The organism is Shewanella sp. SP1S2-4, from assembly GCF_031932075.1.
GTDB lineage: Bacteria > Pseudomonadota > Gammaproteobacteria > Enterobacterales > Shewanellaceae > Shewanella > Shewanella baltica.
The window spans coordinates 1-57671 of record NZ_JAUOET010000009.1 but is presented as its reverse complement, the minus strand read 5'-3'; the positions used below and the strand labels follow the sequence as shown (position 1 = coordinate 57671).

The following is a 57671-nucleotide window of genomic DNA, read 5'->3' as shown; positions in this document are numbered from 1 at the left end:
ACCGTAGTGGGATAACTGAAGCGAAAGATAAATTAAAAGAACTCTGTAACCGTAAAAGCTCTTTTAGTGCAGCAGCAGTTCAACACATTTTGCCAAATAAAAATGCACCATATTTAGCAGATGTAATCGGTGAGTTAGACCTTACGCCATAGAGATACTGCTAACCGCAAGACGATCTTAATGCTTGGCGACGTCAAGGTGCAGGTAAGAAACCCAAGCTGGCCTTAGAAATATTAACACAAAACGGCTCAGTAAACGTGGCTGTTCATGCTTTAGTAAATTAGCAGTGGTGTGAGCTAGGTACGAGACAAATTGAACGTGACAGGGTGAGCTTACTTTTTGAAGCACCAATATTTATTCCATGTCAGCAATGCGGTAATACCTTCTACCGCCATAGTCTAGCCTACGAGCAAGAATGTATGGAGTGCATCAATAGGCCTGGTTAGTTCGATAAAGCTAACTGACGTACAAGATAATATCTCGCTCTATCGAGTGTTTGTGTGTGTTCTGAGACCCGAGTTTTTGTATTTAATTCAATAAATTAAGGAAATTAATAATGACTATGCCAGCGAATGAAATTGAAGTAATTTGTCCCAGCTGCGGCATAAAATACGACGACTGGACGCGCGGTTCGATTAATTTGGACTTGGACAACTTTGATGATGCCTACTTAGACAAATGCAGTAGCTCCGTTTGCCCCCATTGCAAACATAAGGTTCATCATAATGTGCTGACCGTCAAGAAAGGGGTTTGGCGTATTTCATGAGGCGCTAGCCGCTTGAAAACTCAGAGCCGAACGAGTTCGCGAAAGAATATTATCTATTTTAACATGGTGCACCTTACTAATTTTTTGCATTATCAAGGATGAAAAATGAAGTCAATTTTTAATACCCTCGACATATTTGTTGGGTACCTTTCCTTCGGCATTATGACCTTCTTGCTTTACTTTAGCCTTGGGTCTATCGCTATCCTCTCCCTTCTTGCTATTCCTGTACGCTTTTTTGAATATGGTTCGGGTATCAATGAGTTGGATTTGGCAGAAGTCGGTTCGCTTGTTCTTTTATGTCTTGTTATCTGGCGCTTTTTCAGTAGAGGTGCATCGCAACAATGGCGACGATGGCAATTAGTTCGTCGCTTTATTTTTGTGGTTGCCATGAATACTTTGGTTGTGTCTTTTTTCTTGTTTTTGTTATTCATTCTGGTGATTTTTGAAAATGGTAAAGTTGAGTCTGGGAGCCTTTATAAACTCGATGAATTAATCACTTTTTCAACAACCTTGACCATGATTCTCTCCATCTATGCTGCTGCACCTCTGGCTCCATTTTACTGCGAGAAGCGTGATGCATCCTTGTCAGCACCCTCTTCTTTTGCCGCTCCTGAATCAGACCCCAGCTCTGATTCTGATGGTTCCCAATCAACTTGTAAGACAGATTTTGAAGATAATTTGAAAAATTATAGAACGCCAGACAATCCTTGGGAAAAAGCATGATGAGTGTTATTAGATATGCGATATTAATTGGTCTATTTGTCAGCGCTCAAATACAAGCTCGCGAAACTCCATTTAATAGTGACGACGCTGACTTGTTGCTGCAATCTTGTCGGGAAGTGGTCGAGATATATGACCGTAAAGATCGTCTTGACAAGTATGCCACGTTTCATACCTCTACTGCAGAAGCTTTGCGTGCCGGTTATTGTATTGGTGTGTTAGTGCAGTACGGTAGGCAATCAAAAAGCTGCTACTCGAGTCGTTACAACAGCAGCAATTGGTTTGAGTTGGCAAAGGCAATTGCAAGCTTATCCCTTGGAGAGAAAGAAGTTGAGAGAATTCAGGTAAGCACCCTGCTAGAGAGGGTATATTGCAATGGCTAGTCGCTTAACCGTGCCCGATGCTATCAGACAACTATTTGATATTGATGTTGCAAGCCAAAGTCAGGTACTTAAAACCAAGGCGGATTCACTTGTACGCAATAAGCTCATAAAAATTGAAACTGAACAGAAAGTGCAACGGCGGTCCAAATATCTAGCTCCTGGTCAAATGACTGTACTGTTTAATGCGTTGTTGCTCAATGCGGTGTTTCATGACCCTAAGGACGTGAAACGAATCTTTGAGAATAAAGCTTATCGGCAGGAATGCGCTAAAGCGGTGAGGGCTTTGTTTGGCAGTAATAATTCTTTGATGGGGATTGCTTTAAACAATGGGTTCGCCGTCGCGTTTGCCGATGCTTTGGCTGGCGATTTCGATTTATATCAGGACAAGTTACCCAATCCGTTTGCCGTGCTACCTCAGTTGGCATTGGGAAAGAACCAAAGCTTATTACATGCCTTGCTTGCTCAGGCTGCTGCTATGGGTCCTGCCGACAATTTACTGCTGGCTTACTTACAAGGTGATCTCGATAAAGCCGAACAAATGGCATCCTTGATCGATACAGACAATGACGCGGTAAACCACTTAAAGCGGCATGTTGAAAAAGCATGTCGAGAAGCGGTCGAATTTGAAGATTTGTTGACGCATTTCAGAAATATGTAATTTATTCATTTGAAGGCTTGTTAGTGCATTGCACTAGGTGATTCTGCGTTTGTCCTCAACAAACGGAGTTAACCATGACAAGTATGAATGAAATGGTCATCAATTTTCGTATAACCGAAACCTGCAATGATCGCTGCAAATACTGCCCTGCCACTAGGGAAAGCAAAGATCCGCAAGCGGAGTTACACCACGCATCAGGGGATATTCAATCCCTGATGCTAAAATCCTCAGACTATTTTTTTTCTAAAAATCCCACTCGTGAGGTTTTAGGTTACCAGACGGTCAAGATCAATTTTACGGGTAGATCACCTGCGATGGCTGGCGGGCGCTGAACAATGAAAAAATACAGTAAAGATAAAAATATTAATGCTTTAGTGCATCAATTACTGCAGCGTGGTGAGTGGGACATTCGTAGGGGGCGTCATCCTGTTTTGACGGCCCCTACTGGCAAAAGACTCACAGTCCCCAGCACACCGAGCGATCATAGGGCATTTTTGAATTTCAAACTTGATGTTCGCCGATTGCAGGGGCTTTGACTTTAGGTGTTAGGGCCCCTTGCAATCGATAAATCGTTAATTTTAGGAGAATAAACATGTCAAATAGCAACAATAATAGTAATCACAAGGCTAACCAAGCTAACTCGAATAAGGGCACCTCTGGTACTAACCCTGCTTACCAGAAATCGCAGGATAACCGTAGCAATCAGTTGAACCCTAATAACCCCATCCATAATGGTAAAAAATAAGGAGCTGGTTATGCCTGATACATCTGAAATGTCACAAGATGAGTTAGATACTTGGTCAGATATTAATAACCCCAATAATGACGCTGATATGGATGATTGGGCGGATGCCCATAACCCCAATAATGATGCTTACTTGGGCGATGATTAATAAGTAAGTATTTAATTAATCTTAAGTTATGTTTATCAAAGGTGTGGCATTGCTACACCTTTTTATCACTACTTACAAGATATTGGAAACAGTGATCCCAGTGCTTTGCAGAAAACCCTGAATAGGGGCCGTAAAGTATCCATGCCTTATATAAGGCTTTAGTAAATATAAGATGTTCTAGCTTATTTCGCGGGTTTACGCGAGTAAATTGAGTGTTCAGTATCCTCACGCTAATTTACTCAACTAAACATTACCTCCATTATCTGAAAAAGAAACTTGAATAAAGCTGTTGGTTCAAATTAAGTCAGGCACCGCAAAAGTGGGTGCCAACTTGTTCTAGATTGAGCGACTAGATTATATCTGATGGGCAGCTTTGGATTTCTTTAGCTGCCTTTTTAGTGCTTTGTGTATAGGGTCAACAGGTATGCGGCCAACGTAACCGAATCCCTTTTTTCGTTCGGCTTTGGCAAATATTCGCATCTCATTTTTTAATTCCGCAATAGAGCCATGTGAACTGTTGAAGTATGGTGTTGGATACACTGCTGAGTAGATGTGGAATTTAAGATGCTCAGCCGCCGTATCCTTATAATAATGATCCAGCGCGGACTGGATAATGAGCAGCGCCTCAGAACCATCAAATTCAGCAATGTAATATTTTGTGGTTTCTAATTCAAATCTGTATTGACTGACTATCTCTGTGATCTCATCTAATCCACGAGTCTGGAGTTTAGTTAGCTCAATTAAACGTAGGTAAGCACTTAAGGCGTTTGCTATATATGCCTGTTTTATTTCAAGATTGAACCGTTTATTAAAATGCCACATGAAGGGATTAAGTAATGCGTTAACTCGTACCGCCAACTTTCCTTCCTTAGTTTTTGCACCTGTAGAGCGCCCACCATGCAATTTGCAGCGCCCATTAGTTTTGTTGCCATAACGCTGGCATGGGTTGCCACTTCGGGTCTTTGCTCCGCAGCGGGGAAGCGTTTCTAAATTAAATCTACTCATTAATATTTTTCTCTTTGGATCAACAAAAGTGGATCTACAACTGTTGGATCTGCTTCGGTTCATGGGCTTTGTTTTGCATTTCAAACAAATACGCGCTGGGATAACATCGTCAAATACCTCTGACAGCAGTGAGCTATTGGTTTTTGTGCGTTTTAGTTTGTTTTAAGCAAATCTGCTGGTGGATCATCTTCCGTAAATGGATCATGAACTTTTATCGGTTCATAGGGTGCTGAAGCTGTGATCCACTCAAAAGCTGATCCACTATGTGATGTAAACTTGATGTTCTCGAGCTAATGGATTCTTTGAGTTGCTGGGCATGGCTTAGCTCGTTAAACCAAGCAAATGTTGTCCACCTTCTGTTATTGATAGTATTTACTGCGTTATCAGTGTTTTCTCGTTTCTTCTTTCGCTGATTCATTTCAAAGGTGATCAAAGGATTAACCAAGAGAATGTCTTTGGTGTCATCAAATGTTGCTGATGGCAGGAGCTTATTGCTGAGAAACGTGCGCGCTTTGATATTGAGCTCCTTTGTAAATGCTTTCGCAAAGTAACTAAGGCGGTAAATGGCATTCTTGAGTGATGGCTTATTTCCTCGGCGCATAATGTTGAAAGGGCTATCAACTAATGAAGCTGTCCCACCAGCTCGTTCCCATTGGGATTTAAGCTGACTCAACAGTTTGTGTGGATAGTTAATTTTGTGCCCACTAAGCATAAGAGCAACATGATAGTGTTGTATTTCTGATTGATGTCGCTCTCTGGCACAAAGGTATTGCACTTTGCATTTGTATTGCTTTGATAGCTTTTCGACTTGTAGATCAAGAAACTGAGAAATTTGATTATTATCAGCAGAAAACTGGTGTGGATGTAGATCAATTCTGACAACCATCACTTTGCTGTAGTGACTTAGCATCGTTTCACAACTTGAGATGATTTTGTTCACCAGCTGTGGCTTAAGCCCTTGAGATTTAGGTTTATAGACATGGTATGCATGATTCTTATACGCCATTAATGTTGAATTATGCTTACTGATACAAAACATAGCTTTGCCTTCTATTTTTGACATCCCAATAATAGGCGGCCATATATTATTTAATATCCGCCGTTTTATCGGGTTTGATCTATGGTGTTTCTTACAGCCCTAAGGGGTTTTAAGGCTTTTTAGTCGGTTTTGATTAGCGCGAATAGTGGGTCAAACTGTGTCATCTCGATTGATAAAAAAAGCAGGCTAAGCCTGCTTTAATCCTATTGGTAGACAACATGCTTACTTCAACAGCCATTCGCGCACATTTTTGAACAGCCAACATGAGCGACCATTCTCAATCAATGACGGTTTGGGAAACCTCCCTGATTTAATTCTTCGTCCTAAAGTTGACCGACTGATGCCGAGTAGTCGCTGGATTTCAGGTTTTTTGACTATTCGATACTCATCAATAAATAGCGCTAAGTGATCGTCGTTTGGGTTCTGCATTAGCACTTTCCACCGCCATTAACTGTTTGACGAGAAGCGACCCACTCAGTTAGCTCTGATAAAAGCCAGCCAACAGAAGTACTCTGTGGATAGAGCTGCCTGCGTTTAGGGAAAAGGCCTCTACGCTCAAGTGACCATGCAGTAGTACGTGAAATTGAGGTGATTGATTTGCGTTCCGCTTCACGAACGATGCGGTCTTGTGAGTGACATTTTGTTTGATGCATGCATCATCTCCGATCATATTGATTTAGGCTGTTCGCCTTTGTTGATGGGATGATTATTCTTTATTAAATAGTGACCTAATAGATAGGCGGCCTGGCGGCCGCTATTTATTTTTTAACCAGTTTTACGTAAATAACGAATGGTATTTTGCCATTTGAGCTTCAGGCAGTTTTCTAAACTCTTGTTTAGGCGCTCCTTTCATTCGGCCAGCTTCTGGTGGAAGAGTATTGTTAACCACATCCATGAACAATGCTGCTTTCCTGTCTTTTGGAAATGCTATTCCTAGTTCTATGCAATGTTCGTCCACCCATTGAAGTATTGTATTTAGTGGGTAAGGGTGGTTATGCTTTGAACTATAGAAATCTTTAAGTATTTCGATAAGAATGCTCATGGCATGATTGTATTTGTTGTAATAGCTCGCCATTATTTTTAGCTGCTCTGATTGGATTTTGTTCACCCCAGTTTCGAACATAAATTTTTGTGTCATTGCTGTATTATGCTGGCCTATGCATAAAAATACTGATGCAATAAGGTTTTCCAGATGCGGCTGCAAGTGATGTAGATGAGCTAGACATTGTCCATACTCTGAAGAATCTTCCTGGCGATGTTTAATTAACTCCCCAACTCGACTTTGTAATGTGATTCTATCTGTTACCGCTTTCTGAAATTTTGTGAAAATTTTTAGTAAGTTACTCCATTCTGTGGGAATCTCATCCCCTACGTGGTAATGATTTAACTCAGGCTGTAGCTCATTTATTCGTGATATCTCTTTTTTGAGACTATTCAGCATGTTGAGGGCGGTATCGTGTTGTATATCAATGTGCTCGTTTGACGGAGCATAGTTATCCAGCTGAACTAGATAGTTAAAGTACATAGCTGATTTCATTTAATTACCATTAACTATTGGGTCTATAAGATTCGCAACTAAGTTAAGTGCGTTTAGACGTTCATCAAAGTAGTCATATCGGTCGTAAATACCTTCAACGCCTTTTATCTTATGGTTGAGACATCTTTCAGCAATATGAGATGGTACTCCTTGCTCTGCGAGTAAACTTCGGCAAGTTCTTCTGAAATCGTGAATCGTAAAATAGGGGATATCTCCCATCCTATTGAGTGGTTTTTTCGTTTTGCTCGAATCCTGTCCGAAAAGAGCTGCAATTGCTCTATTGAGCGTATCGCCTGATACGTGAGGATTCTTGCTAGTTTTGCGATTAGGGAAAACATACTCTGAACCACAACCCCTGATCTTCAGTTCTTCAAACCATGATACAACCATATCTGGAAGTGGGATTGATATTGCTACTGAGCTTTTTGTCCTTGGTTGTGGTAATTTCCAGATCTTTAAATTTAGGTTGACCTCACGCCAAGTGAGTTTGAAAAGCTCACCTTTTCGAATCCCCAATGAAACTAATAAAGCTGCTGCTAAGTAATTATCTCTCCCAAAACTGCTTATATTTTTTCTGGCTACATCAAAAAAAAATTCTAGTTCTTTAACAGACAGAGCTCTTTCCCGACTTTTTTCAGCCCCACCAGCATCAGCAGGTTTAAAGTGGCTCGCTGGATTGCCATCTTTTAAACCAAGCTTACAAGCATGAGCAAAAAGCTTTTTGCAATGAAGTAGGGTGTCGTTAGCGACACAGGGACGATTACTATGAGCGACCTTTTGAATTATGTTTCTTATATCAAGGGGCGTTACATCTTTAATTTGCAAGCGACCAATATATGGTTTGACTTCTTTTGTATAGATTCTTAGTGGGATCTCGCTGTGTTTAAGCTGTTTTTTGGCATCTACAAACCAGTCATCGAATAGATCATCAACAGTATGAATTTTTTCTTCACTGAGTTTTGCTCTTTCAGCTAAAGGATCAGATCCTTTAATAATAGACTGTCTAGCAATTGCGGCGGCAGCTCTAGCATCCGCAAGTGACATGTGAGGATACTGGCCTCCCTCTAAAGTCATAAAACGCCTTTTGCCATTGACTGAATATCTTATTTCCCAGCTGGCTATGCCTGCCGTCTGTACTCTAATGTAAAGTCCATCACTAACAGCCTTTCTACCTACCTCTTTACTGCGAATAAATGCCTTTATTTGCTTATCATTCATTGTTTTAGGCTCTAAATGGTTACTAAGTTAACTTTAAGTGGTTACTAGCTTGGTTTAGTAACCACTCTAGTAACCACTTTTGACATAACAATAGCAAACAATCACGAACCTGTAAAAACATAAAACCCAGCAAGTACTGGGTTTAATTGGTAATTTTAAACAATGGCAATCAGCCTAAAACATCATTCCACGTTCTGGATCTGCTCGCGCATTTGCTCGATTAGCACTTTAAGCTCAACGGCGGCCGAGGTGATCTCACTGCTGATGGATTTAGAGGCGAGGGTGTTCGATTCGCGGTTAAATTCCTGCATCATAAAATCTAAACGGCGACCTTCGCTACCGCCTTTCTTGAGGATGCGGCGCGCTTCGGCTACATGGGCTTCGAGTCTGTCCATTTCTTCGGTGACATCTTGTTTCTGAGCCAGAAGCACCATTTCTTGCTCGATGCGGGCAGGATCCAGTTCACCTTTAATTTCTGCAAGTCGGTTGGTGAGCTTTTCGCGTTGATACAACATCACTGTAGGCATGTGCTCGCGTACGACGGCGATTTGCTCGCTGACTCCATCTAAGCGGCTTAATAACATGTCTTTGATGGCTTCGCCTTCGCGGCCGCGGGCTTCGATAAATTGATCTATGGCTGAATCGAAGGCTGTCATCAGATCGGCGCCGATGGCATCCATATCTTGTTCACCGCTCGCTAGCACGCCTGGCCAGCGCAGGATGTCGGTAAGATTGACTTCGCCCTGTCCCGCTTCTTGCTTGAGCCAAGTGGCAGCGCCTAATAGTTGTTTTGCTAGCGCTTGATTCAACTGCAGCTCGTTATTGCTGTTGTCTGCCAGTTCGTAGCGCAGATTGACTTCAACTTTGCCGCGGCTTAAGCGTTTACGTAGGCGGTCGCGCAGTACAGGTTCGAAGCTGCGGAATTGCTCGGGTAAACGCAGGTAAGTTTCGAGATAACGTTGATTGACTGAGCGAATTTCCCAGGAGGCAGTGCCCCATTGTGCTTTGTGCTCGATGCGAGCGTAGGCTGTCATGCTTTGGATCATGGGTTGTCCTAATGGTTTAATCGTCATAATGAGAGGCGATTATAGAGTCAATGGCTTTAGGATTAAAGGCATACAGCATAAGACCGCAAGTTAATGGGTACTTTGCCTAGATGAGTTTGCCAGAGAATCACCCTAAGCATGGCATCCTAAGGCTCAAGCCCTTATAATATGCAGCCAAAATCGGTCAATGACTCAGAATACAGGAATCTCGCATGCGTCCAAGTAACAGAACGCCAGCACAAACTCGTCCCATCACTATCACTCGCCAGTTTACGGCCCATGCCGAAGGTTCTGTGTTAGTGGAATTTGGCGAAACGAAAGTGCTTTGTACCGCCAGTTTTACTGAAGGTGTGCCACGTTTTCTTAAAGGTCAGGGTCAAGGCTGGGTGACGGCGGAATACGGCATGTTGCCACGTTCGACCCATAGCCGTATGGATCGTGAAGCCGCTCGCGGTAAGCAATCTGGCCGTACGCAAGAAATTCAACGTCTTATCGGTCGTGCTCTGCGCGCTTGTGTGGATATGAAAGCTCTAGGCGAAAACACTATCGTGATCGATTGTGATGTGATCCAAGCTGACGGTGGCACGCGCACTGCTTCTATCACTGGCGCTTGTGTGGCCTTAGTGGATGCGCTGAACTGGGCACGCGGTAAAGGCATCATTAAATCTAACCCGCTTAAATTCCTTATCGCTGCAGTCAGCGTCGGTATTTACAAGGGTGAAGCGATCAGCGATCTAGAATATATCGAAGACAGCGCCGCTGAAACTGACATGAACGTGGTGATGACGGAAACGGGCAAGATCATCGAAATTCAAGGCACCGCCGAAGGCGAGCCATTCAGCCATGAAGAATTACTCGAACTGTTGGCATTGGCGAAGAACAGTATTCGTGAAATCGTAGATGTGCAGAAAGCCGCACTGAACTAATAGTGTGGTGATGAAAAAGCCCCGTCATGTTACAGAGTGCGGGGCTTTTTATTAGCTGCAACTTTTTATCTGCAGCAAGATGCTAGTGTTAGACAAGCCCTGTACTGAATTAAATGTTGCCCAATAAAACATTACCTAATAAAAACCAATAAAAGACAAAGCCGTAAGGAGATATTGTGAAAGCCTATCAACGTGAGTTTATTGAATTTGCCTTAGAACGTCAGGTGTTGCGATTTGGCGAATTTACCCTTAAATCGGGTCGTATCAGTCCTTATTTCTTCAATGCGGGTTTGTTCAATACTGGCCGTGACTTAGCGCGTTTAGGTCGTTTCTATGCCGCTGCGTTGGTGGATTCTGGCATTGATTACGATTTGCTGTTTGGCCCAGCTTACAAAGGCATTCCGATTGCGACCACTACGGCGGTTGCCCTGTGTGAACACCACGATATCGATATCCCTTACTGCTTTAACCGCAAAGAGAAAAAAGATCACGGCGAAGGTGGCAGCTTAGTCGGAAGCGAGCTGAAAGGCCGCGTTATGTTGGTAGACGACGTGATCACTGCCGGTACTGCGATTCGTGAGTCGATGGAAATCATCGAAGCCCATAAGGCACAATTAGCCGGTGTGTTGATCGCCTTAGATAGACAAGAAAAAGGCAAGGGCGAGTTATCGGCTATTCAAGAGGTTGAGCGTGATTTTGGCTGCGGCATTGTTGCGATCATTAAACTTGCCGACCTCATTAGCTATTTATCAGAAAAGCCTGGAATGGAAGCGCAACTTGCCGCCGTGAGCCAGTACCGCGAACAATACGGTATTTGAGTCTAGCGTTTGGCCGCTGGTATTGATCAAGTGGGTATCACTAACTTTGTGAAATCAGTTAATCAGCCAGTAATGACCTTATCTAGACCGAGAAGGGTTTGATTGGGTTGGTATGAAAACAAAAAAACGCTGCGATTCTATAGAAGGAATCGCAGCGTTTTTTTGTTGAGTGGTATTGATTGCTATTGATTTAGGCACGCTTCAATACACTTATTTCGACTGGTGCAAAAACTCGGCGCGGGTCGCAGGGTTAGACTTGAAAATGCCGCCCAGCGCTGTGGTAGTGGTTGAACTGGTGGAGTCCATCACACCACGGGATTTTACGCAGTAATGCACAGCATCCATTTTAACCGCAACATCTTTAGTTTCGAGCAAAGTCTGCAGCGCGACTAACACTTGCTGAGTCAAACGCTCTTGCACTTGTGGACGTTGGGCAAAGAAACGCACGATACGATTAATCTTTGATAAACCAATGATTTTTTTGCGTGGTAGATAAGCTATTGTCGCAGTGCCATCGATCGTCACTAAATGGTGTTCGCAGGTGCTGGTGAGGCTAATGTCTTGCACTCGCACCATTTCATCGAAGCCCATCTTATTGTCGATAACCGTGATCTTAGGGAAGTTAGCATAATCTAAGCCGGAGAAGATTTCATCGACGTACATTTTAGCAATGCGGCGCGGCGTATCGGCAAGGCTATCGTCTGACAGATCCAATGACATTAATGTCAGGATTTCTTTCATATGATGTTCAATCTTGTCTTTACGTTCTTCACTGCTGTAAACGCTTGGGAGCATTGGGGTTTCAAGCCCACGTTCTAATAACGCGGCTTGTACTTTTACTGCTGCTTCACTTAATGCCATCTTATCCTCCACTACGTCGTAGCGGCTATAACAGAAAACCTATGCTGAGCATCGAGTGGTACTTGGGCTGTTCAGCATCAGATACAAATTATTGTTATTCTCGCTAGGGCAAGAATAGGGGGAGGAGGATAACGCGAATTGCAGATAATTCATACCGAAAAACGATCATGGGCCACATGAAAAAGCCGATAGTCCTTATCGGATATCGGCTTTAAATCAGCCACTGCCAATCGAGTTTAGACTGGCAGTGACGGCAAGTTTGAGTAAATCCTAAAGTTTTAGATTGGTTTTTAGGAAGCTGAGCATTTGTTCATAGTATTTCGCTCTATGCACATCGTTATAAAAACCGTGCCCTTCATTGTCCATTACTAGTTTTTGGTAAGGATAATTGTGAGCTTTTAGGCCCTTCTCGAGGGATTCGAGTTGCTCAATTGGCGCTCGCTCATCTTCACCACCGTGAACGAGTAAGAGGTTCGCTTTTAATTTGGCAACGTTTTCTGAGGGCGACATGGCTTTTAGGGTGGCTTTGTCTTGGCCAAGTACGTCCTTGAGATAGCTTGTTCCTGAACGTGTTCTGGCCACGTCACCTTCATCAAACATTAATTCAAGATCATACACACCAGCAAACCCAACCGCGCATTTAAACATATCGGGCGCTAATATGGCGCTTTGCAGTGCGCTATAGCCGCCAAAGCTACCGCCAGCAATACACACCCGTTCTTTATCGGCAAGGCCTTGGTCAATGACGTACTGAGTCGCGTCTATAATGTCGTGCTGAATATCTGACCCCCATTTTTGATAGCCAGCTTGCTCGAAGCTCTCACCATAACCGCCAGAACCACGGAAGTTCACCTGCAACACCGCCATACCATTTTGAGCGAGTAATTGATTTTGTGGATCAAATCCCCACCAGTCGCGGATACCGTGTGGACCACCGTGCGGATTGACAACTAAGGGCAGATTTTTAGCTTCTTTACCGAAAGGTAGCGTCAAATAACCGTTGATTGTCTTACCATCACGACTGGTGAAACTGATGGGTTTTACCTCCGCCATTTGCTCTGGGTCGAGCCATTTTTTAGCGGCTGCTAGATATTCAAGTTTCAGTTTTTTCGTATCAAATATGTAGTAATCACCAGGATTACGATCGTTAAATGCAACTACAACGAGTTTTTCAGCATCTCGGGTTTCGCTAACAATTCGTACTTGATGTCCCGGTACAGCAGCAATTAAATCCTTGAGTAGTTTGGCGTGGTTGTCGTTGTTATCAACAAAGGCATAGCTTGGATAGCCATTTTCAAACTCAATGGCGTAGAGCTGCTTATTGGTGCCGTTGATCCAGAAGTTGCTGGGATCAACGACCTCATCTTGAATGATCTCGGCCTTTTCGCCTGTTTCTAGGTTGATGCGATATACACCTAAGGTTTCAGTGCCCACGCGACCCGCAGCATAGATGGAATTTCTATTATCAGCGAAGGAGATAGGCGTAAAATCACTTAAGCCTAGGTTGAGTTTATCGGTGTTTATCCATTCGCTATCTTTGCGGTAAAAGACTTTAGTGATGTTTTTGCTGTCTTCCCCTGCCACAAAGCGGACTTCACCATCATGGTCGGTCATAAAGCGAGCTCGGCCTATGGGGGAGCCTGTTATGCGTTTGCGAACCCCGCTAAAAAGGTCAACGCGGTAGACATCCTGACGTGTTTCACTTAAGTCCGGGGCACCAGTCCATGGGAGCGCATTGACCAGCATATAGCGCTCATCATCCGGTAGAGGGTCCAGTATGAATGCTGTGGCATTTATGGCGGTATTTTTCCTGAGATTTGAACCCGTTTGCTGCTCGCCGCTGTTATAACCAAATAGATATTTAGGGCGAGAACCATCGGCGTTGACCGCCATTAACTCGCCGTAGTATTGGGGGACATCGCTCCAGCCCTTAAGGTATTCTTTTGCCAGCACAATGCGCTCGCTATTGGCCCATTCATAGGTGCCTACCTGGGCGTTGCTTGGGAAGCGAATCGCATTCAGCAGTTTTTTGGTTTGAGCATCTAGTACTATGAGTACATTTTTACCCTCGACACTGGTAATTGCACTTAAGTATTTGCCAGTAGGAGATATTTTTACGTTCGCGTATTCATCTCCTCGGCTAAATAATTGTGATTGTGATAATGCACTCGTTGCCGAGGTCTCAACCGCAAATGTGTTGATAGGCATCATGGGTAAGCAAGTGGTGGCCAAAACGACAAAAGGCAAAATTTTCATCTGACATCCTTGTAAAATCATTGTGTTTTTTGTTCTGAAAATGTTTTTCGAGGATAAAACAAAAGATGAAGTGAAACAAGGAAGGAATATTGAAAATAAAGGACGATAGTTACCGTCCTTTATGTTGAAAAATCATTAGCTTTGCAACAGTTGATGTTGGATAAAGCGCCACTGTTCATCGAAGTGTGTGGTAGGTTTGAGTTTGAATTCACTTCGTATAAATTGAGCGATTCGGCCTTCGGCAAAGGCTAACAGTAAATTGGCTAAAATTGCCTCATCTAAATTAAAGCCTTTGCCTTCTCGCAGCGTCTTTTCCCGCAAAATTTGCTTAAGTTGAGTTTCTATTTTGGCAAATAAATTACTAATGCGGCTACGGAGGCGTTCATTTTCTCCGAGCAGCGCATCACCATTGAGTACGCGGGAAATACCCGGGTTTCGCTCGGCAAAAATCAGCAGGAGTTGTAAAACAAGCTGGCAGCGCTTCATGGTGTCTTTTTCGTCATCCATGATTAAATTGATGCGCGACAATAACGACTCTTCGATAAATTCGATTAAGCCTTCGAACATCCGTGCTTTACTCGGGAAGTGACGGTACAGGGCGGCTTCCGATACACCGACTTCTGAGGCCAGTTTCGCTGTGGTGATCCTTTGTCCTGGGTTGGTTTCTAGCATTTGCGCTAGGCATTGCAAAATATGTTCACGACGATTAATTTTTGGGCTTACAGCCATTGCAGTATCCTTGGCTCAATAACGATTTTGGGGATTATTTAGTGCCTGAATGGCCAAATCCGCCTTCACCACGATCTGAGCTGTCGAACTCATCAACGAGTTTGAATTGTGCTTGTACTACAGGAACAAACACCAGTTGTGCGAGACGATCGCCAATTTCTAAGGTGAATGGACTGTCGCTACGATTCCAGCAAGATACCATTAGAGGGCCTTGGTAATCAGAATCTATGAGTCCGACCAGATTCCCCAGTACGATACCGTGTTTATGGCCAAGACCTGAGCGCGGCAAAATCACAGCAGCCAGCCCGGGATCGGCAACATGAACGGCAATCCCAGTTGGAATAAGCACGGTTTCACCCGGTGCTATGGTCAAAGTCGTGTCGATCATGGCACGAAGATCCATGCCTGCACTGCCCGGTGTGGCGTAGGCAGGTAAAGGAAATTCTGAGCCGATACGGGAGTCGAGAATTTTTAATTCAATCGGTGTTTTCATGTATTTGTTTTTTCTTTCACTATCAACGAAAGTAATTGCCGTGCCAGCGTGAGTTTGTCAGTGGCGGGCAAATCTTGGCTACCTTGCGGCCAAAACACTCGCAGGGCATTGGCATCGGCATTAAAGCCAATACCTGCAACGGAAACGTCGTTTGCGGCGATCATATTCAAGTTTTTACGTTTGAGTTTATCGCGGGCGTAGGCTTCTACATCATGGGTTTCTGCGGCGAATCCCACCACAAAAGGACGGTTAGGTAAGCTCGCAACCGTGGCTAAGATATCAGGATTCCTCACCAGCGCAAGTTGCATTTCTTCTGCCGATTTTTTGATCTTACAGGTGGCAATGTCGCTAATGCGATAGTCAGCAACGGCGGCGCAACCAATAAAAATATCTTTTTTATCAACGCTATCCATCACAGCATCGAGCATATTCTGCGCCGATTCAACATCAATGCGGGTCACGCCTTCTGGGGTGCTTAGATTCACTGGGCCAGAGACTAAGGTGACCGTTGCGCCCATATCTGCTGCGGCTTTGGCTAAGGCAAAGCCCATTTTTCCAGAACTGTGATTCGAAATGTATCTGACGGGATCAATCGCCTCACGGGTTGGTCCTGCGGTGATCAGCACCGACTGTCCTGCGAGTGGCTTAAATTCAACGGCGTCATGCGTGGCAAAAAATTGTGTAGCCAGTTCCGCTATGTCTAATGGCTCTAACATACGACCCGGGCCGACTTCACCACAGGCTTGACTGCCACTTGCGGGTCCCCAAAGGGTAAAGCCGCGGGATGCCAGACTGGTTAAATTCGCCTGCGTCGCCAGATTACGGTACATCTGCTGATTCATTGCCGGACACAGGGCGATAGGCGCCTCTGTGGCAAGACACGTGGTGGTGATCAGCTCATCGGCCATGCCGGCATTAATCCGCGCCAATAGGTTTGCGGTTGCAGGGGCGATGATGACGAGATCTGCCCAACGAGCGAGTTCGATGTGGCCCATGGCTGCTTCTGCCGCAGGATCGAGTAGGCTTGAGGCAACGGGATGTCCAGATAACGCTTGCAGCGTCAAAGGCGTGATAAATTCCATCGCACTTTGACTCATCACCACGCGTACATCAAAGCCACGCTCTTTTAAGCGACGGACTAAATCAGCACTTTTATAGGCCGCAATACCGCCACCAATGCCCAGCAGGACGTTTTTATTTGTCAGACTCACAGACATCATCCGAGATAGAAATAATGCCGCCAACAATATCACAAAGCGGTGAATTTTAGTGACTCTCCCAGTTCAAAAAATCTCGTCCATACTCAGTAAAGTGAAAATATGTGAGATGACAGGGAGGTCGCATGGGCATTAAAGATTGGCCTGAGGGGGAAGGTCCCAGAGATAAACTGTTACAAAAAGGGGCGGGGCAACTGTCGGATGCGGAGTTATTGGCGGTATTACTGCGGAACGGTTTGGCGGGATTAAACGCGGTTGATCTTGCAAGGTCGCTTATTAGCGAGTTTGGCGGCCTCAGAAACCTGCTTTGTGCGCCTCGAAATCAGGTATGTCGACTTCCGGGCGTAGGACCTGTAAAATACGCCCAGCTTCAAGCTGCTGCCGAATTAGCGCGGCGTGTAGCGCAGGAAAATCTGCAAAGAGGTCAAGTTTTAACAAATCCCGATTTAACTCGGGACTATTTAATGAGACAATTGGCCGATCGCTCCTATGAAGTGTTCGCAGTTTTACTGCTGGATAGCCAGCATAGAGTGATTCAATTTGTCGAATTATTCCGCGGTACAATAGACTCAGCCTCAGTGTACCCACGTGAAGTGGTGAGCTTAGTGCTGGAGAAAAAGGCCGCAGCAGTTATAGTTTGTCATAATCATCCGTCTGGTATTGCCGAGCCCAGTCAGGCTGACCGACGAATAACTGAGCGATTAAAAAATGCGTTAGCAACCATAGACGTATCCTTGTTGGACCATATGGTTGTAGGTGATCGAGAGATAGTTTCTTTTGCAGAACGAGGCTGGATTAATTAATCTAACACTTGATCTTCACTCTGTGATCGTGTATAAAATGCGCCCTCTTTGTGCCTCGGGCGACGGCCATACGAGGCACATTAATGCTCGAGCGTTAAAATTGTTTTTGGAGAAGATTGACATGTCAAGAGTATGCCAAGTTACTGGCAAGAAGCCGATGGTTGGTAACAACCGTTCGCACGCAAAAAACGCGACCCGTCGTCGTTTTTTACCTAACCTACAAAACCACCGTTTTTGGTTAGAAGAAGAAAAGCGTTTCGTACAGTTACGTGTATCTACTAAAGGTATTCGTCTGATCGACAAAAAAGGTATCGAAGTTGTTGTTGCTGAACTTCGTGCTCGTGGCGAGAAGGTATAATAGATCATGGCTAAAGCTAAAGGTAATCGTGAGAAGATCAAATTAGTTTCTACAGCTAAAACTGGTCACTTCTACACAACTGAAAAAAACAAGCGTAACATGCCTGAAAAAATGGAAATCAAAAAATTTGATCCAGTTATTCGTCAGCACGTTATCTACAAAGAAGCAAAAATCAAGTAATCCTTGGTTAGTGTTTCGAGAAAAGCCCCTTATTTAAGGGGCTTTTTTTTGCGCATTTTTTAGTGGTTAGTCATCAAGTTGAGATAATGGCCTCGCAAACTTAAGCCACGGAATCCTCCCCTGCAAAGTTAAAAAAGTGTGAACACTTGCTGAAAATATAAAATAGTGCAGCTCTAAGCACTTTAAATCATAAAAACTGCACTTTAGTGAGAATAAATTCTTTATATGTGAATTAAAATGCAATACCATACGCGAAAGTTAGCGATTCATTCCTGGCATGTCATAGTGACGCTGCCAGCTCAAAAATGAGGTGTAAATAACGCGTGCGTACCACTGAACTGGTTGATGGATTTCGTCACTCTGCCCCCTATGTTAATGCTCACAGAGGTAAAACTTTTGTGGTCATGCTGGGTGGTGAAGCTTTGGCTCAAAATCACTTCCGCGCCATCTTAAATGATGTCGCCCTGCTGCACAGTTTAGGGATTAAAGTGGTGTTAGTGTATGGCGCTAGACCGCAGATTGATGCTGCATTAGCCGTCAACGGTATTGAACCTGCCTACCACGAAGGTGTGCGTATCACGGATGAAGACTCGCTCAAAGTGATCAAGCAAGTTGCGGGTGCACTGCAATTTGATATCACAGCGCGTTTATCCATGAGCTTAAGTAATACGCCGATGCAAGGCGCGCAAATTAACTTAGTGAGCGGAAATTTTGTGATTGCTCAACCTCTTGGTGTCGACAATGGGGTGGATTTTTGTTTAAGCGGTAAAGTTCGTCGTATCGATGTGCAAGGCTTAAAACGTCAGCTCGATAACCACTGCATCGTGTTGATGGGGCCGATTGCGGCTTCTGTGACGGGTGAAAGTTTTAATCTCACCGCCGAGGAAATCGCGACTCAAGTGGCGATCAAACTCAAAGCAGATAAGATGATCGGTTTTAGCTCACAGAACGGTATTCTCGATCGCAATGGCGATGTCATTGCCGAGTTGATGCCGAACGATGCGCAAAACATCATGAACAAGCTGGCCGAGCAAGGTTCTGCCTGCATTGGCACTATGGCTTTTTTGAAAGCCAGTATCGATGCTTGCCGCAATGGTGTGCCACGTTGTCATTTAGTTAGCTACCTTGAAGATGGTGCTTTACTACAAGAGCTGTTTTCCCGCGAAGGGATAGGCACACAAATCGTCACTGAGAGTGCTGAGCGTTTACGCTGTGCGTCAATCGCCGATATTGGCGGTGTGTTGAACCTTATCCGTCCATTGGAGGAACAAGGCATTCTGGTGCGTCGTAGTCGTGAGCAGCTTGAGATTGAAATCGAACAGTTCATGTTGATTGAACGTGATGGTTTAGTGATTGGTTGCGCTGCGCTCTATCCTTTTGAAGAGGACAATGCGGGCGAGTTTGCCTGTTTGGTGGTGCATCCCGATTATCGCGATGCCGACAGAGGGAGCTTACTGCTGAAGAACATTATCAATCAGGCCAGAAACCGCGGCTATTCACGCTTGTTTGCGCTGACAACTCGGAGCATTCACTGGTTCCTCGAGCATGGTTTTGTGATTGAAGATGTTGAAGCACTGCCACAGAAGAAAAAGCAGTTGTATAACTATCAACGCCGCTCCAAAATTCTCGCGCTCGATCTCTAAGCCGTTCTAAATCAATCCAATCAATGCCAGCCTAGTACTCATATTAGCGCTGGCATTTTTATTGACATAATATGTCTTTGTTGGCAGGTTAAGACTTAACTGCACGGGAGATACTGCCAATGAGTCCTCAATTTTTTGAACTCGCCCCTTTAACCCAAACCTCTATCTTTAGTTTTATCGTCTTATTGCTCGGTTTAGCGGGTATCTTGCTGATGTTATGGCTAAAAAATATGCCAAAGATAGCGAAGTCAGCGAGTTTAGGCATATTGCTGGTGATGATGGGCGGATTTTCTTGGGTCTTTTATCAGTCTAATAGTGCCGAGTTAGTGTTAACCGATACTGAGCTTACCTTGGATGTGCCCTTCTATAAAGTGCAGTTATCCCGCGCGGATTTATTGCCCGCCGAGGCACGCATAGTCGATTTGCAACAAGAGGCAGAATTGACTCCGAGCTTTAAAACCAACGGCATAGGCATGCCGGGATTTCAATTGGGCTGGTTTAATCTACAGGGAAAAGGTAAGGCATTTTTGGCAATAACAGATAAATCGCAGTTAGTGTTAGTGCCAACGGCTAAAGGCTACAGTTTATTACTGACAGTACCGCAAGGGAGTGAGTTTTTAGCACAGTTACAGAAGTAATCATCATATGTCATCGCTTCTGCCACTGTGTTTATCGGCGTGATAATGCTCACGCCGTTTTGCGTTTATAGGCCATATCTAAGGTAAAGACGAGCAGCGCGCTCCAGATAAAGCCGAAGGTCACACCTTTTTCGGCATCGAAGGGCTCATTAAACAGACTCACCGCGAGGATAAACATAATACTTGGGCCGATATATTGGAAAAAACCAAGCATAGACAATGGAATCCGTACTGCCGCCCCTGCAAAACACAGTAAAGGAATGGTAGTCACTATCCCAGCCGCCATTAACATCAGATTCAGTTGCCAATCGTTTGTCAGCATGCTCGCTGTTGCTGTGTCTAAGGTCGCGACTAGGTAAATTAGCGCGACCGGTAATAACACTGCGGTTTCGACCAATAAACCGGCCTTAGCATCCACATTGACCTTTTTTCGCAGCAGTGCATAGAAACCAAAGGTGCCCGCGAGTGCCAGTGAGACAATGGGAATAGAGCCAAAAGAGATTAATTGGATTAACACGCCAGCGCTGGCGAGAGCGACCGCAAACCATTGCAGTTTACGTAACCTTTCGCCTAGAAATAACATGCCAAGCAAGACGTTGAGCAAAGGGTTGATAAAGTAACCTAAGCTGGCATCGAGCATGTGATCGTTATTTACTGCCCAGATAAATAGCAGCCAGTTTCCCGCGATCAGTATGGAAGTAATGGCGAGAACCATCAGTTGCTTAGGTTGTTTAAACAGTAAGCGTAAGCGTGAAAAACCGCCAATAAATTGCATGATGATCAACATAAACACGAATGACCAAATCACCCGATGGAGCAAAATTTCGGTAGCGGAAACATGATTGAGTAATTTGAAATATAAAGGCGCAAACCCCCACATACAGTAAGCACTGACGGCGAGTAGGATCCCTTTGCGGTATTCAAGATCTGGCATGAGACATCTTCGAAGGACAACAAGACGGCGATTGTAGGTGTGTCTGACCGCTGACTCAAGGCATCACAGCGTTCTTTTGGTTACAGAATATCTCCGCAAAAGATTGAATGGACAATTAAAGTCAGTAAACATCCTGTTAATCAAGACGTTTACCTTAGTCAGTTTTGAGCCCTAAGGCAGTAATACACATCTAAATTTAATCGCCTAATCCACCATATAAGTCCCTGTTCCAAAAGCGATATGCGTGCCTTGCTCATTATGTAGTTCCATGCGGCATACTGAAACTCGATTACCCGCACGAATGACGCTGCCCGTCCCCGTAAAGGTGAGGCCGCGTCCCGGCCGCAGATAATCGACGCGCATATCAATCGTCCCTAAAGTTTGGAGGCGTTGTTGTAATTCTTCAATTGTCCAATCTTCACGGCTTGCGACCAGTCCTGCAAATGCGGTAAGTCCGCCGACCACATCTAGTACTGTAGCTGTGACACCGCCGTGGAGGATCTGTTGATGGATATTGCCAATAAGTTCTGGTTTCATATTGATGACCACTTCGACACCGTCGACATCGTAACGTTTGATATCGAGCCCGAGTAGATTATGGAAAGGGACATGTTGATCAAATACTGCTGCGACTCTTCTCAAAGCTTCGGCTTGGATTGGGCTGGTCATTTTGGGGTCCTTGTCACTGAGTGACGGTATTAGGCGTAATTGGATTTGTTATCAACACTGAGATAAACAAAGTGCGGCTTAGAGCAATTAATCTACAGTGAAGCTTACGGCTAATGCAACTCCGTCGCTAAAATGACGACACCGTTTCGGCAGTTTTTAAAGTATTTTATCCCGCGTTCGTTATTTTGGGCTTAGCCCACTAGGGTTAAAATAGCTGCAATCGTGGTGAATTGCCTCGTCTAAAGCGCTTTAAATTACCGTTGAATCCTGCATTTTGAACTAGTTTGGGTATAGAATAGGCCCCCTCACTTTTGACATAGAAGATCCATGGAAAAGCTCGTACTCGACACGCATGATGATCCGCTCTCGCAACGCCTCGCACAGGTGTTTGGTTACCGTGACTTTAGGGACGGTCAGCGGGAGGTGATAGAACGTGTCTGCGGCGGGCAAGATTGCTTAGTGATCATGCCAACGGGCGGCGGTAAGAGTCTGTGTTATCAGTTACCCGCCTTGATGATGAATGGCATCACTATTGTCGTCTCCCCATTGATTTCTTTGATGAAAGATCAAGTCGATAGCTTATTGCAAACCGGTGTTGCTGCGGCTTATCTGAATTCTTCTTTGCCGCGCGAGCAGAGTGCCGAAGTATTAAGGCAGCTACGCCACGGTGAGTTGAAGTTACTTTATGTGTCACCTGAGCGCTTATTAACCGCTGATTTTATTGAGCGTATGCAGTCTCTCCAGCTGGCGATGTTTGCCATCGATGAGGCGCATTGTATCAGTCAGTGGGGTCATGATTTTCGCCCTGAATATGCGGCGCTCGGCCAGTTAAAGCAACTCTTCCCCTATGTGCCCATGATGGCGCTGACCGCAACAGCAGATCAGGCGACTCGACAGAGTATTTGTGAGCGGCTCGGTATTGACCCGTTCCGTTTACTTTCAAGTTTCGATCGGCCCAATATTCGCTATACAGTCGCCGAAAAGCTTAATGCAGCTAATCAGTTACGACATTTTTTAACGCAGCAGAATGGTACTAACGGCATTATTTATTGCAGCAGTCGTCGCCGTGTCGATGAAGTGGCTGACCGTTTATGTCTGCAAGGTTTTAATGCCAAGGCCTATCATGCGGGAATGACGCAGGAAGACCGTGGTGCAGTACAGGATAGTTTCCTTAAAGATCAAATCGATATTGTGGTTGCCACTGTGGCTTTCGGTATGGGTATTAATAAGTCGAATGTGCGTTTTGTGGTGCATTACGATATTCCGAAAAGTATCGAGGCTTACTACCAGGAAACGGGCCGTGCCGGCCGTGATGGCCTTGATGCCGAGGCCTTTATGTTGTTTGATCCTGCCGATATTGGCCGGGTGCGACATTTGATTGAACAGTCTGAGCCCGGGCCACAGCAGCAAGTCGAATTCCATAAACTCAATACTATGGCGGCGTTTGCCGAGGCGCAAACCTGCCGTCGCCAAGTGCTATTGCATTACTTTGATGAGAGCGCACTAGAGCCCTGTGGTAACTGCGATATTTGCCTCGATCCGCCTAAGCGTTATGACGGCACCGAAGATGCACAAAAGGTGTTGTCATGTATTTTCCGTTTAGGGCAGCGTTTTGGTATTAATCACTTAATTGAAGTGTTGCGCGGCTCGAAAGGCGCCCCGATAGTCGACAGGGGTCATGATAAACTCACGACTTGGGGAATTGGCAAAGATAAGAGTCATGAGTATTGGTTGAGCGTGATCCGTCAGTTGATCCACTTGGGACTGGCGAGTCAAGATGTGACGCGAGGTTCATCTATAACCTTAAACCCATCGGCACGACCTGTACTCAAAGGTGAGGTGGCATTAATGCTCGCCGAACCGCGTATTCAGTTAACGACCACAAAACGTAAGGTGAGCCAGTCTAAGGCGCCGCTGAATTACGACCGTAAGCTATTCGCGCGACTCAAGTTACTGCGAAGAACCATAGCTGAGCAGCAGGATGTGCCACCGTATTTAGTGTTTAACGATGCGACGCTGGCGGAAATGGCGGCCATGATGCCGACCAGTGCAGGGGAAATGCTCGCCGTCAACGGGGTTGGCGAGCGTAAACTGAGTCGTTTCGGCGACGCTTTTCTCGATGAAATCGCGGCTTATTTAGCGGGAGAATAATGGTTTGGATTATTCTCACTGATTTTAACCTTACCCAATTGATTGATACTGGCGCGCTTAATTAAAGACTCTAACGTATCAAACTGCTGCATTGCCGCGATACCAATATTGACCTTGCTTGACCCCTGCCAAGGCTGAATACAGGCCACCAATTGATTGACTACTTTTTTAGCGCCAGCTGCTGAGGTATGCGGCAGGATAATCACAATTTCATCCATCGAATATCGGATTAACTTATCTTGCTCTCGCAGTCTGTGTTGTAGCTCATCCTGCAGAGGTGGTAAATCAACTTGCCGTATTTGACTCGCATTAAAAAGTAATAAAGACAGCGGGTAATTACCTTGTTTGGCGCTGTTTAAGGCTGATGTGACTTGTTGGAGCAGAGTTTCCGCAGGCTCCTCGCCTTCGATACGGGGCGCTCGATTATTTTGCTTATCAATCAAATACCAAATAGCCCCGCCGAGTAACGTCATCGCAATTAAGAACAAAGTGCTATAGGCCCAGTCTAGATTTAACTCTTGGAGGATCGATGCCTTTTCTGGCGCAGGATTATTCTGATCCTGTTGCAAATCTTGTTGATTCAGGCGGGCTTTAAATTGCAATATCCGTGCAGTGTTCATCCCTTGATTGGCGAGTTCGGCAGCTCGATAGCGTTTGAGTAAAAAAGAATAGGCCTGCTTAAAATCTCCTTGCACTAAGTAGTGATCGCTCATGATCCCGTAAAATCCTTTGAGATCAGAATACTGCTTTAGATTTTCAGCTTGTTCAATGGCGTGATTCATTAGGATTAATGCGGCATCGTCTTGATGTTGGGCAAAGCGTATTTGTGCCAGCAGACGAGTCGAGCGCATCATAGCCAATTGCTGATTGTGCTTCTTGAAGGTATTGATGGCGATAGAAAGGTATTCTTCGGCTGTGTCGATGCGGCCTTTATCGAGCGCGATCGATGCCAAAATGGCATAGCTGTAGGCAAGCTCAAGTGGCGAACCGAGTTCAGGCAGTAGTGCTTTTGCTTGTTTTTCGAGTTTATCACTGTAATCGAATTCTTGATTATCGAGCGCTATTCTGGCCGCATTTCGTAGAATGATATGTAATACCTTGCCCTTGGCATCTGAGCTCTGTATCCCTAAGTTGGTGTAATACATGGCCTGAGGGAAATCATGGGTTGCGTAGAGTAAATTACCCATGGCCGCATAAATATAAGCCTGTGGTGGCCAAACCCAATTCTGGGTCTGAGTATGAATGTCTGGATAAATATCGATGGCCAGACGTAAATCTTCGATGGCAGAGGAAAAGTTATCTGTGTCGGTATCGAGCTGACCACGTAAACGCAAGGCATCGACTAAGGCTTGGGGTTGTTGATAGCGTCGCGCTAAGGTAATGGCTGAATCCAGCAAGGGCAGCGCATTTTGAATATTGTTGTAGTTGAGGTTGGCGTCGGCTTGGCAAATCAAAAAGTAGGGGCGAACCTGATCGAGCTTAAGCTGTTTAGCATTGGCCTCGCCTAACTGTGCCACGTTGATTGCGGCTTCGTTCTCACCCAGTTGCAGCAGATTTTGGCATTTCAACACGCTCAACCTAAGTCGATTAATGTCAGAAGTGGCACGGGTCGTAAATTGCTTTTCTAAGGCAGTGATTTGAGTCAGGGCTTTACTGGGATATTGGTAGACGAGTTCTGTGAGCTCATCTAACTTGTCTATAGCACTGGCCCCAAAGGGGATCAGCCATAACAACAGGCTCAGTACCAAGACGCGAAAATCCATTTTGTGCTCCATAAAATGCGTAAGCTCTAATATCCTTAATCACTAAGGCGGGATTATAACTTTACTTAATCATTTTTTGCATAAAAAACTATTATTTTCTAAGGAGAATAAGTTAACACATCCCAGTGCTTTCTGAATCCAAACAGCGGGTTAATTCTGTGGAATCGATCACTTATTTGGGGATAAAACTCACAGTTATTGGCCTTAAGACAGGTCGAATGAGTGGAACATGAAAAAATTAGGGTTGACACTCTCGGCTAGGCAAGTTAAATATTAACCGTCCTAGATTATTTGAACAGAATAAATATTTAAATAAAATGAATAGAATTAGCAGCAAACTCGACCTCCTCCTCTCTCTCCTCGCGGTTTATACGCGGAGGTCTTAGTGTTGCACGCTCGATAAATAGGCAAAGCATTCACAAACCCCGCACCAATGTTGCGGGGTTTTTTGTATCTGAATACGGCAAAAGTTAAATAACGAACGGTGACGTTCCATGGAGAAGCGAGATGTCTAACAGAGTAATTATATTTGATACGACCTTACGTGATGGTGAGCAGGCGTTAGCCGCAAGCCTTTCGGTCAAAGAAAAGTTACAGATCGCCATGGCGCTGGAACGTCTAGGTGTTGATGTGATGGAAGTGGGCTTTCCTGTGTCATCACCCGGTGATTTTGAGTCGGTGCAAACCATAGCGCGCACCATCAAAAATAGTCGCGTTTGTGCGTTATCCCGTGCACTTGAAAAGGACATAGATGCCGCGGCGCAGGCCTTGTCTGTTGCTGATCAATTCCGTATTCATACCTTTATCTCGACCTCGACGATTCACGTTGAGAGCAAGTTGAAGCGTTCTTTCGATCAAGTGTTAGAGATGGCCGTAGGCGCCGTGAAATACGCCCGTCGTTTTACTGATGATGTGGAGTTTTCCTGTGAGGATGCGGGACGCACGCCAATCGATAATCTGTGTCGTATGGTGGAGGCCGCCATTCTTGCTGGCGCGCGTACCATTAACATTCCCGATACGGTCGGTTACACAGTGCCAAGCGAGTTTGGCACTATTATCCAAACCCTGTTTAACCGCGTGCCGAACATCGACCAAGCGGTGATCTCAGTGCATTGCCACGATGACTTAGGTTTGTCAGTGGCTAACTCGATAACCGCAGTGCAACACGGTGCGCGTCAAATCGAATGTACGATCAATGGTATAGGTGAGCGTGCGGGTAACTGTTCATTGGAAGAGATCGCTATGATTTTAGCGACGCGTAAGGGCATGTTGGGTTTGGAAACAGGCATTAACGCTAAGGAAATCCACCGTACTTCTAATTTAGTCAGCCAGTTATGCAACATGCCTGTGCAGGCGAACAAAGCGATTGTCGGTGCCAATGCGTTCACTCATTCGTCGGGTATCCATCAGGATGGCATGCTGAAAGCGCAAAATACCTATGAAATCATGACCCCAGAAAGCATAGGTTTGAATCGCAACAATTTGAATATGACTTCGCGATCTGGTCGCCATGTGATCAAGCATCGCATGGAGGAAATGGGTTATAGCGAGCACGATTACAATATGGATGCGCTGTACGAAGAGTTCCTAAAATTGGCAGATAAAAAAGGCCAAGTATTTGATTATGATTTAGAAGCCTTAGCCTTTATGGAAGCGCAGGCCGAAGAAGATAATCACTATCAATTGCAGCAATTAGTGGTGCAGTCTGACTCTACCGAAGGCGTTGCCACAGCTACCGTTCGTATCGAAGTGGGCGGTGAAATTAAAACCGAAGCCGCAACTGGCAATGGTCCCGTTGATGCCGCCTATAACGCGATTGCCCGTGCTACTGATCGTCGTATCGACATCATCAGCTACAAGTTGGGCGCAAAGGGCGTAGGCCAAAATGCCTTAGGTCAAGTGGACATTACTGCCGTTTACCACGAGCAAAACTTCCACGGTGTAGGTTTAGCGACCGATGTCGTTGAAGCCTCGGCGCGCGCTTTAGTGCATGTGATGAACTTAACGTGCCGCGCAGACAAGGTCGCCGATTACAAACAAAGCATGCAAAAGAGTCGAGAGCTAGGCGGCGTCTAGTCGCTAAAAGCTTCCAAAGAATAGCAAGGTCGAGCATAAAGCATTCACATTTAAAGGAGTTGGCTGGCGTATGAGTTATCAAGTAGCAGTATTAGCAGGGGACGGGATCGGCCCAGAAGTGATGGCAGAGGCGCGTAAAGTGCTACGTGAAGTGGAAGCGCGATTCGATTTAAATATCGAATATACGCAATACGATGTCGGCGGTATTGCCATCGATAACCACGGTTGCCCACTTCCCGATGCCACGCTAAAAGGTTGTGAAGCGGCCGATGCGATTCTATTTGGTTCAGTCGGTGGCCCTAAGTGGGAAAAGTTACCGCCAAATGAACAACCTGAGCGCGGCGCGCTATTGCCTCTGCGTGGCCACTTCGAACTGTTTTGCAATCTGCGCCCAGCCAAACTGCACGATGGCCTAGAGCATATGTCACCGCTGCGTAGCGATATCTCTGCCCGTGGCTTTGATGTTTTATGTGTGCGTGAGTTAACCGGTGGCATTTATTTTGGTAAGCCAAAGGGCCGCCAAGGTGAAGGCGAGAATGAAGAAGCCTTCGATACTATGCGTTATAGCCGCCGTGAAATTAGCCGTATCGCCCGCATCGCCTTTGAAGCGGCCCGTGGTCGTCGTAAAAAAGTCACCTCAGTGGATAAAGCCAACGTATTGGCTTGTTCAGTGTTGTGGCGCCAAGTGGTTGAAGAAGTAGCGGTTGATTTCCCCGATGTCGAGCTGGAACATATCTATATCGATAACGCGACTATGCAGCTGCTGCGCCGCCCCGATGAGTTTGATGTGATGTTATGTTCTAACCTGTTCGGTGACATTTTATCCGATGAAATCGCCATGTTAACGGGCTCTATGGGCTTGTTGTCCTCGGCGAGCATGAACAGCACTGGCTTTGGTTTATTTGAACCAGCGGGTGGCAGTGCGCCGGATATCGCGGGCAAAGGCATTGCAAACCCTATCGCCCAAATTCTGTCGGCAGCATTGATGTTACGCCACAGCTTAAAGCAAGAAGAAGCCGCCTGTGCGATTGAGCGTGCCGTCAGCAAAGCATTAAATTCTGGCTACTTAACCGGTGAGCTATTGAGCAGCGACAAGCGTAGCGAAGCGAAAACGACAGCAGAAATGGGTGACTTTATCGCCAATGCTATAAAGGAAGGTGTGTAATGACGAACGCAAAGACCTTGTACCAAAAAGTATGGGATGCACATATCGTTGCAGCTCCCGAGGGTGAGGCGCCGGTCATTTATGTCGACAGACATTTAGTCCATGAAGTGACGTCACCTCAAGCATTCAGCGGTTTGAAAGTCGCGGGCCGTAAGCTGCGCGCGCCGGAAAAAACCTTTGCCACTATGGATCATAATACTTCAACCCGTAGCGCCAGCTTAGATGCCCTAAGCCCGATGGCGCGCACTCAGGTGGAAACCCTAGCGCAAAACTGTAAAGACTTTGGCGTGCGTTTATATGATATTCACCATCCTAATCAAGGGATTGTGCATGTGATGGGCCCAGAGTTAGGCATTACCTTACCTGGCACTGTGATTGTGTGTGGCGATTCCCATACCGCCACCCACGGCGCCTTTGGCGCGTTGGCGTTTGGGATTGGTACATCGGAAGTTGAGCACGTGTTAGCAACGCAAACGCTGCGTCAGTTAAAAGCTAAAACCATGAAGATTGAAGTGCGTGGTCATGTCACCGAGGGCGTGACCGCCAAAGATATCGTCCTCGCTATTATTGGCAAAATCGGCATGGATGGTGGCACGGGTTACGTGGTGGAGTTCTGCGGTGAGGCGATTGAAGCCCTGTCGATGGAAGGCCGCATGACAGTGTGTAACATGGCAATTGAGATGGGGGCTAAGGCGGGCATGGTCGCGCCGGATCAAACCACTTTCGATTATTTAGCAGGCCGCGAGTTTGCGCCAAAGGGCGAAGATTGGGCAGAGGCTGTCGCTTACTGGAAAGCCATTAAAACCGATGACGGCGCCGTGTTTGATGCTGTCGTTGAGTTAGATGCTGCCGATATTGCGCCACAATTGACTTGGGGTACTAACCCAGGCCAAGTAGTCGCAATCGATGGCAAAGTACCTGACCCCATTAATGAAGCTAATCCAAGCACCCGAGCTAGTATGGAAAAGGCTTTAGAATACATTGGCCTGAGTGCGGGTACGCCGATGACAGACATCAGTATCAACAAGGTGTTTATCGGTTCTTGTACTAACTCACGGATTGAAGATTTACGCAGCGCCGCCGTACATGCCAAAGGCCGTAAAGTCGCGAGTGGCGTCACCGCCATTGTCGTACCTGGTTCTGGCCAAGTGAAAGCGCAAGCCGAAGCCGAAGGCTTAGATAAAATCTTTATCGAAGCGGGGTTTGAGTGGCGTTTACCGGGTTGTTCTATGTGTTTAGCGATGAACGATGACAGATTAGAAGCGGGCGATCGCTGCGCCTCGACCAGTAATCGTAACTTCGAAGGTCGCCAAGGTCGCGGCAGTCGTACCCATTTGGTGAGTCCGGCGATGGCCGCAGCCGCTGCGGTGGCAGGGCATTTTGTCGATATTCGTAAACCTTACTAATTACCGTAAACCCAAGAGGAGAAGTTAATGCAACCTTTTACGACCCATACCGGGCTTGCGGTCATGATAGACAGCACCAATATCGATACGGATCAGATCATTCCGAAACAGTTTTTGTCTAAGGTGACGCGCGATGGTTTTGGTGTGCACTTATTTCACGACTGGCGTTATTTAGATGATGCGGGCGATCTGCCTAACCCTGAGTTTTCATTGAATCAAAGCCGTTATAAAGGCGCGTCGATTCTTTTGGCGCAGGAAAACTTTGGTTGTGGTTCAAGCCGCGAACATGCGCCTTGGGCGCTGGCAGACTTTGGTCTGCGTGCGATTATAGCGCCGAGTTTTGCTGACATTTTTTACGGTAACTCAATCAATAATGGCTTGTTACCTGTGGCGTTAACTCACGCGCAGGTGCGCCAATTAATGGATGAAGTGGCGGCAGAAGCAGGCGCACAAATAACTGTTGATCTCACAAGCTGCAAAGTGATTTCACCGTCGGGCGCCGAGTTTAGTTTTACGCTGGCAGAATCGGCAAGGCATAAGCTGCTAAACGGTTTAGATGCAATTGGGTTGACCTTGTCCCATGCTGCGCAAATCAGTCAGTACGAAACTCAAATCCAAGGTTGGCGCTGCTAAACTTTCAGCGCACATTTGTACTGGTGTTGAGTCCATATTTAAGCGCCTAGGTTAGCACCTAGGCGCTTTTGTTTTAAATCATCATCTGCTCATGGTTTAACTAGTTGTATTTGAAGTGATAAATTTTTACTGCTGTTTGTGTGTCATAGAATTTTTGTATCGATAGTGATTTATGCTGAATTTGTTACATCTGAATGATTTACACGTGTTTCTGCGTTTTATGGTTTTATTGTATTGTTTATTATGGTTATTTTTTTATTTTATCATATTGAGTTAATCAGCATTGCGAATAGTAACTGGGCGTATATAGGCTAAGTTTTGTTTAAATGGTGATGTTGGTCACTAAATCTGTTTTAAAGTCATCATTAGCTAGAGTTTTTGTCTGTTTTATCTCCTTTGGTTGCAAACATCTTCTGCATAAGTAAACTGCTTCGCATTCAATTTGGAGTGTTTGCTCTATTTTGCCTGAACGCCGCAGTACTCATTTAAGTAGTACAGATAACAATAATATGATTAGAGAATAACGATGCAAAAACGTCTTCTGACTTTGGCTGTCACTGCAGCCTTGTTAAGTTCAACGACTCAACTCCATGCCGCTGGTTTTCAATTAGCCGAATATTCTGCCACAGGCTTAGGCCGCGCCTTTGCGGGTGAAGCGGCTATGGCGGATAACGCTTCGGCTCAAGCACGTAATCCAGCCATGTTGACTTATCTCGAAGGTCGTCAGTTATCGACGGGTGGTATTTATGTCATGCCAAACGTCGATGTGACTGGCGATGTCAGCATTAGCTCGCCGTTGCTTGGCCCAGATCCTGTTGTTATGAAAGGTGGCGATGCACTGGATGTGGCCGATGACGCACTGGTGCCAAATTTTTACTACTCAAATCAGTTAAATGATCAATGGACTTGGGGCCTAGCGGTAAATTCTAACTATGGTCTAGCTACTGAATTACCTGCGACTCACGCCGCGGCTATTTTTGGTAACAAGACTTCGGTTACAACCGTTGAGTTTAATCCAAATATTGCGTACCGCATCAATGATGCTGTTAGCGTCGGTGCTGGTGTACGTATCGTTTATGGTGAAGGCGAAATTGGTGCGTCATTACCCGGTTGGGTCGATGGTATCAAACCTGCTCTGCCGGCTCCAGTGCAGGCTGTGTTGCCACCAGGTGGTACTGAGCTTAAGAGCATGAAGGGTGATGATATCGGTTACGGCTGGCAGTTAGGTGCAAGCTGGCAGATTAATCCCGCTCACCGTTTAGGTTTTGCGTATCACAGTAGTGTGAAACTGGACTTAGATGGCCATGCTTCTGGCGTCTTGTACACTGGTGGCCAAGATGTATCTATCGAAGGGTATTTACCACTTGAATTGCCTGCTTTTGCAGAAATTGCTTCCCATCACCAATTGACCGATAACTGGGCCATGCACGCGAGTGTGAACTGGACCGATTGGAGTGTATTCGATCAACTGGTGGCGTATTTCCCTGGCGAGGTTAAACCTAAGGGCGGTTTAGAGTCTGATTTAGTTAAAGAAGAACACTTCGAAGATAACTGGCGCTTCGCGCTGGGAACCACTTACCAAGTCAATAATGCTTGGTTAGTGCGTGCCGGTGTGGCGCTAGATAAAACGGCGGCGCAGGACGAGTGGCGCACAACCACAATTCCAGACTCTGACCGTCTGTGGTTCTCTGTGGGCGCCGGTTATCAGGCAACTAAGAATCTGAACGTTGATTTTGCTGTAACCTATATCAAAGCAACAGGCGATGCGCCCATCAACGAGCAACAAAATCTATTGAATCTAGCGACGGTTAACTTTAACGGCGAAGCAAGCGGCGATGTGTGGCTTGCGGGTATCCAGATGAGCTATAAGATGTAAGTTCTGCGTAGTTTAAAAAAGCCCTGAATCTTCAGGGCTTTTTTATGGCTATAGCATGGTGGCGTTATCTTTTTTTTCGGCTTGCTTGCTGGTCACGGCAGAAAATTGCGAATATATTCATTGCATAAGTAGTGGATCATGTTAACTCTCACCGGCATAAAAAGGCGGCGGAGAGTTCAGATAGGATAGTAGCGTGCAGAAAAAATACGTGGTGGCCTTAGATCAAGGCACGACCAGCTCAAGGGCGATAGTGTTCGATCACGATGCAAACATTGTCAGCGTGTCCCAGCGGGAATTCACCCAGTTGTATCCAAATCCGGGTTGGGTCGAGCATGATCCCATGGAGATCTGGGCAAGCCAAAGCTCAGTATTAATTGAAGTGCTGGCGCGCGCGGGGATCCACAGCGATGAAGTGGCCGCGATTGGCATTACCAATCAGCGGGAAACCACTGTCATTTGGGAGAAAGCCACAGGTAAACCTATCTATAACGCGATTGTGTGGCAGTGCCGTCGTAGCTCTGAAATTTGTGAGCAACTCAAAGCTCAAGGGCTAGAAGAGTATGTGCGTGAAAACACAGGTCTATTACTCGACCCTTATTTTTCAGGCACTAAGATCAAGTGGATTCTAGATAATGTGCCCAATGCCCGTGAGCAAGCTGAACGCGGTGAGTTGTTGTTCGGCACTATCGATACTTGGCTAGTGTGGAAGTTAACCGAGGGCAAAGTGCATGTCACAGATCCTACCAATGCCGCCCGTACTATGCTGTTTAATATCCATAGCCTGACTTGGGATAACAAGTTACTTGAAGCTTTAGACATTCCCTTGTCTTTGTTGCCCGAAGTAAAGCCTTCCTGCAGCGTGTATGGCACTACGCGGATTGCCGGTGAAGGCAGTGAAATCCAAGTCGCGGGGATGGCGGGCGACCAACAAGCGGCGCTTTTTGGCCAGCTGTGTGTCGAGCCCGGCATGGCGAAGAATACCTATGGCACTGGTTGTTTTTTATTGATGAATACCGGGACCAAAGCGGTGCGCTCTAACCATGGGTTACTGACCACAGTTGCCGTAGGGCCGAAGGGCGAAGTGAACTATGCCCTCGAAGGTTCAGTCTTCATGGGTGGCGCGACCATTCAATGGCTGCGGGATGAACTTGGGCTTATTCGTGACGCCAGTGATACTGAGTATTTTGCCTCTAAGGTTGCTGATACCAATGGCGTGTATTTAGTGCCCGCTTTTGTTGGACTCGGGGCGCCCTATTGGGACCCGAATGCCCGTGGCGCGCTATTTGGGTTAACCCGTGGCGCCAATCGTAATCATATTATTCGGGCGGCGTTAGAATCTATCGCTTACCAGAGTAAAGATTTACTCGATGCCATGACTAAAGACAGTGGTGTCAGCCTTAAACGTTTGAAGGTGGATGGCGGTGCGGTCGCCAATGATTTTTTGATGCAGTTTCAAGCCGATATTACCGATGTCGAAGTGTTAAGACCGAGTAATTGCGAAACAACTGCCCTAGGCGCGGCATTTTTAGCGGGTCTGGCGGTGGGCTTTTGGGAGAGTGTCATAGAGCTTGAACATAAAGCTTGTATCGATAAGCATTTTATCCCCAATATTGATGCTAAGACTCGGGTGCTGTTATACGCAGGTTGGCAGGATGCCGTCGCCAGAACTCGCGCCTAAGCTATTCGACTTAAGCTATTCAACTCAAGTCGTTGGACTTGAGGCATGCTTAAATTTGATATTGAGTTGGTTTGAAATATGACTCGATTGTGGTGAATAAAAAGGCGCTAATCCAATAGGATTGCGCCTTTTCCGTTTTATATTAAGACGGATTTATACTTCAACATCAATAATATGTTGGCTCGGTGGCTTTTTGATTTCCGCGGTATCGTCGGTCACTTCAAGCACGACACCTTCTTTTAATTCTTCAGGCTCATCCGATGCACGGCGTTTCTTATTCTTGTTGTTATCAGCATCTTTGCGTCTCTCCCTGACTTTCGCGTCGCGCCCTTCTAACGTTGGGGGTAACTGCGACTGCGGTGTTTCATGGCTATCGGGGGCATTTGCGGTTGCACTACTCACTTGGTCGACGACCCGTTTAGGGTGCAACACGGCTTTCACTGGCTGCGCCAGCATGGCATAAATGCTATCCAATCCACTCATAACGCCTCCTTGTTACTACAGCTCTTAACGTGTTATCGGCAGGAGTCGGTTAATATTTAGACTATACGCTGTTTAAGTCGTTAAGGCGAATGAGGGTGGTTAAGATCTAAGCATGAGCAATCGATGCTAACCAAAGCGGCACTTATTGTGAAGCAACCACAGTGGTTGAGAAGGAACAATAGTAGCGAATGCAAAATTGAGGTGAATTGTTGGATTCGCGTGGTGCTTTTACGGGATTTGGAGTGGGAACGTTGAGCTTTCTCGCAATCGTGACATTAATATTCAACCATCTGCAAAAAGATGATCGTCTTTATTTCGGATAATTATTTAGATTTTCGTGCTAAATCCAACTCTTTTTTGACTGTCTAATAAGGTTGAATTTAAGTTTATTTTGTTACTTTTTTGGGCTTAAGGTTATTCCTCGACCCGTAAAATTCCACAAATACAGAATTAATCCCCCATTTTTTTCATCGCAAGCACCTGAAAGCAAAAGGTTGCTGAATATTTCGGCGCAATTTATTCCTGTAGTTTCTTCTGTTTAGTCGATCTCTCGTGGTCTTTCATGTCAAAAGTTTGTCGCTAGGTTAAGTGCTCAACATGCTGCTAACCCGCTTGCCGACTGGATTTATAAAAGGATCCCATCCCTTGACATTGCTTGTCGACTGTCCCTAAACTTAGCAGTTGTGGGAAATAGTGGATATTTGTGGATCAAAAATCACAGGAAAGGATGAATTAGCGTGTTTCGTGGAGCCAGTGCTATCAACTTAGATACAAAGGGACGGATCGCTATTCCAGTGCGATACCGCGAGCCTTTGCAGCTTGAGCACCAAGGCCGCATCGTGATTACCGTCGACATCCAATCCGCTTGTTTACTCTTGTATCCAATCCATGAATGGGAATTGATCGAAGCTAAGTTGTTAACGCTTTCCGATACCGATAAAACCCAGAGATCGTTAAAACGTCTGTTACTCGGTTACGCCCACGAAGTGGAGCTCGACGGTAATGGGCGCATATTACTGCCGCCACCGCTAAGGCAATATGCCAATTTAGATAAGCGCATCATGCTGGTGGGGCAATTGAACAAATTTGAGCTGTGGGATGAGCAATCTTGGCTGCAGCAAATCGATGAGTGTCAGGAAACGATTCGAAGTGAGGAGCTTGCCAGTAACGAGCGTCTCGCGGATTTTTCACTTTAACGAGTCGCGATAACTAAATAAGAAGAGAGTAATGAGTCAGGAATTTGCCCATTTATCCGTGCTGCTAGCAGAAACGGTTGGCGGTTTAAACATCAAAGACGATGGCATCTATATCGATGGCACGTTCGGCCGCGGTGGTCATTCAAGACAAGTGTTGCAGCAACTCGGTGAAAACGGCCGATTGATCGCAATCGACCGTGACCCTCAAGCGATTGAAGCGGCAAAACAATTTGCTGACGATCCACGCTTTCAAATCGTGCATGGTGGTTTTGGCCAATTAGCCGATTACGTTGAAGAGCTTGGGCTTGTGGGCAAAATTGATGGCGTATTACTCGATTTAGGTGTGTCTTCACCTCAGCTTGACGATGCCGAACGTGGTTTTAGTTTTATGCGTGATGGCCCGCTCGATATGCGCATGGATAACAGCCAAGGCCAAACAGCTGCTCAGTGGTTAGCCCGCGCAGAAATTGAGGATATGGCTTGGGTATTTAAGACCTATGGCGAAGAGAAAAACGCCCGCCATATTGCTCGTTGTATCGCTGCGGATCGTGATAAAACCCCGTTTTTACGAACTAAAGATTTAGCCGATTTGATCGCGCGTATCACTAAGAGTAAAGAACGCAATAAGCACCCAGCGACTCGGGTGTTTCAAGCCATCCGGATTTATATCAACAGTGAATTAGATCAAATTGATCAAGCGCTTGAAGGTGCGGTCAATGTACTGGCTCCCCAAGGGCGCTTGTCGGTCATCAGTTTCCATTCTTTAGAAGATCGTATCGTGAAGCGTTTTATTCGTCGTCATAGCCAAGGCGAAAGTGTACCGCACGGTTTTCCGGTCACTGAAGATCAAATTAACAAGTCGCGTAAGTTACGCGCTGTGGGCAAGGCGATTATGCCATCCGACGAAGAAATCGAACGCAATGCCAGAGCTCGCAGCTCAGTGTTACGCATTGCCGAGCGTTTAGATTACTAAGGGGCGCACTGTGAGTAAGCCCTCGATTAATCTGCCACGGATCGTTTTACATGATTTATGGCTGCACAAATGGATCTTGTTATTAGCCTTGCTTGTGCTGAGTAATGCGGTTGCCGTGGTTTATGGCAGCCATGTTAGCCGTCAACTGACAACCCAGTGGGACCAGTTACTGCAGGAGCGAGATAGATTAGATATTGAGTGGCGCAATTTATTATTAGAAGAGCAATCGCAGACTGAGCACAGTCGTATTACGCGTATTGCCTCTAAGGAACTCAACATGAGTCGTCCGTTACCCAGCGAAGAAGTTGTGGTAAAGGTGCCGTGAGTATAGGGAAGATATGACTAGGCAAGCGAAAATCAAACGGGTAAGCAAACCGCAAAAACCTCAATTGATCCACTGGCGTTTATACGTAGTGGTCGGGTTTGTGTGTGCGTTGTTTTGCAGCCTAGTGGGACGCGCAGCTTACATTCAAATTATCGAGCCCGACAAATTACGTCACGAAAGTGACATGCGAACATTGCGGACCACAAGTCGTGAAGTGCAGCGTGGCTTGATCACCGACCGTAATGGCGACATGCTGGCCGTGAGCGTACCTGTACGAGCCGTCTGGGCCGATCCAAAACAAGTCAATGATAGTAATGGTTTTGCCGATATGCGCCGCTGGCAAGCCTTAGCCGATGTGTTGCATGAGCCCCTCGAAGATTTGTTAGAGCGAGTGCGCAGTAACCCCACCAAACGCTTCACCTACTTGAAACGCCAAATTACCCCTGCGGTTGCGGACTATATTACTCAGCTTAAATTACCCGGTGTATTTCTAAAGTCTGAATCTCGCCGTTATTATCCTGGTGGCGAAATCACGGCTCAGTTAATCGGCATCACTAACATAGATGATGTTGGGATTGAAGGTGTTGAAAATGCATATAATAGTTGGTTAACAGGTACGCCTTCCAAACAAAAAGTGCGTAAGTCACGCGATGGTCATGTCGTCGAGCGTCTCGATATAGTGCAGGAAGGTGAGAGTCCAAATGATCTCGTGCTGAGTATCGATCATAGGATCCAACAATTAGCCTATCGCGAACTAAAACGCACCACTGAGATGAACCAAGCGACTTCGGGTTCCATCGTCGTACTCGATATTCACACGGGTGAAGTCTTGGCAATGGTGAATACGCCTTCGTATAACCCCAATGCGCGCGACAATCTGCAAACCTTCAGAATGCGTAACCGTGCTATGACAGATACCTTTGAGCCGGGTTCGACCATTAAGCCATTTGTGGTTGCCGCAGCGCTTGAAGCTGGCACAGTTAAATCGACCGATATTATTGCCACTTCACCGGGTTGGATGCGTTTAGGCGGCCGCCAAGTACGCGACCCCGCGAACTACGGCGATATGAGTTTGGCGCGTATTTTGGCTAAATCCAGTAACGTCGGCATCAGTAAATTGGCTTTGTCTATTCCGGTGCAGCAACTGCTCGGTACTTATCAATCCATGGGACTTGGCAGCTTTTCGGGAATTAACCTCACGGGTGAAAGCGCTGGCTTGATTCAAGATCGCCACCGCTGGTCAGACTTTGAACGTGCCACCTTGTCGTTTGGTTACGGCTTAACGGCAACAACACTTCAACTTGCGCGCATGTATGCCACTTTAGGCAATGGCGGCACTTTGTTCCCTGTCTCGATAATGAAACTGAAAAAGCCACCTGTCGGTGAGCGAGTCATTTCTGAAAATGTGGCCCACGATGTGATGCAAATGCTGGTCGGTGTAACGGAAAAAGGTGGCACTGGCACCTTAGCACACATCGACGGTTATCCAGTTGCAGGTAAGTCTGGCACAAGTCGCAAGGCAGTTGCTGGTGGTTATGGTGATGATTATGTTGCTTTATTTGCGGGTGTTGCTCCTGCGAATAATCCTAGATTAGCGATAGTGGTGGTAGTGAATGAGCCTAAGGGCGATCTCTATTATGGTGGTTCAGTGGCGGGGCCTGCATTTGCCAAAGTCATGTCTGGCGCACTGCAAATGTTAAACGTTGAACCCATTACCGATAAAGAACAAGTGCAATTGGCGGGAATCGCCGCTGGGAGAGCAGAATGATGTTATTACGGGATTTGCTAGCGCCTTGGCTACATTATGCTGGCGCGCAGTCCTTCAATGATCTGACCTTAGATAGCCGCGCAATACGTCGCGGCGATGTGTTTTTGGCGCTGCCAGGACATAAGGTCGATGGCAGACAGTTTATTGAAAAAGCCTTAGATTTAGGTGCAGCAGGCGTATTAGTTCACACGGATGATGCTGACCAACATGGCAAAGTGTTGCTGGGCGATAATGCCGAGCACGGTGTGCAGATTTATTTCTTTCAGTTAAGTCGTCAGGTATCGGCAATTGCCACCCAGCGTTATCCCTTAGCGCACAAGTCTGCCGTTATGCCATCCCTTGGGGTTATCGGCATTACCGGAACTAACGGTAAAACCTCTACGAGTCAACTCATTGCACAACTGGTGACTTCATTGGGGCGCAAAGCCGCCGTCATGGGAACCCTTGGTAATGGTCTCTGGGGGGCGTTAGTCGATAGCGGTAATACCACAGCCGATGCGATTACCTTAATGCGTCAGTTGCATGAGTTTGAAGCCCAAGGCGCGAGTGTCTGCGCCATGGAAGTGTCAAGTCACGGCTTAGTGCAAGGCCGCGTCGACGCAGTACCATTTGATGTTGCCGTGTTCACTAATCTGACACGCGATCACCTCGATTACCACGGCGATATGGAAAGCTATGCCGCCGCTAAACAAAGCCTATTTCGCTTCAGCACTTTAGGTCACGGTTTATTGAATCTCGACGATGCAGTTGGCGCGTCTTGGTTGACTGAGCTTAAGCCTGCGCCTGCGCAGATTTGGGGTTTTAGTATTGAAGGTCATCAAGGTGCGGCTTTTTATACCAAAAATGCCAAGTTTGACGATCAAGGTGTCAGTGCAACCTTAGTGTGGCCCGAGGGCGAGACTCAAATCCACTCGCCACTTCTTGGTGCCTTTAATCTCTCTAATTTACTCGCGGCGTTATCGGCCTTGTATCTGCAAGGTTTTGATATGAAAGCGTTAGCCGAGCAGGTGCAATATTTAACGCCTGTTGCAGGTCGTATGGAGCGTTTCACTACAGCGGATAACATCACCTTAGTGGTCGATTATGCCCATACACCCGATGCGATCGAACAAGCGTTAAACGCGCTACGTCGCCATTGTGCCGGTGATTTATGGTGCGTGTTTGGTTGTGGCGGCGACCGTGATAAGGGCAAGCGTCCTTTGATGGGCCAAGCTGCTGAACAGTTTGCCGACCGTATTATGGTGACCAGCGACAATGCACGCAGTGAAGATCCCGCGCAAATTATTACCGATATTATCCAAGGGCTTGCAACACCAGAGCAGGCATTGACTCAGGTTGACCGTATCGCAGCAATTAAAGAGGTTGTGGCATTGGCTAAACCTGGCGATGTGATCTTGCTGGCGGGCAAAGGCCACGAAACTTACCAAGAGGCGGCAGGTGTGCGTCATGACTATGATGAACGCGCTCTGGCACGCCAGTTATCGGAGCAATTAAGATGATCCCTCTTTCTCTCGAGACCCTAAGTCAACACTTAGGTACGTTTCGAGTCGGTGACGACGTCACCATCCAAGATTTAAGCAGTGATAGCCGCAAAATCGGCGCTGCAACCCTGTTTGTTGCCTTAAAGGGTGAGCGCTTTGACGGCCATGATTTTGCAGCTACAGCTATTGCGAACGGCGCAGCGGCGTTAATGGTTGAGCGTGAGTTAGCTTTTGATATCCCGCAGCTCATAGTGGCTGATTGTCAAAAAGCCATGGGTGCGATTGGTGCTTATGTTCGTGACCAGATCAATCCGATTTGTGTTGCTTTGACTGGCTCAAACGGCAAAACCAGCGTGAAGGAAATGATCGCGACCATTCTGTCGGCAAAGCATCAAATCCTCTATACCGCTGGCAATTTTAATAATGAGATTGGTGTGCCGCTCACTTTGCTGCGTTTAACGCCAGCGGATGAGTTTGGGATATTCGAGCTCGGCGCTAACCATAAAGGTGAAATCGATTACACCTCGGGACTCGTGCGTCCAAACGTAGCGCTGGTGAATAACGTCGGCAGCGCCCATTTAGAAGGATTTGGATCACAAGCAGGTGTCGCACAGGCGAAGTCAGAGATTTTTAATCATCTGCAGGCCGATGGCACTGCCATCATCAACGCCGATGATGCCTTCGCTGATTTTATGAGCGTTAAGGCAAGACCTTATAAGCAATTGAGCTTCTCCCAGCAAGATGGCGCCGCTAAACGTCATATCGACGTGATAGCGACAGGCCATAAGACTAATGCGGATGGTTGCTATCGTTTTATGCTCAATTATTTAGGTGAATCTTGCCAAGTTGTATTGCCGTTGGCGGGTCGTCATCAGGTGAGTAATGCACTCGCCGCTGCAAGTGTTTGTATTGCTTTGGGATTGAGTTTGACTGAAATATCTGAAGGCTTGAGCCAATTAACGCCAGTGAAAGGACGTATGCAGCCGAGTCAATTGGGGCGCGTGCGTCTAATCGACGATAGCTATAACGCAAATCCTGTGTCCGTTGGCGCTGCGATCGCTTGGTTAAAGGAAATTTCTGAAAATCGCTGTCTGGTACTGGGAGATTTAGGAGAATTAGGCGACAATGCGCCCCTTTTACACGCTGAACTAGGGCAACTGGCCAAGCAACAGGGGATAGATGCCTTGTTTTGCACCGGAACGTTAAGTCAGCATACGAGCCAAGCTTTCGGTGCGGAGCACTATGACAGTGTGGCGACGTTAGTAGAAAAACTCATAAAGCATATTAACCAGTTACCGGGACAGGTAACGGTTCTCGTTAAAGGTTCACGTAGCGCCGCCATGGAGCGGGTCGTGGATGGACTAACAGTAGCCTTCGGGCGTGGGGAGTTAGTGTAAATGCTGGTATATCTGGCCGAGTATTTAACCCGTTTTCATACCGGGTTTAACGTGTTTTCCTATGTGACGTTTCGAGCCATTTTAGGCTTATTAACCGCATTGGTTTTTAGCTTATGGTTTGGCCCTAAACTGATTGAACGTTTGCAATTACTGCAAATTGGTCAGGTCGTGCGTAACGATGGTCCAGAATCACATTTTAGTAAGCGTGGCACGCCGACTATGGGTGGCTTGCTGATATTGGCTGCTATCTTCATCAGTGTGTTGCTGTGGGGCGATCTCGGTAGCCGCTATGTGTGGGTGATGTTGTTTGTGCTCGGTAGTTTCGGTTTGATCGGCTTTATCGACGATTACCGCAAAGTGGTGCGTAAAGACACTAAAGGTTTGATCGCGCGCTGGAAGTACATTCTGCAATCTTTAGCTGCGCTGCTCATTGCTTTTTTCCTGTATGCCACAGCGGCAAATCCAGGTGAAACCCAGTTAGTGGTGCCTTTCTTTAAAGACGTGATGCCGCAACTTGGCGCCGTATTTATCGTATTGGCGTACTTCACGATTGTGGGTTCGAGCAATGCGGTGAACTTAACCGACGGCCTAGACGGTTTGGCAATCATGCCGACGGTAATGGTCGCGGCGGCGTTTGCCTTGATAGCTTATTTATCGGGTCACGCGCAGTTTGCGAACTACTTACATATTCCGCATTTACCCGGTTCGGGTGAGCTTGTGATTGTCTGTACCGCCATTGTCGGTGCGGGTCTGGGCTTTTTGTGGTTCAACACTTACCCTGCGCAAGTCTTCATGGGCGATGTGGGTTCACTGTCATTAGGTGCTGCACTGGGCACAATTGCAGTGCTCGTTCGCCAAGAAATTTTGTTAGTGATCATGGGCGGCGTGTTCGTGATGGAAACCCTGTCAGTCATCCTACAGGTGGGTTCGTACAAGTTACGCGGCCAGCGTATTTTCCGCATGGCGCCGATACACCATCACTATGAGTTAAAAGGCTGGCCTGAACCTCGAGTGATAGTGCGTTTTTGGATTATCTCGATATTCCTCGTCTTACTTGGCTTAGCCACGTTGAAGTTAAGGTAATTGGTTATGCAAAATCAGTATTCACACATAGTGTTAGGTTTAGGGGCAACGGGTTTGTCCGTCGTGCGCTATTTGTGTGGAAAGGGCATTACGCCATTGGTCATGGACAGTCGTCGGCAGCCTCCGGGCGCCGAAACATTAGCGACGTCTTTTCCTGATGTGAAGCTGATTTCTGGCGGATTCGATTGCCGTTATCTCGTGCAAGCGACGCAGATCATTATCAGTCCCGGCATTGCCACTTATACCCCAGAGGTGCGTGCCGCTGTGGATATGGGCATCGAAGTGATTGGCGATGTGGAGCTATTTGCCCGTGAGATTGCTGACCGTAAACCTTGCGTTATCGGTATTACTGGCTCTAACGGTAAATCAACTGTCACTACGCTTGTAGGCGAAATGGCAAGGGAAGCGGGTATTGCCGTTGCCGTTGGTGGCAATATCGGTGTGCCTGCGCTGGATCTACTGCATGAAAATGCCGACTTGTTTGTGCTTGAGTTGTCGAGCTTTCAATTGGAAACCACCCATAGCCTTAAGTGTGTGGTGGCGACCTGTTTGAATATCAGCGAAGACCACATGGATAGATACAGCGATATCGCTGCCTACCGCGAAGCTAAATTACGTTTATACAAACAAAGCCGCGCCGTGCTGTTTAATCGCGACGATAAACTGACCGTACCGCCAGAGCCAATGAACCAAAACAGTTTTGGTTTAGCTGCGCCAGAAGCGGACGAATGGGGTATCAGCGACAGCAAAATTTATCACGGCAGCAGCGAAATCATGCCGATCACTGAAGTCTCCCTGATTGGCAGCCATAACCATGCCAACTTACTCGCAGCAATGGCGCTTGTGGATGCTGTGGGCGTTGATAAACAGGTGATGGCAAAAGTGGCGCGTAGCTTTACCGGCTTATCCCATCGCTGTGAAGTGGTTGGCATTAAGAATGGCGTGACCTATGTCAATGACTCGAAAGCGACGAACGTCGGTGCCACCGTTGCCGCGCTGGATGGTTTGAGTGATCACTTAGGCGATATTATTTTGATTGCTGGCGGCGACGGCAAAGGTGCTGATTTTAAACCTTTAGGCGTGGCGTTAGCGAAAGTAACACACCTCATTACCTTAGGTCGCGATGGCAAAAAGATTGCCGCGTTAAAAGACGGCGCGGTGAAGGTCGACACTATGGCGGCAGCGGTAACGAAGGCCGCTGAATTGGCAACTTCTGGCGATATCGTTTTATTGTCACCAGCCTGCGCCAGTTTAGATATGTACAGTAACTTTATGGCTCGAGGTGACGATTTTAGAAACCTTGTGGAGCAACTTAATGGCGAGTGATGTAAGACAACTTAGCCTATTTGGGCGTTTGCGTTCAGCAATGCCCAATTGGCAACGTGATACCGAAGTGCCGGGCGTGCAATTGTACGACCGTGCTTTGCTCACGGCTGTGTTGTCTTTGATTGGCTTTGGCTTTGTGATGGTGATGTCGGCCTCAATGCCCGAAGCGCAAACCCTCACAGGTAACCCGTTTTATTTTATGACTCGCCATGTGGGTTATTTAGTGGGTTGCTTAGCCATCGCGGCATTTGTATTAAGAGTCGAAATGCAAACTTGGCAGCGCTGGAGTCCCATGCTGCTATTGGTTGTAGGCTTGATGTTGCTGGCGGTATTAGTGGTCGGTACAACGGTAAACGGTGCGACGCGTTGGTTATCGATAGGCCCAATTCGCATCCAAGTGGCAGAAGTCGCTAAGTTTGCCTTTGCCATCTACATGGCGGGTTATTTAGTGCGTCGTCATCAGGAAGTGCGCGAGAACGCTAAGGGTTTCTATAAACCGATTGCGGTATTTGCCATTTACGCTGTGTTGATTTTGATGCAGCCCGATTTAGGGACGGTTGTGGTGTTGTTCGTCGGTACCGTTGGCCTGCTGTTTTTGGCGGGAGCACGTTTGCTCGACTTCTTCGCCCTGATTTTTGCTGGCGTGTTGGCGTTTGTGGCTTTGGTATTGTTAGAACCTTACCGTATGCGCCGGGTGACGTCGTTTATGGATCCTTGGCAAGATCCTTTCGGTAGCGGTTACCAGTTGACACAATCTTTGATGGCCTATGGCCGTGGCGATTGGTTTGGTCAAGGACTGGGCAACAGTATTCAAAAATTAGAATATTTGCCTGAAGCGCACACTGACTTTATCTTTGCCGTGATCGGCGAGGAATTAGGTTTTATCGGCATTATTGCCGTGTTATCTGTGCTGCTATTTGTGGCGCTGAGATCGATTCGTTTAGGTAATTTATGTCTAGCCATGGATAAGCCATTCGAAGGTTATTTAGGCTATGCCATCGGTATTTGGATTTGTTTTCAGACTGTGGTTAATGTCGGCGCAAGTATCGGCATGTTACCGACCAAAGGGCTGACATTACCTTTTATCAGCTACGGCGGCAGTAGTTTATGGGTCATGACGGCGGCAGCCATGATGTTGCTGCGCATTGATTACGAGCGGCGCATGACATTAGTTCAGGCCGTGCAAGGGAGATTGAAGTGATGACCCCAACAGGAAAACGTATTTTAGTCATGGCTGGTGGTACGGGAGGACATGTATTCCCGGCGCTGGCAGTGGCTAAGCATTTAGCTCAACAGGGTTGGCAAGTGCGTTGGTTAGGCACGGCCGATCGTATGGAGGCGCGTTTAGTGCCCCAGTATGGATTTGATATAGATTTCATCGATATCAAAGGTGTGCGCGGCAATGGTTTGATACGTAAACTCGCGGCGCCCTTTAAAGTGGTGCGTTCAATATTGCAGGCTAAGGCCGTGATTGCTGAGTTTAAACCCGATGTGGTACTTGGCATGGGCGGATTCGCCAGTGGCCCAGGTGGTGTGGCGGCAAGATTAGCCGGTATTCCGTTGGTGCTGCATGAACAAAATGCCATCCCAGGGATGACCAACAAGTTGTTGTCGCGGATTGCGACGCGAGTGTTATGTGCTTTTAAAAATACTTTTACCACAGTGAAGGCCAAGGTGGTTGGTAATCCGATTCGCCAAGAACTGATTGCCTTAGGTGCGCAGCCAAAGCCTGAGGCTGATAAAGCTTTAAAAGTGCTCGTGGTCGGTGGCAGCCTTGGCGCAAAAGTCTTTAACGACCTTATGCCTGAAGCGGTTGCGATTCTAAGTCAGCAGCAGTCCGTAACGGTTTGGCATCAAGTGGGTAAAGATAATCTTGCGGGCGTGAAGGCGGCTTATCAGCAACATGGGCAAGATGGCGGCGTGAATATCGCCGAGTTTATCGACGACATGGAAGCCGCTTATCGCTGGGCTGATGTGGTATTGTGCCGAGCTGGCGCGCTGACTGTGTCTGAGTTAGCGGCGGTGGGGCTACCGAGTATTCTGGTGCCTTATCCCCATGCGGTGGATGATCACCAAACCCGTAACGGCCAAGTATTGGTTGAGGCTGGCGCAGCTTTCCTATTGCCACAGGCCATCTTGGACGTGAATAAACTGGCGAGTAAATTACAACTGCTCGCCAATGACAGAACAGAATTAGCCCGTATGGGCCAAAGAGCGAGAGACGTTGCCGTACTGGATGCGACTGAACAAGTTGCCGCAGTGTGCATCAGCCTTGCTGAGAAAGGATAAGCATGACTAAGACAGAAAGATATGCACAACTGAGAAGCATGATCCCAGAAATGCGCCGTATTAAGCGTATTCACTTCGTCGGCATTGGCGGCGCGGGCATGGGCGGGATCGCCGAAGTGTTAGTGAACGAAGGCTATCAGGTGAGTGGTTCGGATATCGCGCAAAATGCCGTGACCGACAGATTGTGTTTGCTCGGTGCCAAGATCCAAATTGGTCATGCTGCCGAAAACGTGCAGCAAGTGGATGTGGTTGTGGTCTCCACGGCGATTAATCTGGAAAACCCAGAAATCCTTGCTGCCAAAGAATTACGTATTCCTATCGTGCGTCGCGCCGAAATGCTAGCCGAGTTGATGCGTTACCGTCATGGTGTGGCGATTGCTGGCACCCATGGTAAAACGACGACAACGAGCCTTATCGCCAGCGTGTACGGTCAAGCGGGACGGGATCCTACCTTCGTGATTGGTGGCTTGCTCAATAGTGCCGGTACCAACGCCAGATTAGGCACCAGCCGTTACTTGATTGCCGAAGCCGATGAGAGTGATGCGAGCTTCCTGCATTTGCAGCCTATGGTCAGTGTGGTGACTAACATCGAAGCCGATCACATGGATACCTATGGCGGTGATTTCGAGAAATTGAAATCGACCTTCGTGGATTTCCTACATAACTTGCCCTTCTACGGTGTCGCAGTTGTGTGTATCGACGATGCTGTGGTGCGTGAAATCATGCCGCGGATTGGCCGTCAACTCGTGACCTATGGTTTTAGTGGCGATGCGGACGTGCAAGCGCTGAATTTCAGTCAGCAAGGGCATCAGTGTCGTTTCACTGTAAGACGTAAAGGCAAAGCTGATCTCGATCTGGTGCTTAACTTGCCGGGTCAACATAACGTGCTTAATGCCTTGGCTGCGATTGCGGTCGCGACCGAAGATGAAATCGACGACAGCGCCATTACTCAGGCATTAGTGGAGTTCCAAGGCATAGGCCGTCGTTTCCAACACTTGGGCAAGTTTGCTACGCCCAAGGGCGAAGTTATGTTAGTTGATGATTATGGCCATCACCCCAGTGAAGTCGCCGCGACCATTAAAGCCGCCCGTGCAGGTTGGCCCGACAAACGTCTGGTTATGGCGTATCAGCCACACAGATACACACGTACCCGTGATTTGTATGAAGATTTTGTTGAAGTGTTATCCCAAGTGGATTGCTTACTGTTGCTCGATGTTTATAGTGCGGGTGAAGCGCCAATCACAGGTGCCGATGGCCGAGCTCTATGTCGCTCAATTCGTCTGCGTGGCCAGTTAGATCCGATCTTTATCGCCAGTCCTGATCAGCTCGCAGAAGTATTGCCCGATGTATTGCAGGAGGGGGATTTATTACTCACCCAAGGTGCGGGTAATATTGGCGCCCTGTCGCGATTGTTAGCGACAACAGAATTGGGCTTTGCTGTTGCGGAATTACCTGCGCAAGCAAGCTGATCTTTAGCGCTTGATCTGCGAGGAAAAGGAAATTTTGACCAAAGGATTTTGGTCTATATAATGGCCGGTTTTCTGTGGTTTTTAATGAGTGTCGTTAAAGGTGGAATGAAGCGTGTCTTGGAGTGATAAGAGGCGGCACTGGCGGGCAAGAATGTCACGGGTTAATTGGTATCTGTGGAGCGGGGCTGGCTTTTTATTCTTCATCGTGGCCAGTTTTGTATTTGGTGGATACCAGCTACATAAATTTTTAAACGATGCCAGCACCTTGCCGATTGAGGCCGTTGCCATCAAAGGTGAGCGGGCTTACACCACAGATAAAGATATACAAGTGGCACTACAGGATTTAATGCAGCGGAGTTTTTTTAGTGCTGATATCACCTTAGTGCAACAGGCGTTAGAAGCCTTACCTTGGGTGTATCGCGCGTCGGTAAGACGCGAGTGGCCTGCGAAACTCAGGGTATATTTGCAGGAGCAGCAACCAGCAGCCCATTGGAATGGTGACTCCTGGTTGAACGTGCATGGCGAAGTGTTTGAAGCGCCATCGCACCCAGAGCTGGAGCATTTACCGCAGTTATCAGGGCCAGACGATATGGGTCTTGAGGTGCTGACTGTGTATGCACAGATCAACTCACTGTTAAAGATTAATGGCTTTACCTTAGCCAGTTTGAATTTGACGCCACGACATGCGTGGCACGCGACCTTAGGAAACGGCATCGTTTTAGATTTAGGTCGCGAAGATAAAATTGCACGGATACAGCGATTTATAACTGTTTATCCGGTTTTGGCGAAACAAGATAAATCCGTCGCCAGAGTAGATTTGCGCTACGACACAGGGTTGGCCGTAGGCTGGGGCGATGCACAAACAAGAGAGCCGATAATTAATGATCAAAAACCAAGATAGAAACCTTATCGTCGGATTGGATATAGGAACCTCTAAGGTCGCAGTGATCATAGGCGAAGTTCTGCCCGATGGCGAAATCAGCATAGTCGGCCTTGGCAACCATCCCTCAAGAGGCATGGATAAAGGTGGCGTGAATGATTTAGATTCGATAGTTCGCAGTGTGCAACGTGCGCTCGATCAAGCGGAATTAATGGCGGATTGCCAAGTGTCATCGGTTTACCTGAGCATTTCTGGTAAACACATCGCCTGCCAAAACGAAAACGGCATGGTATCGATCAACGATGAAGAAGTGACACAGGAAGACGTCGATAACGTGATCCACACGGCTCGCTCGGTGAAGATCCCGACCGAACGTCGCATCTTACATGTGCTGCCGCAGGAATATGCGATCGACGTGCAAGACGGCATCCGCAGCCCTATCGGTATGTCCGGCATGCGGATGGAAGCCAAGGTACATATAGTGACTTGCGCCAATGATATGGCGAAGAACATCACTAAGAGCGTTGAGCGTTGTGGCCTTAAGGTCGATGACTTAGTGTTCTCTGGGATTGCTTCAGCCGATGCCGTGCTGACCTTCGATGAGAAAGATTTAGGTGTGTGTATCGTCGATATCGGCGGTGGCACCACAGATATAGCGGTATATACCAACGGCGCCTTGCGTCATTGCGCGGTTGTGCCAGTTGCGGGCAACCAAGTGACCAACGACATTGCGAAGATTTTTCGCACGCCGTCGTCACATGCTGAACAAATTAAAGTGCAATTCGCCTGTGCGCGCAGCTCGATGGTGAGCCGCGAAGACAGTATCGAAGTGCCATCGGTAGGTGGACGTCCATCGCGGAGCATGTCACGTCACACGCTCGCCGAAGTAGTAGAACCAAGATACCAAGAGCTGTTTGAGTTAGTGCTCAAAGAGCTGAAAGACAGTGGCTTAGAAGATCAAATCGCCGCAGGTATTGTGCTCACTGGTGGCACAGCGTCGATTCAAGGTGTGGTCGATATCGCAGAAGCGACATTCGGCATGCCAGTTCGCGTAGCATCACCGCTACCGATCAAAGGTTTATATGAATACGTGGACCAGTCTATTTACTCCACTGGAGTCGGACTGCTTCATTACGGTGCACGACGGGTGATCGAACGTCAGTTCGAACGTCCTGAGCGCCAAGGGGTAACTAGCGCTTGGAATCGGGTCCAAAGCTGGTTTAAGGGCGAATTTTAATTTTCATAACGCAGGCAACACGGAGATCAGACAATGTTTGAGATCATGGATACTCACTCAGACGACGCGGTGATTAAAGTCATCGGCGTTGGCGGCGGCGGCGGTAACGCTGTCGAACATATGGTCAAACACAACATTGAAGGTGTTGAGTTTATCGTTACCAATACAGACGCTCAGGCCCTGAGAAAATCAGGTGCAGGCTCAACGATTCAATTAGGACGCGATGTCACTAAAGGTCTCGGAGCAGGGGCAAACCCAGACGTGGGTCGTGCAGCAGCTGAAGAAGACCGCGAAAACATTCGCGCAGCAATCAAAGGCTCTGACATGATCTTTATCGCTGCCGGTATGGGCGGTGGTACAGGTACAGGTGCGGCGCCCGTTGTTGCTCAAATCGCTCGCGAAGAAGGTATTCTGACCGTTGCGGTTGTGACTAAGCCTTTCCCATTCGAAGGGAAAAAGCGTATGGCTTATGCCGAGCAAGGTATTGCTGAGCTCGCTAAGCACGTGGATTCGTTAATCACGATTCCAAATGAAAAATTATTAAAAGTATTGGGCCGTGGCACTTCTTTACTCGATGCGTTCGCCGCAGCGAATAACGTGTTACTTGGCGCGGTACAAGGTATTGCCGAGCTTATCACTCGTCCAGGTCTGATTAACGTCGACTTCGCCGACGTGAAGACTGTGATGTCTGAAATGGGTAATGCCATGATGGGTACAGGCGTCGCTCGCGGTGAAGACCGTGCAGAAGAAGCGGCTGAAGCCGCTGTTGCCAGCCCATTATTAGAAGACATCGACTTAGCCGGTGCGCGTGGTGTGTTAGTTAACATCACTGCGGGTATGGACATGAGTATCGAAGAATTCGAAACCGTGGGTAATCACGTTAAGGCTTATGCCTCTGACAACGCGACTGTGGTTGTTGGTGCTGTCATCGACCCAGAAATGAGTGATGAGCTGCGTGTAACGGTTGTTGCTACGGGTATTGGTGCTGAAAAGCGTCCAGATATTCAATTGGTGTCTAAGCCTGCGCCTCGTCCAGAGCCAGTGGTTGTGGAACCAAAAGTCGAAGCCTATGTCGAAGAAGCGGTACATGTGAACTACGCTGCGCCAAAAGGCAACGTATTGCCAGCGGCACCACAGCCAGCGCCACAGCCTGCACCATCGACAAAGCATGAGTTGGATTATCTTGATATTCCAGCATTTTTGCGTAAGCAAGCCGACTAGCGATAGCGTTTGAGTCCAGCGTATATGTGAGGTGTTGTTCGTTTTGGGCAATACCACAGCATAGCTGCATTTGTGTGACATAATAAAGTTATGTTATTATGTTGAACCAGTGCGGCCAATTTGCCGACGCTGAGTGTACAAATATTAGGCTTTATAATTGGCATATAAACGGGTAACTGAATGATATTTCAAAGAACTGTTCAGAAAATGGTGAAAACTACTGGTGTCGGATTGCATTCTGGCAACAAGGTCACTTTGAGCATAATGCCCGCGCCCGTTAATTCAGGGATCGTACTCGTGCGCACCGATTTGAGTCCTGCCGTCGCCATTCCAGCGAAGGCAGAGCAAGTTCGTGAAACCACTATGTGTACGGCACTTGTCAATGACGAAGGTATTCGTATCTCGACCATTGAGCATTTATTTGCAGCACTTGCGGGTTTAGGCATAGATAACGCCGTAATCGAAGTGGACGCGCCTGAAATTCCTATTATGGATGGCAGTGCGAGCCCATTCGTCTTCTTATTGCAGTCTGCGGGTATTAAAGAGCAGGCCGCACCTAAGAAGTACTTAAAGATTAAGCGCCCTGTGCGTGTTGAAGATGGCGACAAATGGGCCGAGCTAAAACCCTTTAAAGGTTTTAGAGTCAATTTTAAAATTGACTTCGCGCACCCAGAGATCGCTCGTAGCCAGCAGCACGTGGTGATGGACTTTTCAACGTCTGCTTTCGTGAAAGATATCAGCCGCGCCCGTACTTTTGGGTTTATGCGTGATATCGAATATCTGCGAGCCAACAACCTAGCGTTGGGCGGCAGCATGGAAAACGCAGTTGTACTTGATGAATATCGCGTCCTTAATCCCGACGGCCTGCGTTATGAGGACGAATTTGTTAAGCACAAAATTCTAGATGCGTTTGGTGATCTATATGTGGCAGGACACGCTATTTTAGGTGAGTTTACTGCGTATAAAACCGGTCATGCGCTGAACAACCAATTGGTGCGTGCTTTACTGGCGCAACAGGATGCGTGGGAGTTGGTTAGCTTTGAAAAAGAAGCCGATGTTCCCGTCAGCTTTACCGTGCCAGGTGGCGCTGTATTTGCTTAAAAAGCGGTGAGATTATTTATCACGGCTGGCCAATGAGGCCAGCCGTTTTAGTTTTTCGCCCAGTGAACCGCCAATATTTTCCGCTAATGCCGCAATATGCTCCGCTGCCGCAGGGCTTAATTCTTTGTGTCCCTGTTTAGGCTTTGCGTCATACATTGCTAATCTCGGGTTGACTTTAACTTCAATTGCGGTAAGGATTGGGAGCGTTTCTGCTTGAAGCTGCGCTAGTAGCTTCGGCTTTTGGAAATTAATTCGTGCAGCCCAGGCCGCCGAAGTGGTTTCAACCACAAGAACACCCTGGCGGAAATTAGCGACTTTTAGCTGCTCCGCAACAGGACCTGCGATAATCTGCTTCACATGATGATTCAGATACATAAGTAGTTCCGCTTTCTCAGCAAGGTCGGGTAATTTGCCCGATTGATGCAGTAATTGGCTGAGATCTTGAGGGGGCTTTTTCATATGATAATAAGATGGCTGAATTAGGCTATGAGTGTAACAGTATTTATTCAAGGTCGGAATGGCGTCACACGCTGGCAGCCCAGTAAACGCTGGTTGCTACTTCCAATACTATTGTTGGCCACTGGGTCCGGTATTTATCAACACAACTCAGCTCGATTTCAAGATCAGCAAGCCAGTGTCGATAACGATCGTCTCTTACGCGAACAACAAAAGAAACAAGTCTTAGAGCTAAAAAGTGCTACCGAGTCTCAACTGGCTATGCTAGTGACTCATGTTGCACGTATGCAAGCCAAGATCACCCGTCTCGAAGCCTTAGGTCAACAAGTTGCCCAGCAGAACAAATTGGATGAAGATTTTGATTTCTCATCCGAAGTGGGTGTGGGTGGTTTGAGCGAATTAGGCACTAACATCGAGCTCGGACAGCTTATCGACGATATGGATAAGTTGGCATCACGAATTGACAATAATAATGTTCAGCTTTCACTACTTGAAACAGTGTCATCTAACCACCATATAGATGATGAACGTTATATATCAGGGATCCCACTCGATAAAGGTTGGTTATCGTCGCCCTACGGATTACGTAATGACCCTTTCAACGGTCGCAGGACTGTGCATAAGGGGATTGATTTTACCGGCCGAGAAGGTGCCAAAGTTGTTGCGACTGCTGCAGGCGTAGTAACTTGGGCTGGGAACATGTTCGGTTATGGCGAGTTGGTCGAAATAGACCATGGTAACGGTTTACATACGCGTTATGGCCATAATAAAGCTTTGTCAGTGACTGTAGGTGATGTGGTCGCAAAAGGCGATGCTATCGCCAGTATGGGAAGCACTGGGCGCTCAACTGGGGCTCATGTGCATTATGAAGTGTTGCGCGGCGGACAGCAGATAGATCCACAAAAGTTTGTCTACCGCAAAGCAAGTTAATTGAAACATTGGCTTCTAGTTTCCATCATGGACTTGGCCTACAGAGAATAAGTGATTCAGATGTTTGGTAAATTACTGACAAAAGTATTTGGTAGTCGCAACGACCGCACCCTTAAAGGGCTTCAAAAGATCGTTATTAGCATTAACGCACTAGAAGCTGATTATGAAAAATTAACCGATGAAGCTTTAAAAGCGAAAACCGCTGAGTTCCGTGAGCGTTTAGCTGCCGGCGCTTCATTAGATAGCATCATGGCTGAAGCGTTTGCGACAGTACGTGAAGCGTCTAAGCGTGTATTTGACATGCGCCACTTCGACGTACAGTTACTCGGTGGTATGGTGCTCGACAGTAACCGTATTGCTGAGATGCGTACGGGTGAAGGTAAAACCTTAACGGCAACTTTACCTGCATACTTAAACGCATTGACGGGCAAAGGCGTTCACGTGATTACCGTGAACGATTACTTAGCACGTCGTGATGCCGAGAATAACCGTCCGCTGTTTGAGTTCCTCGGTTTATCCGTAGGCATCAATGTGGCAGGTCTCGGTCAGCAGGCAAAGAAAGATGCCTATAACGCCGATATCACTTACGGTACCAACAACGAGTTTGGTTTCGATTATTTGCGCGATAACATGGCGTTTTCGCCGCAAGAACGGGTACAACGTCCGTTGCATTACGCCCTAATCGATGAAGTGGATTCAATCTTAATCGACGAAGCACGTACACCGCTGATCATCTCTGGTGCCGCTGAAGACAGCTCTGAGCTTTACATCAAGATCAACCTGCTTATCCCAAATCTTATCCGTCAGGATAAAGAAGACTCTGAAGAGTATGTGGGTGAGGGTGACTACAGCATCGATGAAAAAGCCAAACAAGTGCATTTCACCGAACGTGGTCAAGAAAAAGTAGAGAACCTGCTGATCGAGCGCGGCATGTTAGCCGAAGGTGACTCACTCTATTCTGCTGCAAATATTTCCCTGTTACATCATGTTAACGCGGCGCTCCGTGCGCACACGCTGTTTGAGCGTGATGTGGATTACATAGTACAAGACAACGAAGTCATCATAGTCGATGAACACACGGGTCGTACTATGCCAGGTCGTCGTTGGTCAGAAGGCTTACATCAAGCTGTCGAAGCCAAAGAAGGCGTGCACATTCAAAACGAAAACCAAACATTGGCTTCGATCACTTTCCAGAACTACTTCCGTCAATACGAGAAGCTGGCAGGTATGACAGGTACAGCCGACACTGAAGCGTTCGAATTCCAACACATCTATGGATTAGACACAGTTGTTGTGCCGACTAACCGCCCAATGGTGCGTAAGGATATGGCGGATTTGGTTTACCTGACCGCCGATGAAAAATATCAAGCTATCATCAAAGACATTAAAGATTGCCGCGATCGTGGTCAGCCAGTATTGGTGGGTACGGTATCAATCGAACAGTCTGAACTGTTAGCGCGCTTAATGGTGCAGGAAAAAATCCCACATCAAGTATTGAACGCGAAATTCCATGAAAAAGAAGCTGAAATAGTCGCCCAAGCAGGTCGTACTGGCGCTGTGACTATTGCCACTAACATGGCAGGTCGTGGTACCGATATCGTGCTTGGCGGTAACTGGAACATGGAAATCGATGCGCTCGATAATCCAACTGCTGATCAAAAAGCTAAGATCAAAGCCGACTGGCAAGTTCGTCATGATGAAGTCGTTGCCGCAGGTGGTTTACACATCCTAGGTACTGAACGTCACGAATCACGCCGTATCGACAACCAGTTACGTGGTCGTGCGGGTCGTCAAGGTGACGCAGGTTCATCACGCTTCTACCTGTCGATGGAAGATAGCTTAATGCGTATCTTCGCCTCGGATCGTGTCTCTGGCATGATGAAAAAGCTGGGCATGGAAGAAGGTGAAGCGATCGAACATCCATGGGTGTCTCGCGCAATCGAAAACGCTCAACGTAAAGTTGAAGCCCGTAACTTCGATATCCGTAAGCAATTACTCGAATTTGATGACGTAGCTAACGATCAGCGCCAAGTGGTTTACGCCCAGCGCAACGAGTTGATGGATGCGGAAAGCATTGAAGATACTATCCAAAACATTCAAGACGATGTGATTGGCGCGGTAATCGATCAGTATATTCCACCGCAATCAGTAGAAGAGCTGTGGGATATCCCAGGTTTAGAGCAACGTCTACACCAAGAGTTTATGCTCAAACTACCTATCCAGGAATGGTTAGATAAAGAAGACGATCTGCATGAAGAGAGTCTACGTGAGCGTATTATCACTGCTTGGGGCGATGCATATAAGGCGAAAGAAGAAATGGTTGGCGCGCAAGTGCTACGCCAGTTCGAGAAAGCCGTTATGCTACAAACGCTCGATGGTCTGTGGAAAGAACACTTAGCGGCGATGGACCATCTGCGTCAAGGTATCCACTTACGTGGTTACGCACAGAAAAATCCAAAGCAAGAATATAAGCGTGAGTCGTTTGAGTTATTCCAACAACTGTTGAACACCTTGAAACATGACGTCATCAGTGTGCTGTCGAAAGTACAAGTTCAAGCTCAGTCAGATGTGGAAGAAATGGAAGCGCGTCGTCGTGAAGAAGATGCCAAGATCCAGCGCGACTATCAACACGCAGCGGCAGAGTCGCTTGTTGGCGGTAGTGATGAGCATGAAGCTGTCACTGCGCAAGCACCGATGATCCGTGATGGTGAGAAAGTGGGTCGTAATGATCCTTGTCCTTGTGGCTCAGGTCGCAAGTACAAACAATGTCACGGCAAGTTAAGTTAATCTGCTGACAGATTAAGCCTACTGAATAAGTAGAATAGAACGCACACTAAAGGCAACTTATCTAAGTTGCCTTTTTATTTCCTCTTTAAATAAGCCTCGCGCTGATTCTCGTGTCATCCGGATTACATTCTTACTCTTCTTTATATCGCTAATCGTCGTTATTCCCCATAGAACATCATTTCATTCTCATTGATAGCCATTAAAGCAAACCCATCGCTGTAGCAAATTTAACCGTTAAAACCCATTTTGTGGATAAGTCTGAGGATAAAGTGGGGGTATTGTGTGACTAACTGAAAGTATTAAAAAAAGATCCATTTTTATCAAAAAAGCCCTTGCGGACTTTCTCAATCTCCCTATAATGCGCATCCACTGACACGGCAGACAGCGTAACGTAAGTTAAGCAAAGAAAGCCAAGCAGTTCATCGGTTAGCGAGCTAAACGATGAGTGTTGAGAAAGTTGAAAAAACTACTTGACGCATTAACGGGAATGCGTAGAATACGCAGCCCTGACCCGCTGAAAACTCAGTGTGTGGTCAACGCTCTTTAACAATTTATCAAGCAAATCTGTGTGGACACTCACAGGTGTTGAGTTAATCGAAACTGCTTAACCTTAGGGTTGGCAGTCAAAAATTTAAATCAACCAATTCTTTCACGAGAGTGATGAGTGTTCATAGCAATATGTACAAAGACTTACTACTTATTTTCGAATAAATAGGAGTCGAACAGAATTC

Annotated in this window: 55 protein-coding genes (1 of these 55 running past the window's edge); 38 read left to right on the top strand and 17 right to left on the bottom strand. The window is 46.8% G+C overall.

All coding sequences use genetic code 11. The features are described from left to right. The 7 genes from Q4Q52_RS10715 to Q4Q52_RS10685 all read left to right on the top strand — a co-directional run. Positions 1-152 carry the end of a hypothetical protein gene (locus Q4Q52_RS10715; RefSeq protein ID WP_311990592.1) on the top strand. It extends 712 nt beyond the left edge of the window, so 152 of the gene's 864 nt are visible here — the last part of the coding sequence; its start codon lies off the left edge, out of view; the stop codon is at positions 150-152. Positions 153-871: 719 nt separating this feature from the next. Further along, a complete protein-coding gene (locus tag Q4Q52_RS10710; protein ID WP_311990591.1) occupies positions 872-1489 on the top strand; it encodes a hypothetical protein in 618 nt (205 codons plus the stop codon). Beyond that, positions 1486-1869: a hypothetical protein gene (locus Q4Q52_RS10705; RefSeq protein ID WP_311990590.1), complete on the top strand. Its 384-nt coding sequence runs from the start codon at positions 1486-1488 to the stop codon at positions 1867-1869. The genes Q4Q52_RS10710 and Q4Q52_RS10705 overlap by 4 nt, the downstream gene beginning before the upstream one ends. Then, a complete protein-coding gene (locus Q4Q52_RS10700) occupies positions 1862-2527 on the top strand; it encodes a hypothetical protein (RefSeq protein ID WP_297896790.1) in 666 nt (221 codons plus the stop codon). The genes Q4Q52_RS10705 and Q4Q52_RS10700 overlap by 8 nt, the downstream gene beginning before the upstream one ends. 74 nt (positions 2528-2601) lie before the next feature. Continuing rightward, positions 2602-2859, top strand: a complete 258-nt coding sequence (locus Q4Q52_RS10695; RefSeq protein WP_071940411.1) for a hypothetical protein — start codon at positions 2602-2604, stop codon at positions 2857-2859. Positions 2860-3119: 260 nt separating this feature from the next. Then, positions 3120-3272: an alpha-amylase gene (locus tag Q4Q52_RS10690; protein WP_071940409.1), complete on the top strand. Its 153-nt coding sequence runs from the start codon at positions 3120-3122 to the stop codon at positions 3270-3272. Positions 3273-3282: 10 nt separating this feature from the next. Continuing rightward, on the top strand, positions 3283-3420 hold the full coding sequence (locus tag Q4Q52_RS10685; RefSeq protein WP_162924190.1) for a hypothetical protein: 138 nt from the start codon (positions 3283-3285) through the stop codon (positions 3418-3420). Between the two features lie 354 nt (positions 3421-3774). Here Q4Q52_RS10685 and Q4Q52_RS10680 read toward each other — a convergent pair whose 3' ends face one another. From Q4Q52_RS10680 to Q4Q52_RS10655, 7 genes are all read right to left on the bottom strand, one after another. Next, positions 3775-4425: an HGGxSTG domain-containing protein gene (locus Q4Q52_RS10680; protein WP_311990589.1), complete on the bottom strand. Its 651-nt coding sequence runs from the start codon at positions 4423-4425 to the stop codon at positions 3775-3777. A gap of 211 nt (positions 4426-4636) precedes the next feature. Continuing rightward, complete coding sequence (locus Q4Q52_RS10675; RefSeq protein WP_311990588.1) at positions 4637-5464, bottom strand: inovirus-type Gp2 protein; 828 nt, start codon at positions 5462-5464, stop codon at positions 4637-4639. Between the two features lie 222 nt (positions 5465-5686). Continuing rightward, positions 5687-5893, bottom strand: a complete 207-nt coding sequence (locus Q4Q52_RS22220; RefSeq protein WP_071940406.1) for an AlpA family transcriptional regulator — start codon at positions 5891-5893, stop codon at positions 5687-5689. Continuing rightward, positions 5893-6117: an AlpA family phage regulatory protein gene (locus Q4Q52_RS10670; RefSeq protein ID WP_311990587.1), complete on the bottom strand. Its 225-nt coding sequence runs from the start codon at positions 6115-6117 to the stop codon at positions 5893-5895. Before Q4Q52_RS10670 ends, Q4Q52_RS22220 begins: the two co-directional genes overlap by 1 nt. Before the next feature lie 122 nt (positions 6118-6239). Next, complete coding sequence (locus Q4Q52_RS10665; protein WP_311990586.1) at positions 6240-7001, bottom strand: hypothetical protein; 762 nt, start codon at positions 6999-7001, stop codon at positions 6240-6242. Further along, positions 7002-8219, bottom strand: coding sequence for an integrase arm-type DNA-binding domain-containing protein (locus Q4Q52_RS10660; protein WP_311990585.1), 1218 nt, complete (start codon positions 8217-8219; stop codon positions 7002-7004). It abuts the gene before it with no gap. 182 nt (positions 8220-8401) lie between these two features. Next, on the bottom strand, positions 8402-9265 hold the full coding sequence (locus Q4Q52_RS10655; protein WP_311990584.1) for a YicC/YloC family endoribonuclease: 864 nt from the start codon (positions 9263-9265) through the stop codon (positions 8402-8404). A gap of 212 nt (positions 9266-9477) precedes the next feature. Here Q4Q52_RS10655 and rph point away from each other — a divergent pair, with 212 nt between their 5' ends. Both rph and pyrE read left to right on the top strand, forming a co-directional pair. Next, complete coding sequence (rph, locus tag Q4Q52_RS10650; RefSeq protein ID WP_006079862.1) at positions 9478-10191, top strand: ribonuclease PH; 714 nt, start codon at positions 9478-9480, stop codon at positions 10189-10191. A gap of 176 nt (positions 10192-10367) precedes the next feature. Beyond that, positions 10368-11009 (top strand): orotate phosphoribosyltransferase, encoded by a 642-nt coding sequence (gene pyrE / locus Q4Q52_RS10645; protein WP_259511916.1) that lies wholly within the window; start codon positions 10368-10370, stop codon positions 11007-11009. 210 nt (positions 11010-11219) lie between these two features. Here the strand turns inward: pyrE and folE are convergent, their stop codons facing one another. The 5 genes from folE to coaBC form a co-directional block, all read right to left on the bottom strand. Continuing rightward, a complete protein-coding gene (gene folE / locus Q4Q52_RS10640) occupies positions 11220-11870 on the bottom strand; it encodes a GTP cyclohydrolase I FolE (RefSeq protein ID WP_006079864.1) in 651 nt (216 codons plus the stop codon). A gap of 270 nt (positions 11871-12140) precedes the next feature. Next, positions 12141-14126: a S9 family peptidase gene (locus Q4Q52_RS10635; protein ID WP_311990583.1), complete on the bottom strand. Its 1986-nt coding sequence runs from the start codon at positions 14124-14126 to the stop codon at positions 12141-12143. Positions 14127-14261: 135 nt separating this feature from the next. Then, on the bottom strand, positions 14262-14855 hold the full coding sequence (gene slmA / locus Q4Q52_RS10630; RefSeq protein WP_259523122.1) for a nucleoid occlusion factor SlmA: 594 nt from the start codon (positions 14853-14855) through the stop codon (positions 14262-14264). A gap of 34 nt (positions 14856-14889) precedes the next feature. Continuing rightward, positions 14890-15348, bottom strand: coding sequence for a dUTP diphosphatase (dut, locus tag Q4Q52_RS10625; protein WP_311990582.1), 459 nt, complete (start codon positions 15346-15348; stop codon positions 14890-14892). Further along, positions 15345-16568 (bottom strand): bifunctional phosphopantothenoylcysteine decarboxylase/phosphopantothenate--cysteine ligase CoaBC, encoded by a 1224-nt coding sequence (gene coaBC, locus Q4Q52_RS10620; RefSeq protein WP_311990635.1) that lies wholly within the window; start codon positions 16566-16568, stop codon positions 15345-15347. Before coaBC ends, dut begins: the two co-directional genes overlap by 4 nt. 122 nt (positions 16569-16690) lie before the next feature. Between coaBC and radC the strand changes: the two genes are divergently transcribed. The 5 genes from radC (at position 16691) to Q4Q52_RS10595 (ending at position 20187) form a co-directional block, all read left to right on the top strand. Next, positions 16691-17368 (top strand): RadC family protein, encoded by a 678-nt coding sequence (radC, locus tag Q4Q52_RS10615; protein ID WP_006079869.1) that lies wholly within the window; start codon positions 16691-16693, stop codon positions 17366-17368. Between the two features lie 121 nt (positions 17369-17489). Further along, positions 17490-17726, top strand: a complete 237-nt coding sequence (rpmB, locus tag Q4Q52_RS10610) for a 50S ribosomal protein L28 (RefSeq protein ID WP_006079870.1) — start codon at positions 17490-17492, stop codon at positions 17724-17726. Positions 17727-17732: 6 nt separating this feature from the next. Beyond that, entirely contained in the window at positions 17733-17906 is a 174-nt protein-coding gene (gene rpmG / locus Q4Q52_RS10605) for a 50S ribosomal protein L33 (protein ID WP_006079871.1), read from the top strand. Between the two features lie 323 nt (positions 17907-18229). After that, positions 18230-19549, top strand: coding sequence for an amino-acid N-acetyltransferase (argA, locus tag Q4Q52_RS10600; RefSeq protein ID WP_106648335.1), 1320 nt, complete (start codon positions 18230-18232; stop codon positions 19547-19549). Between the two features lie 119 nt (positions 19550-19668). Beyond that, entirely contained in the window at positions 19669-20187 is a 519-nt protein-coding gene (locus Q4Q52_RS10595) for a PH domain-containing protein (protein ID WP_220591812.1), read from the top strand. Between the two features lie 49 nt (positions 20188-20236). On the opposite strand, the gene rarD is transcribed toward Q4Q52_RS10595, so the two are convergent. Both rarD and Q4Q52_RS10585 read right to left on the bottom strand, forming a co-directional pair. Further along, the gene (gene rarD / locus Q4Q52_RS10590; RefSeq protein ID WP_106648333.1) at positions 20237-21121 is read right to left on the bottom strand and encodes an EamA family transporter RarD; all 885 of its coding nucleotides are present in this window, start codon (positions 21119-21121) and stop codon (positions 20237-20239) included. Between the two features lie 204 nt (positions 21122-21325). Next, a complete protein-coding gene (locus Q4Q52_RS10585; protein ID WP_311990581.1) occupies positions 21326-21790 on the bottom strand; it encodes a thioesterase family protein in 465 nt (154 codons plus the stop codon). Between the two features lie 327 nt (positions 21791-22117). Between Q4Q52_RS10585 and recQ the strand changes: the two genes are divergently transcribed. Then, positions 22118-23941: a DNA helicase RecQ gene (gene recQ / locus Q4Q52_RS10580; RefSeq protein ID WP_311990580.1), complete on the top strand. Its 1824-nt coding sequence runs from the start codon at positions 22118-22120 to the stop codon at positions 23939-23941. Here recQ and Q4Q52_RS10575 read toward each other — a convergent pair. Next, positions 23923-25704, bottom strand: a complete 1782-nt coding sequence (locus Q4Q52_RS10575) for a diguanylate cyclase domain-containing protein (protein ID WP_311990579.1) — start codon at positions 25702-25704, stop codon at positions 23923-23925. The genes recQ and Q4Q52_RS10575 overlap by 19 nt on opposite strands. 507 nt (positions 25705-26211) lie before the next feature. Here Q4Q52_RS10575 and leuA point away from each other — a divergent pair. From leuA to glpK, 6 genes are all read left to right on the top strand, one after another. Next, positions 26212-27780 carry a 2-isopropylmalate synthase gene (gene leuA / locus Q4Q52_RS10570; protein WP_107949505.1) on the top strand — a complete coding sequence of 523 codons (1569 nt, stop codon included), beginning with the start codon at positions 26212-26214 and terminating at the stop codon, positions 27778-27780. Positions 27781-27850: 70 nt separating this feature from the next. Next, on the top strand, positions 27851-28945 hold the full coding sequence (gene leuB / locus Q4Q52_RS10565; protein ID WP_311990578.1) for a 3-isopropylmalate dehydrogenase: 1095 nt from the start codon (positions 27851-27853) through the stop codon (positions 28943-28945). Continuing rightward, on the top strand, positions 28945-30351 hold the full coding sequence (gene leuC, locus Q4Q52_RS10560) for a 3-isopropylmalate dehydratase large subunit (protein WP_311990577.1): 1407 nt from the start codon (positions 28945-28947) through the stop codon (positions 30349-30351). The genes leuB and leuC overlap by 1 nt, the downstream gene beginning before the upstream one ends. A gap of 27 nt (positions 30352-30378) precedes the next feature. Continuing rightward, positions 30379-30984: a 3-isopropylmalate dehydratase small subunit gene (leuD, locus tag Q4Q52_RS10555; protein ID WP_311990576.1), complete on the top strand. Its 606-nt coding sequence runs from the start codon at positions 30379-30381 to the stop codon at positions 30982-30984. A 526-nt stretch (positions 30985-31510) separates the two neighbouring features. Then, positions 31511-32860: an outer membrane protein transport protein gene (locus tag Q4Q52_RS10550; protein ID WP_311990575.1), complete on the top strand. Its 1350-nt coding sequence runs from the start codon at positions 31511-31513 to the stop codon at positions 32858-32860. A 193-nt stretch (positions 32861-33053) separates the two neighbouring features. After that, the gene (glpK, locus tag Q4Q52_RS10545; RefSeq protein ID WP_311990574.1) at positions 33054-34538 is read left to right on the top strand and encodes a glycerol kinase GlpK; all 1485 of its coding nucleotides are present in this window, start codon (positions 33054-33056) and stop codon (positions 34536-34538) included. Positions 34539-34691: 153 nt separating this feature from the next. Here glpK and Q4Q52_RS10540 read toward each other — a convergent pair whose 3' ends face one another. Next, positions 34692-35021, bottom strand: a complete 330-nt coding sequence (locus Q4Q52_RS10540; protein ID WP_006079884.1) for a hypothetical protein — start codon at positions 35019-35021, stop codon at positions 34692-34694. Between the two features lie 737 nt (positions 35022-35758). Between Q4Q52_RS10540 and mraZ the strand changes: the two genes are divergently transcribed. The 15 genes from mraZ (at position 35759) to lpxC (ending at position 52767) form a co-directional block, all read left to right on the top strand. Beyond that, positions 35759-36217 (top strand): division/cell wall cluster transcriptional repressor MraZ, encoded by a 459-nt coding sequence (gene mraZ, locus Q4Q52_RS10535; protein WP_006079885.1) that lies wholly within the window; start codon positions 35759-35761, stop codon positions 36215-36217. 31 nt (positions 36218-36248) lie between these two features. Further along, positions 36249-37190, top strand: a complete 942-nt coding sequence (gene rsmH, locus Q4Q52_RS10530; protein WP_006079886.1) for a 16S rRNA (cytosine(1402)-N(4))-methyltransferase RsmH — start codon at positions 36249-36251, stop codon at positions 37188-37190. A gap of 10 nt (positions 37191-37200) precedes the next feature. Continuing rightward, positions 37201-37515 (top strand): cell division protein FtsL, encoded by a 315-nt coding sequence (ftsL, locus tag Q4Q52_RS10525; protein ID WP_105251190.1) that lies wholly within the window; start codon positions 37201-37203, stop codon positions 37513-37515. 13 nt (positions 37516-37528) lie between these two features. Beyond that, positions 37529-39283, top strand: coding sequence for a penicillin-binding transpeptidase domain-containing protein (locus Q4Q52_RS10520; protein ID WP_105251191.1), 1755 nt, complete (start codon positions 37529-37531; stop codon positions 39281-39283). Continuing rightward, positions 39280-40782, top strand: coding sequence for a UDP-N-acetylmuramoyl-L-alanyl-D-glutamate--2,6-diaminopimelate ligase (murE, locus tag Q4Q52_RS10515; protein WP_311906417.1), 1503 nt, complete (start codon positions 39280-39282; stop codon positions 40780-40782). The genes Q4Q52_RS10520 and murE overlap by 4 nt, the downstream gene beginning before the upstream one ends. Next, positions 40779-42161, top strand: coding sequence for a UDP-N-acetylmuramoyl-tripeptide--D-alanyl-D-alanine ligase (gene murF, locus Q4Q52_RS10510; protein WP_263168648.1), 1383 nt, complete (start codon positions 40779-40781; stop codon positions 42159-42161). The genes murE and murF overlap by 4 nt, the downstream gene beginning before the upstream one ends. Further along, positions 42162-43244: a phospho-N-acetylmuramoyl-pentapeptide-transferase gene (gene mraY / locus Q4Q52_RS10505; protein ID WP_006079891.1), complete on the top strand. Its 1083-nt coding sequence runs from the start codon at positions 42162-42164 to the stop codon at positions 43242-43244. It begins immediately after the preceding gene. 6 nt (positions 43245-43250) lie between these two features. Then, entirely contained in the window at positions 43251-44570 is a 1320-nt protein-coding gene (gene murD / locus Q4Q52_RS10500; RefSeq protein ID WP_006079892.1) for a UDP-N-acetylmuramoyl-L-alanine--D-glutamate ligase, read from the top strand. Then, positions 44560-45771: a cell division protein FtsW gene (gene ftsW, locus Q4Q52_RS10495; RefSeq protein WP_006079893.1), complete on the top strand. Its 1212-nt coding sequence runs from the start codon at positions 44560-44562 to the stop codon at positions 45769-45771. Before murD ends, ftsW begins: the two co-directional genes overlap by 11 nt. Further along, a complete protein-coding gene (gene murG, locus Q4Q52_RS10490) occupies positions 45771-46859 on the top strand; it encodes an undecaprenyldiphospho-muramoylpentapeptide beta-N-acetylglucosaminyltransferase (RefSeq protein WP_311990634.1) in 1089 nt (362 codons plus the stop codon). The genes ftsW and murG overlap by 1 nt, the downstream gene beginning before the upstream one ends. 2 nt (positions 46860-46861) lie before the next feature. Then, positions 46862-48328 (top strand): UDP-N-acetylmuramate--L-alanine ligase, encoded by a 1467-nt coding sequence (gene murC / locus Q4Q52_RS10485; RefSeq protein ID WP_311891943.1) that lies wholly within the window; start codon positions 46862-46864, stop codon positions 48326-48328. A gap of 151 nt (positions 48329-48479) precedes the next feature. Next, positions 48480-49229 (top strand): cell division protein FtsQ/DivIB, encoded by a 750-nt coding sequence (locus tag Q4Q52_RS10480; protein ID WP_311990573.1) that lies wholly within the window; start codon positions 48480-48482, stop codon positions 49227-49229. Then, positions 49210-50445, top strand: a complete 1236-nt coding sequence (gene ftsA, locus Q4Q52_RS10475; protein ID WP_006079897.1) for a cell division protein FtsA — start codon at positions 49210-49212, stop codon at positions 50443-50445. Before Q4Q52_RS10480 ends, ftsA begins: the two co-directional genes overlap by 20 nt. Positions 50446-50478: 33 nt before the next feature. Further along, positions 50479-51666 carry a cell division protein FtsZ gene (gene ftsZ / locus Q4Q52_RS10470; RefSeq protein ID WP_006079898.1) on the top strand — a complete coding sequence of 396 codons (1188 nt, stop codon included), beginning with the start codon at positions 50479-50481 and terminating at the stop codon, positions 51664-51666. A 180-nt stretch (positions 51667-51846) separates the two neighbouring features. Next, positions 51847-52767 carry a UDP-3-O-acyl-N-acetylglucosamine deacetylase gene (gene lpxC / locus Q4Q52_RS10465; protein ID WP_011845621.1) on the top strand — a complete coding sequence of 307 codons (921 nt, stop codon included), beginning with the start codon at positions 51847-51849 and terminating at the stop codon, positions 52765-52767. Positions 52768-52779: 12 nt separating this feature from the next. Here the strand turns inward: lpxC and Q4Q52_RS10460 are convergent, their stop codons facing one another. Further along, positions 52780-53226 (bottom strand): DUF721 domain-containing protein, encoded by a 447-nt coding sequence (locus Q4Q52_RS10460; RefSeq protein ID WP_006079900.1) that lies wholly within the window; start codon positions 53224-53226, stop codon positions 52780-52782. A 27-nt stretch (positions 53227-53253) separates the two neighbouring features. On the opposite strand from Q4Q52_RS10460, the gene Q4Q52_RS10455 reads away from it, so the two are divergent. Together Q4Q52_RS10455 and secA are read left to right on the top strand one after the other, a co-directional pair. Next, positions 53254-54153, top strand: a complete 900-nt coding sequence (locus Q4Q52_RS10455; RefSeq protein WP_268650145.1) for a M23 family metallopeptidase — start codon at positions 53254-53256, stop codon at positions 54151-54153. Between the two features lie 60 nt (positions 54154-54213). After that, a complete protein-coding gene (secA, locus tag Q4Q52_RS10450; protein WP_311990572.1) occupies positions 54214-56940 on the top strand; it encodes a preprotein translocase subunit SecA in 2727 nt (908 codons plus the stop codon). The last annotated feature ends 731 nt before the right edge of the window (positions 56941-57671 follow it).

Bases quoted from the DNA above. Each gene is read 5' to 3' on its own strand.
- Q4Q52_RS10710 (WP_311990591.1), top strand. From the start codon at position 872: ATGAAGTCAATTTTTAATACCCTCGACATATTTGTTGGGTACCTTTCC.
- Q4Q52_RS10705 (WP_311990590.1), top strand. From the start codon at position 1,486: ATGATGAGTGTTATTAGATATGCGATATTAATTGGTCTATTTGTCAGC.
- Q4Q52_RS10700 (WP_297896790.1), top strand. From the start codon at position 1,862: ATGGCTAGTCGCTTAACCGTGCCCGATGCTATCAGACAACTATTTGAT.
- Q4Q52_RS10695 (WP_071940411.1), top strand. From the start codon at position 2,602: ATGACAAGTATGAATGAAATGGTCATCAATTTTCGTATAACCGAAACC.
- Q4Q52_RS10690 (WP_071940409.1), top strand. From the start codon at position 3,120: ATGTCAAATAGCAACAATAATAGTAATCACAAGGCTAACCAAGCTAAC.
- Q4Q52_RS10685 (WP_162924190.1), top strand. From the start codon at position 3,283: ATGCCTGATACATCTGAAATGTCACAAGATGAGTTAGATACTTGGTCA.
- Q4Q52_RS10680 (WP_311990589.1), bottom strand. From the start codon at position 4,425: ATGAGTAGATTTAATTTAGAAACGCTTCCCCGCTGCGGAGCAAAGACC.
- Q4Q52_RS10675 (WP_311990588.1), bottom strand. From the start codon at position 5,464: ATGTTTTGTATCAGTAAGCATAATTCAACATTAATGGCGTATAAGAAT.
- Q4Q52_RS22220 (WP_071940406.1), bottom strand. From the start codon at position 5,893: ATGCAGAACCCAAACGACGATCACTTAGCGCTATTTATTGATGAGTAT.
- Q4Q52_RS10670 (WP_311990587.1), bottom strand. From the start codon at position 6,117: ATGCATCAAACAAAATGTCACTCACAAGACCGCATCGTTCGTGAAGCG.
- Q4Q52_RS10665 (WP_311990586.1), bottom strand. From the start codon at position 7,001: ATGAAATCAGCTATGTACTTTAACTATCTAGTTCAGCTGGATAACTAT.
- Q4Q52_RS10660 (WP_311990585.1), bottom strand. From the start codon at position 8,219: ATGAATGATAAGCAAATAAAGGCATTTATTCGCAGTAAAGAGGTAGGT.
- Q4Q52_RS10655 (WP_311990584.1), bottom strand. From the start codon at position 9,265: ATGATCCAAAGCATGACAGCCTACGCTCGCATCGAGCACAAAGCACAA.
- rph (WP_006079862.1), top strand. From the start codon at position 9,478: ATGCGTCCAAGTAACAGAACGCCAGCACAAACTCGTCCCATCACTATC.
- folE (WP_006079864.1), bottom strand. From the start codon at position 11,870: ATGGCATTAAGTGAAGCAGCAGTAAAAGTACAAGCCGCGTTATTAGAA.
- Q4Q52_RS10635 (WP_311990583.1), bottom strand. From the start codon at position 14,126: ATGAAAATTTTGCCTTTTGTCGTTTTGGCCACCACTTGCTTACCCATG.
- slmA (WP_259523122.1), bottom strand. From the start codon at position 14,855: ATGGCTGTAAGCCCAAAAATTAATCGTCGTGAACATATTTTGCAATGC.
- dut (WP_311990582.1), bottom strand. From the start codon at position 15,348: ATGAAAACACCGATTGAATTAAAAATTCTCGACTCCCGTATCGGCTCA.
- coaBC (WP_311990635.1), bottom strand. From the start codon at position 16,568: ATGATGTCTGTGAGTCTGACAAATAAAAACGTCCTGCTGGGCATTGGT.
- radC (WP_006079869.1), top strand. From the start codon at position 16,691: ATGGGCATTAAAGATTGGCCTGAGGGGGAAGGTCCCAGAGATAAACTG.
- rpmB (WP_006079870.1), top strand. From the start codon at position 17,490: ATGTCAAGAGTATGCCAAGTTACTGGCAAGAAGCCGATGGTTGGTAAC.
- rpmG (WP_006079871.1), top strand. From the start codon at position 17,733: ATGGCTAAAGCTAAAGGTAATCGTGAGAAGATCAAATTAGTTTCTACA.
- Q4Q52_RS10595 (WP_220591812.1), top strand. From the start codon at position 19,669: ATGAGTCCTCAATTTTTTGAACTCGCCCCTTTAACCCAAACCTCTATC.
- rarD (WP_106648333.1), bottom strand. From the start codon at position 21,121: ATGCCAGATCTTGAATACCGCAAAGGGATCCTACTCGCCGTCAGTGCT.
- Q4Q52_RS10585 (WP_311990581.1), bottom strand. From the start codon at position 21,790: ATGACCAGCCCAATCCAAGCCGAAGCTTTGAGAAGAGTCGCAGCAGTA.
- recQ (WP_311990580.1), top strand. From the start codon at position 22,118: ATGGAAAAGCTCGTACTCGACACGCATGATGATCCGCTCTCGCAACGC.
- Q4Q52_RS10575 (WP_311990579.1), bottom strand. From the start codon at position 25,704: ATGGATTTTCGCGTCTTGGTACTGAGCCTGTTGTTATGGCTGATCCCC.
- leuA (WP_107949505.1), top strand. From the start codon at position 26,212: ATGTCTAACAGAGTAATTATATTTGATACGACCTTACGTGATGGTGAG.
- leuB (WP_311990578.1), top strand. From the start codon at position 27,851: ATGAGTTATCAAGTAGCAGTATTAGCAGGGGACGGGATCGGCCCAGAA.
- leuC (WP_311990577.1), top strand. From the start codon at position 28,945: ATGACGAACGCAAAGACCTTGTACCAAAAAGTATGGGATGCACATATC.
- leuD (WP_311990576.1), top strand. From the start codon at position 30,379: ATGCAACCTTTTACGACCCATACCGGGCTTGCGGTCATGATAGACAGC.
- Q4Q52_RS10550 (WP_311990575.1), top strand. From the start codon at position 31,511: ATGCAAAAACGTCTTCTGACTTTGGCTGTCACTGCAGCCTTGTTAAGT.
- Q4Q52_RS10540 (WP_006079884.1), bottom strand. From the start codon at position 35,021: ATGAGTGGATTGGATAGCATTTATGCCATGCTGGCGCAGCCAGTGAAA.
- rsmH (WP_006079886.1), top strand. From the start codon at position 36,249: ATGAGTCAGGAATTTGCCCATTTATCCGTGCTGCTAGCAGAAACGGTT.
- Q4Q52_RS10520 (WP_105251191.1), top strand. From the start codon at position 37,529: ATGACTAGGCAAGCGAAAATCAAACGGGTAAGCAAACCGCAAAAACCT.
- murE (WP_311906417.1), top strand. From the start codon at position 39,280: ATGATGTTATTACGGGATTTGCTAGCGCCTTGGCTACATTATGCTGGC.
- murF (WP_263168648.1), top strand. From the start codon at position 40,779: ATGATCCCTCTTTCTCTCGAGACCCTAAGTCAACACTTAGGTACGTTT.
- mraY (WP_006079891.1), top strand. From the start codon at position 42,162: ATGCTGGTATATCTGGCCGAGTATTTAACCCGTTTTCATACCGGGTTT.
- murD (WP_006079892.1), top strand. From the start codon at position 43,251: ATGCAAAATCAGTATTCACACATAGTGTTAGGTTTAGGGGCAACGGGT.
- ftsW (WP_006079893.1), top strand. From the start codon at position 44,560: ATGGCGAGTGATGTAAGACAACTTAGCCTATTTGGGCGTTTGCGTTCA.
- murG (WP_311990634.1), top strand. From the start codon at position 45,771: ATGACCCCAACAGGAAAACGTATTTTAGTCATGGCTGGTGGTACGGGA.
- murC (WP_311891943.1), top strand. From the start codon at position 46,862: ATGACTAAGACAGAAAGATATGCACAACTGAGAAGCATGATCCCAGAA.
- Q4Q52_RS10480 (WP_311990573.1), top strand. From the start codon at position 48,480: ATGTCACGGGTTAATTGGTATCTGTGGAGCGGGGCTGGCTTTTTATTC.
- ftsA (WP_006079897.1), top strand. From the start codon at position 49,210: ATGATCAAAAACCAAGATAGAAACCTTATCGTCGGATTGGATATAGGA.
- ftsZ (WP_006079898.1), top strand. From the start codon at position 50,479: ATGTTTGAGATCATGGATACTCACTCAGACGACGCGGTGATTAAAGTC.
- lpxC (WP_011845621.1), top strand. From the start codon at position 51,847: ATGATATTTCAAAGAACTGTTCAGAAAATGGTGAAAACTACTGGTGTC.
- Q4Q52_RS10460 (WP_006079900.1), bottom strand. From the start codon at position 53,226: ATGAAAAAGCCCCCTCAAGATCTCAGCCAATTACTGCATCAATCGGGC.
- Q4Q52_RS10455 (WP_268650145.1), top strand. From the start codon at position 53,254: ATGAGTGTAACAGTATTTATTCAAGGTCGGAATGGCGTCACACGCTGG.
- secA (WP_311990572.1), top strand. From the start codon at position 54,214: ATGTTTGGTAAATTACTGACAAAAGTATTTGGTAGTCGCAACGACCGC.